50 protein-coding genes and 3 rRNA genes (2 of these 53 cut by a window edge) are annotated in these 57,671 nt (G+C 31.4%); 5 read left to right on the forward strand and 48 right to left on the reverse strand.

The genetic code is table 4. The features are described from left to right. The 4 genes in view from SSABA_RS02625 to SSABA_RS02640 are tightly spaced (at most 50 nt apart) and all read right to left on the reverse strand, a layout consistent with a single transcriptional unit that may run on beyond the window. Positions 1-317: the 5' portion of an ROK family protein gene (locus SSABA_RS02625; protein ID WP_025251052.1), read on the reverse strand. It extends 646 nt beyond the left edge of the window; the window shows 317 of its 963 coding nt (coding positions 1-317); its start codon is at positions 315-317; the stop codon falls past the left edge of the window. Positions 318-327: 10 nt separating this feature from the next. Further along, on the reverse strand, positions 328-1,584 hold the full coding sequence (gene yqeH / locus SSABA_RS02630) for a ribosome biogenesis GTPase YqeH (RefSeq protein WP_025251053.1): 1,257 nt from the start codon (positions 1,582-1,584) through the stop codon (positions 328-330). Further along, positions 1,571-2,167, reverse strand: a complete 597-nt coding sequence (locus SSABA_RS02635) for a YqeG family HAD IIIA-type phosphatase (RefSeq protein ID WP_025251054.1) — start codon at positions 2,165-2,167, stop codon at positions 1,571-1,573. Before SSABA_RS02635 ends, yqeH begins: the two co-directional genes overlap by 14 nt. A gap of 50 nt (positions 2,168-2,217) precedes the next feature. Continuing rightward, complete coding sequence (locus tag SSABA_RS02640) at positions 2,218-3,159, reverse strand: hypothetical protein (protein WP_025251055.1); 942 nt, start codon at positions 3,157-3,159, stop codon at positions 2,218-2,220. 93 nt (positions 3,160-3,252) lie between these two features. Here SSABA_RS02640 and SSABA_RS02645 point away from each other — a divergent pair, with 93 nt between their 5' ends. After that, positions 3,253-4,122 carry a hypothetical protein gene (locus SSABA_RS02645; RefSeq protein ID WP_025251056.1) on the forward strand — a complete coding sequence of 290 codons (870 nt, stop codon included), beginning with the start codon at positions 3,253-3,255 and terminating at the stop codon, positions 4,120-4,122. 42 nt (positions 4,123-4,164) lie between these two features. On the opposite strand, the gene SSABA_RS02650 is transcribed toward SSABA_RS02645, so the two are convergent. The 3 genes from SSABA_RS02650 to SSABA_RS02660 all read right to left on the reverse strand — a co-directional run bounded on the left by SSABA_RS02650 (position 4,165) and on the right by SSABA_RS02660 (position 6,493). Then, positions 4,165-5,022, reverse strand: coding sequence for a hypothetical protein (locus SSABA_RS02650; RefSeq protein WP_051464691.1), 858 nt, complete (start codon positions 5,020-5,022; stop codon positions 4,165-4,167). Between the two features lies 1 nt (position 5,023). Continuing rightward, on the reverse strand, positions 5,024-6,004 hold the full coding sequence (locus tag SSABA_RS02655; RefSeq protein ID WP_025251058.1) for a hypothetical protein: 981 nt from the start codon (positions 6,002-6,004) through the stop codon (positions 5,024-5,026). Positions 6,005-6,187: 183 nt separating this feature from the next. Next, positions 6,188-6,493 carry a hypothetical protein gene (locus SSABA_RS02660; protein WP_025251059.1) on the reverse strand — a complete coding sequence of 102 codons (306 nt, stop codon included), beginning with the start codon at positions 6,491-6,493 and terminating at the stop codon, positions 6,188-6,190. Between the two features lie 101 nt (positions 6,494-6,594). On the opposite strand from SSABA_RS02660, the gene SSABA_RS02665 reads away from it, so the two are divergent. After that, positions 6,595-7,092, forward strand: coding sequence for an isochorismatase family protein (locus SSABA_RS02665; protein WP_038673646.1), 498 nt, complete (start codon positions 6,595-6,597; stop codon positions 7,090-7,092). A gap of 89 nt (positions 7,093-7,181) precedes the next feature. Here the strand turns inward: SSABA_RS02665 and arcC are convergent, their stop codons facing one another. The 7 genes from arcC to rpsU all read right to left on the reverse strand — a co-directional run bounded on the left by arcC (position 7,182) and on the right by rpsU (position 13,910). Then, entirely contained in the window at positions 7,182-8,114 is a 933-nt protein-coding gene (gene arcC, locus SSABA_RS02670) for a carbamate kinase (protein ID WP_025251061.1), read from the reverse strand. A 62-nt stretch (positions 8,115-8,176) separates the two neighbouring features. Further along, entirely contained in the window at positions 8,177-9,763 is a 1,587-nt protein-coding gene (locus tag SSABA_RS02675) for a YfcC family protein (protein WP_038673648.1), read from the reverse strand. Positions 9,764-9,847: 84 nt separating this feature from the next. Next, a complete protein-coding gene (argF, locus tag SSABA_RS02680) occupies positions 9,848-10,843 on the reverse strand; it encodes an ornithine carbamoyltransferase (RefSeq protein WP_025251063.1) in 996 nt (331 codons plus the stop codon). Between the two features lie 28 nt (positions 10,844-10,871). Continuing rightward, positions 10,872-12,056 (reverse strand): arginine deiminase, encoded by a 1,185-nt coding sequence (locus tag SSABA_RS02685; protein WP_025251064.1) that lies wholly within the window; start codon positions 12,054-12,056, stop codon positions 10,872-10,874. Positions 12,057-12,178: 122 nt separating this feature from the next. Continuing rightward, positions 12,179-13,123, reverse strand: a complete 945-nt coding sequence (gene ruvB, locus SSABA_RS02690) for a Holliday junction branch migration DNA helicase RuvB (RefSeq protein ID WP_025251065.1) — start codon at positions 13,121-13,123, stop codon at positions 12,179-12,181. Then, positions 13,104-13,679: a Holliday junction branch migration protein RuvA gene (ruvA, locus tag SSABA_RS02695; protein ID WP_025251066.1), complete on the reverse strand. Its 576-nt coding sequence runs from the start codon at positions 13,677-13,679 to the stop codon at positions 13,104-13,106. The genes ruvB and ruvA overlap by 20 nt, the downstream gene beginning before the upstream one ends. Before the next feature lie 66 nt (positions 13,680-13,745). Next, entirely contained in the window at positions 13,746-13,910 is a 165-nt protein-coding gene (gene rpsU, locus SSABA_RS02700; RefSeq protein WP_025251067.1) for a 30S ribosomal protein S21, read from the reverse strand. 150 nt (positions 13,911-14,060) lie between these two features. On the opposite strand from rpsU, the gene coaBC reads away from it, so the two are divergent. Next, positions 14,061-15,230 (forward strand): bifunctional phosphopantothenoylcysteine decarboxylase/phosphopantothenate--cysteine ligase CoaBC, encoded by a 1,170-nt coding sequence (gene coaBC / locus SSABA_RS02705; protein ID WP_025251068.1) that lies wholly within the window; start codon positions 14,061-14,063, stop codon positions 15,228-15,230. Here the strand turns inward: coaBC and SSABA_RS02710 are convergent. The 14 genes from SSABA_RS02710 to udk form a co-directional block, all read right to left on the reverse strand. Continuing rightward, the gene (locus SSABA_RS02710) at positions 15,222-17,117 is read right to left on the reverse strand and encodes a PTS transporter subunit EIIC (RefSeq protein WP_025251069.1); all 1,896 of its coding nucleotides are present in this window, start codon (positions 17,115-17,117) and stop codon (positions 15,222-15,224) included. The genes coaBC and SSABA_RS02710 overlap by 9 nt on opposite strands. Before the next feature lie 71 nt (positions 17,118-17,188). Continuing rightward, positions 17,189-18,181: an NAD(P)-dependent oxidoreductase gene (locus SSABA_RS02715; protein WP_025251070.1), complete on the reverse strand. Its 993-nt coding sequence runs from the start codon at positions 18,179-18,181 to the stop codon at positions 17,189-17,191. A 116-nt stretch (positions 18,182-18,297) separates the two neighbouring features. Beyond that, complete coding sequence (gene deoC / locus SSABA_RS02720; protein ID WP_084655753.1) at positions 18,298-18,957, reverse strand: deoxyribose-phosphate aldolase; 660 nt, start codon at positions 18,955-18,957, stop codon at positions 18,298-18,300. Between the two features lies 1 nt (position 18,958). Continuing rightward, positions 18,959-19,939 (reverse strand): Gfo/Idh/MocA family protein, encoded by a 981-nt coding sequence (locus SSABA_RS02725; RefSeq protein ID WP_025251072.1) that lies wholly within the window; start codon positions 19,937-19,939, stop codon positions 18,959-18,961. Next, positions 19,932-20,519 carry a hypothetical protein gene (locus SSABA_RS02730; RefSeq protein ID WP_025251073.1) on the reverse strand — a complete coding sequence of 196 codons (588 nt, stop codon included), beginning with the start codon at positions 20,517-20,519 and terminating at the stop codon, positions 19,932-19,934. The genes SSABA_RS02725 and SSABA_RS02730 overlap by 8 nt, the downstream gene beginning before the upstream one ends. A 3-nt stretch (positions 20,520-20,522) precedes the next feature. Then, positions 20,523-21,668, reverse strand: a complete 1,146-nt coding sequence (gene nagA, locus SSABA_RS02735) for an N-acetylglucosamine-6-phosphate deacetylase (RefSeq protein WP_025251074.1) — start codon at positions 21,666-21,668, stop codon at positions 20,523-20,525. 110 nt (positions 21,669-21,778) lie between these two features. Beyond that, positions 21,779-23,029 (reverse strand): motility-associated protein Scm1, encoded by a 1,251-nt coding sequence (gene scm1 / locus SSABA_RS02740; RefSeq protein ID WP_025251075.1) that lies wholly within the window; start codon positions 23,027-23,029, stop codon positions 21,779-21,781. Between the two features lie 17 nt (positions 23,030-23,046). Further along, positions 23,047-25,251, reverse strand: a complete 2,205-nt coding sequence (gene recD2 / locus SSABA_RS02745; protein ID WP_051464692.1) for an SF1B family DNA helicase RecD2 — start codon at positions 25,249-25,251, stop codon at positions 23,047-23,049. A 94-nt stretch (positions 25,252-25,345) separates the two neighbouring features. Next, positions 25,346-25,564, reverse strand: a complete 219-nt coding sequence (locus SSABA_RS05235) for a hypothetical protein (protein WP_038673652.1) — start codon at positions 25,562-25,564, stop codon at positions 25,346-25,348. After that, positions 25,564-28,062, reverse strand: coding sequence for a DNA topoisomerase IV subunit A (gene parC / locus SSABA_RS02755; protein ID WP_051464695.1), 2,499 nt, complete (start codon positions 28,060-28,062; stop codon positions 25,564-25,566). Before parC ends, SSABA_RS05235 begins: the two co-directional genes overlap by 1 nt. A gap of 14 nt (positions 28,063-28,076) precedes the next feature. Continuing rightward, a complete protein-coding gene (locus SSABA_RS02760) occupies positions 28,077-29,069 on the reverse strand; it encodes a hypothetical protein (RefSeq protein WP_148293481.1) in 993 nt (330 codons plus the stop codon). 29 nt (positions 29,070-29,098) lie between these two features. Further along, entirely contained in the window at positions 29,099-31,036 is a 1,938-nt protein-coding gene (parE, locus tag SSABA_RS02765; protein ID WP_025251078.1) for a DNA topoisomerase IV subunit B, read from the reverse strand. Positions 31,037-31,119: 83 nt separating this feature from the next. Beyond that, positions 31,120-31,569, reverse strand: coding sequence for a hypothetical protein (locus SSABA_RS02770; RefSeq protein ID WP_025251079.1), 450 nt, complete (start codon positions 31,567-31,569; stop codon positions 31,120-31,122). A gap of 10 nt (positions 31,570-31,579) precedes the next feature. Next, on the reverse strand, positions 31,580-32,209 hold the full coding sequence (gene udk / locus SSABA_RS02775) for a uridine kinase (RefSeq protein WP_025251080.1): 630 nt from the start codon (positions 32,207-32,209) through the stop codon (positions 31,580-31,582). 98 nt (positions 32,210-32,307) lie between these two features. On the opposite strand from udk, the gene SSABA_RS02780 reads away from it, so the two are divergent. Next, the gene (locus SSABA_RS02780; RefSeq protein WP_025251081.1) at positions 32,308-33,321 is read left to right on the forward strand and encodes a hypothetical protein; all 1,014 of its coding nucleotides are present in this window, start codon (positions 32,308-32,310) and stop codon (positions 33,319-33,321) included. 24 nt (positions 33,322-33,345) lie between these two features. Here SSABA_RS02780 and SSABA_RS02785 read toward each other — a convergent pair whose 3' ends face one another. The 20 genes from SSABA_RS02785 to rdgB all read right to left on the reverse strand — a co-directional run bounded on the left by SSABA_RS02785 (position 33,346) and on the right by rdgB (position 57,376). Next, entirely contained in the window at positions 33,346-36,021 is a 2,676-nt protein-coding gene (locus SSABA_RS02785) for an HAD-IC family P-type ATPase (RefSeq protein WP_025251082.1), read from the reverse strand. Positions 36,022-36,272: 251 nt separating this feature from the next. Then, positions 36,273-37,796, reverse strand: a complete 1,524-nt coding sequence (locus SSABA_RS02790; protein ID WP_025251083.1) for a lipoprotein — start codon at positions 37,794-37,796, stop codon at positions 36,273-36,275. A gap of 299 nt (positions 37,797-38,095) precedes the next feature. After that, positions 38,096-39,967 carry a hypothetical protein gene (locus SSABA_RS02795; protein ID WP_025251084.1) on the reverse strand — a complete coding sequence of 624 codons (1,872 nt, stop codon included), beginning with the start codon at positions 39,965-39,967 and terminating at the stop codon, positions 38,096-38,098. 275 nt (positions 39,968-40,242) lie between these two features. After that, positions 40,243-40,827: a lipoprotein gene (locus tag SSABA_RS02800; RefSeq protein ID WP_025251085.1), complete on the reverse strand. Its 585-nt coding sequence runs from the start codon at positions 40,825-40,827 to the stop codon at positions 40,243-40,245. Positions 40,828-41,021: 194 nt separating this feature from the next. After that, the gene (locus SSABA_RS02805) at positions 41,022-41,624 is read right to left on the reverse strand and encodes a lipoprotein (RefSeq protein ID WP_025251086.1); all 603 of its coding nucleotides are present in this window, start codon (positions 41,622-41,624) and stop codon (positions 41,022-41,024) included. 147 nt (positions 41,625-41,771) lie between these two features. After that, a complete protein-coding gene (locus SSABA_RS02810; RefSeq protein ID WP_025251087.1) occupies positions 41,772-43,607 on the reverse strand; it encodes an ABC transporter ATP-binding protein in 1,836 nt (611 codons plus the stop codon). Positions 43,608-43,700: 93 nt separating this feature from the next. After that, entirely contained in the window at positions 43,701-44,294 is a 594-nt protein-coding gene (locus SSABA_RS05130) for a hypothetical protein (protein ID WP_148293482.1), read from the reverse strand. Positions 44,295-44,384: 90 nt separating this feature from the next. Next, positions 44,385-44,492, reverse strand: a 5S ribosomal RNA gene (gene rrf / locus SSABA_RS02820). A 111-nt stretch (positions 44,493-44,603) separates the two neighbouring features. After that, a 23S ribosomal RNA gene (locus SSABA_RS02825) occupies positions 44,604-47,517 on the reverse strand. 272 nt (positions 47,518-47,789) lie between these two features. Beyond that, a 16S ribosomal RNA gene (locus SSABA_RS02830) occupies positions 47,790-49,310 on the reverse strand. The 16S, 23S and 5S rRNA genes sit together here, the layout of an rRNA operon. 285 nt (positions 49,311-49,595) lie before the next feature. After that, a complete protein-coding gene (locus tag SSABA_RS02835) occupies positions 49,596-51,785 on the reverse strand; it encodes a heavy metal translocating P-type ATPase (RefSeq protein WP_158500004.1) in 2,190 nt (729 codons plus the stop codon). Next, positions 51,775-51,996: a heavy-metal-associated domain-containing protein gene (locus SSABA_RS02840; RefSeq protein ID WP_025251089.1), complete on the reverse strand. Its 222-nt coding sequence runs from the start codon at positions 51,994-51,996 to the stop codon at positions 51,775-51,777. Before SSABA_RS02840 ends, SSABA_RS02835 begins: the two co-directional genes overlap by 11 nt. Before the next feature lie 10 nt (positions 51,997-52,006). Next, positions 52,007-52,282: a metal-sensitive transcriptional regulator gene (locus SSABA_RS02845; RefSeq protein WP_025251090.1), complete on the reverse strand. Its 276-nt coding sequence runs from the start codon at positions 52,280-52,282 to the stop codon at positions 52,007-52,009. Positions 52,283-52,397: 115 nt separating this feature from the next. After that, complete coding sequence (locus tag SSABA_RS02850; protein WP_025251091.1) at positions 52,398-53,489, reverse strand: hypothetical protein; 1,092 nt, start codon at positions 53,487-53,489, stop codon at positions 52,398-52,400. After that, positions 53,452-54,063, reverse strand: coding sequence for a deoxynucleoside kinase (locus SSABA_RS02855; RefSeq protein WP_025251092.1), 612 nt, complete (start codon positions 54,061-54,063; stop codon positions 53,452-53,454). The genes SSABA_RS02850 and SSABA_RS02855 overlap by 38 nt, the downstream gene beginning before the upstream one ends. Before the next feature lie 31 nt (positions 54,064-54,094). Further along, on the reverse strand, positions 54,095-54,763 hold the full coding sequence (gene mtnN / locus SSABA_RS02860) for a 5'-methylthioadenosine/S-adenosylhomocysteine nucleosidase (RefSeq protein WP_025251093.1): 669 nt from the start codon (positions 54,761-54,763) through the stop codon (positions 54,095-54,097). A gap of 2 nt (positions 54,764-54,765) precedes the next feature. After that, positions 54,766-55,869 carry a nicotinate-nucleotide adenylyltransferase gene (locus tag SSABA_RS02865; protein WP_025251094.1) on the reverse strand — a complete coding sequence of 368 codons (1,104 nt, stop codon included), beginning with the start codon at positions 55,867-55,869 and terminating at the stop codon, positions 54,766-54,768. Positions 55,870-55,880: 11 nt separating this feature from the next. Next, a complete protein-coding gene (locus SSABA_RS02870) occupies positions 55,881-56,402 on the reverse strand; it encodes a tRNA (cytidine(34)-2'-O)-methyltransferase (protein WP_025251095.1) in 522 nt (173 codons plus the stop codon). Positions 56,403-56,414: 12 nt separating this feature from the next. Next, complete coding sequence (locus SSABA_RS02875) at positions 56,415-56,762, reverse strand: hypothetical protein (protein ID WP_025251096.1); 348 nt, start codon at positions 56,760-56,762, stop codon at positions 56,415-56,417. Between the two features lie 17 nt (positions 56,763-56,779). Then, on the reverse strand, positions 56,780-57,376 hold the full coding sequence (gene rdgB, locus SSABA_RS02880; RefSeq protein WP_084655757.1) for an RdgB/HAM1 family non-canonical purine NTP pyrophosphatase: 597 nt from the start codon (positions 57,374-57,376) through the stop codon (positions 56,780-56,782). Between the two features lie 68 nt (positions 57,377-57,444). Between rdgB and SSABA_RS04985 the strand changes: the two genes are divergently transcribed. Then, positions 57,445-57,671, forward strand: the 5' end (the start) of a protein-coding gene (locus SSABA_RS04985) for a phosphotransferase (protein WP_025251098.1). The gene runs 568 nt beyond the window's last position; only the first 227 of its 795 coding nucleotides appear in the window; the start codon lies at positions 57,445-57,447; the stop codon falls past the right edge of the window.

Genomic DNA, 57,671 nt, shown 5'->3' on the forward strand with positions numbered 1-57,671 from the left:
ATAACTTTTTTTTGAAAAATCTTTTCTGCTTCCTCTTTTAAATTGAAGTCAAATCAATTTAAGTTACCAGCTATTTTAACAATTCCCTCTTGGTGATCAACAAAGCCAGCTGTTGAAAAACCGACGCATTCCAATTCTTGGTAAGAAATTTTTTGTTCTTTTAACTTTTCCATGATTTTTTGAAAAAGATTTTGCAAAATATTATCAATTTGATTATCTACGATAAAATTAAAAAGCACTTTTCCTTGAAAGTCTATTATTCCAACTTTGGCACTAGTTCCTCCTAGATCAATGGCTAAAATATTATTTTTATTCATAAAGTTCTCCTTAAATAATTGCTGGTAGCAACGTTACTTTTATTCCCTGTTCTGTTTTGGGGAAATAAACAACAATTTTTAAACCAGGATAGGTGTTGAAATTAATTCATCCTAAACCTGAAATGTGCAAATCAATATTTTCACTATTTTTAAAAGTGAATTCCTTTGATTCAAATACCATATCATTATCTGTTAAACGTGGTGCTAAGATATGACGATTTTTTTTAAAGTATTGTTCAGAATTAACAGCCTTAGTTCTATGAAGTGGTAAATTTCGATTTACATAGAAATGAAAATTTGTTGCATTTCTTGAGCGATTTTTACTTTGTGGATTCATTCCTTCTTTAAATGTTACTCAGGCAATTCCACCATAAAAAATTGTTTGACCAGCCTCTAACTGATAAGTTTTTTGATGAATTTCTTTTGCAAAAAAGAAGAAATCTCAATAAGATGGTGCTGTTGCTGTTGCAATATGATTGTGTTTTACCAATCCTGGTGTGTCATAAATCGAACTTGATTCTGTAAAGTTAATTTTAATACGGTCAAGAGTAGTATTAACATATTTAGAAGCAACAATTGATGAAATTTGATTATTAGCTTTTAGTAGCGCATTTATTAAACTAGATTTCCCTGCATTTGATATTCCTACAACATATTGGTCATATTTAACAGTTAGAATTTCTTGTAGCAGGTTATTAACGTTTGCGCTTTTAAAAGAACTCATTAAAAAAATTGGAGCCCCTTTTAATTTTGTGGATTCAAATAGTTGTTTAACATAGTTAATAATTTTTTCAGATTTAACTGATTTTGGAAGCAAGTCAATTTTATTAACTACAATGACAACTTCTTTTGTCGCAATTAAAGCCTCTAATCAAGAGATTCGACTCCCTGGTAAATCGTAAATATCAATTACATAATAGTAACGAATCTTGGCATTATTTTTATTAATGTTATCCAAAATATCAATAAAGTCCTTGTCATTGATTTCTTGCTCTACTAAACTATTGTAATATTTTATTTTAAAACATCTCAAACAATAGTCTTGAACCTCAATGTCTTTGACAAAACCAGGCTTTCTAGAATCATTTACATGTAAAACATGGCCACAACCAACACATTTTTTTTGCTGTGATTTATTTTGATTTGTAGTGTTTCCTAAGTTGGCATCAGTTTCTTTTAAAGCAACTTTTGAGCGACCTTTTTTTGCAAAATTATTTTTACCCGATTCGCTTGCACTCTTAGCTTTATCTTTTTTAAAGAATGTCATAGTTTCCTCCTAATTCTCCTTCGGTATAAAAACCCTCTTGAAGAATGTTTTTTTGCGATAGTCTTTTATATAAAAATTTTTCAAAAAATCTAACTAATTTACTATCATCATTGATTTTACTAATTGGTGAAACCAAGATACTTTTAATATGGGCTCGATTTGCAACCAAAATATCTGTTACAAGTTGATCCCCTATTAAAATCATTTCATTGTTCTCAAATGGCAAAATCTTTTTCAAGACTTTCATTTTACCCAAAAGCGGCTTCTTGCAATCTCAAAAATAATTTTCAATTCCGGCCTTTTTAGCAAAATTTTGAACTCGGCTGCGGACATTATTTGAAAACAATACAAATTCAAATCCGTTATCTTTGACAGATTTGATAAAATTCATTATGTCTGCGTTGGGTACGCGTTGATTTCAACCAATTAATGTGTTATCTAAATCACATAATATTACTTTAATTCCACTATTTTTTAAACTCGCTAAATTAACTTTTTTAAAGCTACGTAAATAGATTGAAGGCTTGAAATAGTTTAATAACAAGAAGTTTTTTTGTTGAGTATTACTTTTTCGAGATTTCACTTTAATTACCCAGTCCTAACTATTATTTAATTATAATCTATTGGCCGCAATTATAAAATACTTTTGCTTGAATTAGTATTTACATATTTATTATCTTTATATGGCAAAAAACTAAACGAATACAAGAAATCAATTAAAAGCAAAATCTTTAAAACATCATTATAGCAATGTTGACGAATTAGTTTTATATCCTTATTTAGTTCTTTATATTCGTTCAAACTGCATGTTTTATAACTGTAAAATTTTAAAGCACTACAAGAAAGTTCATAAACGTCTTTTTCTTCGTCAAAATTATATTCATTAATTTCCTTCATATAATCAAAGAATTTTTTCAATCCTGGAAGCGCAATTGTATCTTCCCCAAATTGCCCTGGTTTTAAATAGTTTTTAACATAAAATTCCCTACCATCTTTATCATAATTTGAAAAAGAAATTGATTGTTCTAAGGGGGGGTATATATCAAAAGAATTTAACTCTGGTAGTTGGTTTTTACTATTAAATTTAAATAAATCAATTTTTTTATTTTTAAATAACGTGTGGTACTTTGCTGCTCAATCACGAATAATTTTGTTATCATTGGTTCCCCCAGCAACAATCATCGTGCGAATTCTCTTTTTTATACAATTTGATAAAAAGCTTTTTACCATTTTTTCATACTGCAACTCAAAATCATATTTACTGTCATTATAGCCACGCTTTAAAGAGACAGATTTAATTGATTTTGTATTATCCCTTGTTGTAATTTCCTTTAGGTTACTAATAAACGAATACTGAAAAACGGTGACTACGTCCTTTCTTTCATCGTTATACAACTGATTAAAATCATTATTACTGCGATCGTGAGAATGATTAAAAAACTCTGTATCGATTACAATTGCTGGAAATTTAATTTGAGATAAATACCCTTTTAACTTACTTTTATCAACATTAAAGAATTGATGCTCATTTAAGTAGAATTTACCATCAATTTGTGAAATTGAATGTTTTTTCATAATACCACACTCTCTAAATAAATAATAACAAAAAATTTTAACTTTTTTAAAGTAATATGTTATAACATTTAAGTAAGAATATGAGGAATAAGCGTGGGAAATGAAGAAAAACAAATTAATTTAAAAACTTTTTTAGATAAAGTCGGTTTAGTTTGATTTAGAAAAAATTTGGCAAGAAAAATTGAAGTTTTTAGACTTGATTTTTTAGAAGCATCAAATGAAAAAAGTGATAATCCATTTACCCCTCCAACAGTACTACCAATTACAACGCAATCAATTGATAATGTTACTGGTGAGTTCAAGGACTTGTTGGCTGAAATGGATTCAATTGATGAAGTCCAAGATTTTGCAAATAAGAGTAATAATATTTTTGAGTTAACTAATATGTTTGCAAATCAGGGATCAAATAAATATGCGGAAAACCTGATGCAAGAATTGATGGATAATCAAATTGAAATTGAATCGCTGGTTGTAAAAGTTCAGATTGAAACAATTTTTAAAATACTTTTAAAAAGCTTAGAAATGACTAATGAAATAGCTAAAAAAATTGGTGAAGAAACTTCAATTAGATTAGTGGATATTGATGATTTAAAATACTTAATTAATTTGAGCATCAAGAAATCACTAGATAGTTTTGATGTTTGAATAAGTAAGAATTATCAAGAATTAGAGCACTTTAAAGAAGAGCTAAAATCATTAAAAGAAAATGAATTTGATTATGAAAAAAATCTTCAAAATGCCGAGATTATCGTGCTTTACTTTAAACAATTTAAAATTAAAGAAGTAACTCAAGATTTTGAAAAAAGCGCTTCAGAAAATGAGCTAAAAATTAACCAAAGCTCTGCTGACAAATTTATTAACTTTACTGAAGGAGCTCAACTTGCAAGCGATATAAAAAATAAATTGGATTTAGCTATTGAAATTCTTAAAGAATATAATAAATTAAAAAACATAAAAAAATAACTAGTTCTCTTGTCAGGTACTAGTTTTTTTATATTTAAATTACTAAACGCTGGTTATTGAATAATTGGCTTTGATGTTATTGGCTTTTGTAATTAACTTTACGGTAAAGCCCTTTTCGTTTTCTAAATTCTCATCATCCTTGAAAACAAATTTTTCAATTTCTATCGAATTGTCAATCCCTAATTTTTCAGCAGCCAACTCATAATTTTTTATAATTTCTTCAATATCTGATTTGCTTGTTATAATTTCAAACTCGTTAATTTTTTCTTTATTTTTTATTTTTAAAGAATTGTCAATTGAGTTAACCAAAATAGAATTTATAAAATCAAAAACTTTTCCAGAACTAGCCAAATAGTAATTATCAGTTGTCATGAAATCCAATAAAATTTTACCGGTTTTTTTTCAGCCATTTGAAATAGTTAAGGCCATAACAGTTTTTACTTGAACTTGAGGCTCTAATTTCTCATCTTCAAAATTAAAAAATAAATCTTCTACAAAACTATTTTCTAATGTTAAAGTTATTCCAGTAAAGTCATAGATATAAGCGGCTTCATTGACTGGTTTTACATTGCTTGCTTTTGCCAAATCTGAAATAAATTGTTGATTTTTATTATTTAGAGCCTTAAAATCTGATTCGCTAATTCGCCCATCTTGAATTAAAAAAACCCCAATGTTTGTTTCAAAATTTGAGTGATAAAAATATTTATTCTTAATGGTTAAATATTCAAAAATAATTGGCTCTAATTTTTCAGAAGACCTTTTGTACAATAAATCGATTACATCTGAATCAGCCTCAGATGAGACAGAAACCAATTCATCAACGGCTTCGCAAGAAACACTTAAAGCAGAACTTGTTAATAAAGTCACCGAAAACCAAATACTATATAACATCTTTTTCATTTTAAACCTCGTTTTCAATAATCATGTTTTCAAAATAAATTTTATCGATTAAGCTTTCTTCAACTTGAATCATTGAATTTATTTCTATAACATTTTCTTCGCTTAAAGAATAAACTATTTCATTTTTATAATTAAAAAACATTGTCAAAAAATCGTTTATGTCTTTACATAATTTATTAAAGTTTTCTTCAACATTACTTGTATTACCATTAACAATTATTTTTAGCGAGTTTGAAACATCGTCAAATTCAAAAACTGAATTAAAATTTTCCAATTCAATTTGTTTATCATTAACTTGCTGATTGATTAGAAAATCTATGGCTCTTTTAAAAAACTTTTTATCTATTGGTTCATTTTCAATAATTTCAAATCAATAGTTATCAAAATGATTTTGATCTTTTTTTAATTCCAAGTAGTTATGCGATGTCAAAAAAAAGCTTTTGTTTTCTTGATCTTTCAATGAAATCGAAAAATTTTGCACGTTTGTTTGGTTTAAGATTTCAGAATTTGAAAAATCATACCTAACAAGAAAATCGCTATTTCCCAAATAATCTTGATTTGGAATAACTTGAAATTGTTTGGCAATTTCATCAATTGCATTTTGAACCATTTTTTTTAGTGCAGGTGAATTTTCTCCACCAGCTTCACGATAAATTTCATTAGTTACCTTAATTCCTAAATATTTTGAATCATCAAAAATTAATGCTTCGTTATTATATGAAAAACTTTTTCAATCACGACTAAGACTTACTTGATCAAATAATTCTGTAGCTTCAAAATTTCTTGAATTTGAAAAATTATCTAATTTTTTTTCATAAATTTTTCATGACTGAAAACCAGGAAATATTAAACTAAATGCATTTTTAAAATTTTTTATATTGTCTTGATTTTCTTCAACCGGATCAAAACTACAAGCAACAGCTTGTAATGAGAGACCAACTATCAAATTTGTTGCTAAAAATAAACTAAGTATTTTTTTCATTTCTTGACTCCTAATATTAAAAAAATCGATTCACTGATATGGAACTTGATATATAACTTGCATAAAGCTCAAAATTACTTCTCGGAAAGTTTATGTAACCATCATTAAAATTTATTGTTATAAATAACAAGCTCATTAGTAAAAAATTAGATTGAGGATTCAATCATTCTTCAAAATTTTTTTCTAAAATTTTTTTTCATTTAAAGTACTTGCAATAAAATCGCGAAACAACAAAATCCCCTTTTTTAAATGATTTTCCTTTATCCAAATGTAAATATCTTCTTTTAAAAATTCATTAATATTTTGGTCGATTATAGTCGAATCAAATACTTTTGAAATATTTGACAACGCTTCATAGTAGCTTCGAAAAATAATTTTCTCTTCAATTATTGAATCATTTGAGTTTTTATGTTTAATTAAAACAAAAAAAGAATTTTCAGGAAAGTTAATTTTAGATAAATTCTTTGACACTAAATTAATTTTATCCATATTTACCTCAACATTATTATTATACACAATTAATTTGATAATGAAATTTACAAAATTAATTTTAATTGAGTTAAAATAAATAGAAGAAAGAAGGTATCAAAATGAAGAAAGCTCTTCTAATAGTTGATTTTCAATATGATTTTGTAAATCCAAACGGTAGTTTGTTCGTTCCTGGAGCTGATAAGATTGGGCCCTATATCGAATCATTAATGGATGAATTCAAGGGCAACGATAATATAATAATTGCTTCAAAAGACTGACACCCAAGTAACCACTACTCTTTTAAACAATGAGGAAATCATTGTGAACAAGGTAAAATTGGATCAGAATTAGTTTTGAACTTAGAAAAAATTGATTATACGATTTTAAAGGGTCAAGATGAAAATATTGAAAGTTATAGCGCTTTTTTTGATGAAAAAGGCAACTCAAACGGTTTAAATGAACTACTTCAAAAACTAAAAATTATTGAAATTACAATAGTTGGAGTTGCAACCGACATTTGTGTTGCAAATACAGTTTCAAGTGCTGTGAAGTTGGGTTATAAAACGAATTTAGACTTAAACGGCTGTGCAGGGTTTAATAATATCTTAACTTTATAAAATATTTAAATATTTTATAAAGTTATAATGAACTAATAAAAATCCCATTCAAAAGATGAATGGGATTTTTATTTTATAATATAGTAAATTTAGTTATTTATTTTAGTTCCGCTAATTCCTTTAATAACATCGGCAACTTTTTCTAGATTTCCAATTACTGCAACATTTTTTGAGCTTTGTTTTACAAAACTTATGGCAGCTTCTACTTTTGGCAACATACTTCCCGAAGCAAACTGATTATCCAAAATATATTTTTCCAATTCTGCAACTTTAATATTGGTTAATTTCTCTTGGTTTGGTTGGTTGAAATTAATCATAATATTATCAACAGCAGTTAAAATTATTAGTTGGTCAGCGCCAATTAACTCCGCCACTTTTGCCGCAGCAAAGTCTTTATCAATCACAGCGGCAATTCCAGTTAGACTTTCATTTTCTTTGAAAACCGGAATTCCACCCCCACCAGCTGCAATAGGGATAAATCCACTATCAACAAGACTAATTAAAATATCCTTTTCAACAATATCGATTGGTTTTGGAGAAGCAATTACCCTTCTTCACCCTCTTCCTGAATCCTCTTTCATATTTCAATTATTTTCCTTTGAAAGTTTGTCAGCCATTTCTTGATCATAAAATGATCCTATTGGTTTTGATGGATTTTTAAAAGCTAAATCATTTTTATCAACTAAAGTTTGGGTAATGATACTTACAACACTCTTTTTAATTTTTCTATGATTTAACTCATTTTTTAAAGCTTGCTGCAAGTGATACCCAATATATCCTTCGCTCATACTTCCACATTCAGGAAAATCCACAACAGGAGATTTAGAATCGGTTTTATGTGCAATATCAAACCCCAAATTAATCATTCCAACTTGTGGACCATTTCCGTGAACAATTACTAATTGATTGCCAGAGGCTATAATGTTTGCTAAATGCTTAGCGGTATTTTTAACAATTTGTTTTTGTTCTTCAGGACTATCACCAAGTGCATTTCCCCCAATTGCTACAACAATTTTGCTCATTTTTAAATGTCTCCTTTATTAAAAAAATATCACACACAATAGTGTGTGATATTTAATTTATTCTAAAATATCGGTGATGGTAGTAATGAACCAACACTTAATAATACAATTGAAATTAATACAGTTCCTAGTATATAAATTCAAGCACCTTTAAATAGTTTTGAATATTCAATTTTGGCAATTCCCAATGCGCCCATAACTACTCCAGAAGTTGGAGTAAATAAATTTAAAGTTCCTGAGGCAAATGAAAATGCAGTAATTGAACCACTAGCAGCTCCTAAACCAATCCCTCCAGCTACTGGTCCTCACAATGGGAAAATTGCTGTTGCAAATCCAGAAGTTGACGGTATTAAGAATGATAATGGCAAGAATATTAAGAACGAAATTAAAACAAAACTAATTTGGTTTAATCCACCCAGTCCACTTGAAATACCTGAAATTATTAGAGTTTGTAGGCCGCTTGTGCTCATAATGAAACTAAGTCCAGCTGCTACTGCAATTACCAAACAAACTCCCAACATATCTTTGCTTCCTACAATGAATCCATCAACATAATCCTCTTCACCTTTTCAGTCTATTAAAGCAATAATTAACGAACTTATGATGAAGAAACAAGCTACTTCAGCAAGACCACCTTCACCAAATCCAGGAATTAAACCCGATAGGAAGAAAACATTTTTGTTGAATCATTCTCCAGCATCAGCGGCACCTGTGCCCCCGATAATGCTATCTCATCCCACTAAATATAAAATCATAATTAAAAATGTAATTAAAAAGACTACAAGTGATCCGATTCTTTTTTTGGTAAATTTAACTTGCTCAACAGATTCGCCAAGGAAGAAAATTTTGTCTTTTTCAGCTGTCTCAAAAACTACTGATTTTTGAGGATTTTTTTTAACACGATTTGCGTATCACATAATAAATCCTATTGTAAATAATGTAAATATAATTCAACTTATTCAACGGAAAGCCATCCCTGTACTTGTTGTTAATTGATCCACACCCGATGTGTCAACAGCCAAGCCAATTAAGAATGGATTGACTGTGGATGCAACAACTCCGGTTCCTGCACCAAACAAAACTATCATTAAAGCTGTAAAGCTATCAAATCCAGCTGCTATCATTAGCGGAATAACAATCATATAAAATCCTAAAGTCTCTTCTGCCATACCATAAGTAGATCCACAAAAACTAAAGAAAGTAACTAGAACGGGAATTACTCAAATTGCATTTTTACCTAATTTTCTAGTAATTGATTGAGTAAAAGCTTCCAAAGCTTTAGTTCTCATTACAATGTTTAAGAATCCTCCTAAACATATAATAAAAATAATAATTTCAGCTTTATCAACAAATCCTTTTGTCATTGCTAGGAAAATATCAAATAAACCTGTTCCTTTTACATTTTGAGTTATAGTTTCTCATTCATTTGGAATTGGATTACCAGATCCATCTGACTCCCAAGCTATTGGACGTCTTAAATCGTAAGTTCACCCCGAGAGACTCCCGATTCATGTGAATATAACAACAACCAATAAAATGAAAAATAATATCGTAAATGAAGTTGGCATTTTAAATTTAAATTTTTTGCCAGGCTTCGAATTTTTATTTGCTTCAAATTCCGCAGATACCTTTTTTTCTTTACTTGTCATAAAAAACCTTTCTATCTTAAACGGATATAGTGCTTATTTTAAACAATAATCGCTTAAATTAATAGTTTTTTACTAAATTTTTTATTAATTTCCAATCATTGCTACCATTACGGCTTTAATCGAATGAACACGATTTTCAGCTTCTTCAAATACTACTGAATTTTTAGATCTGAATACTTCATCTGTAACTTCCATTTCTTTCAAGCCAAATTTATCAAAAATATCTTTTCCAACTTCTGTATTTAAATCATGGAAAGCTGGTAAACAGTGCATAAACAAAGCATTGCTTTTAGCTAGTTTCAATAATTCACTATTAATTTGATATGGTTTTAGTTCTTTAACACGGCTTTCTCAAACCTCTGCGGGTTCTCCCATTGAAACTCAAACATCAGTATATAAAACGTCAGCATCCTTAGCTGCCAATTTAGCATCCTCTGTAAACTCAATTTTTGCACCAGTTTCTTTTGCGATTGCTTGACATTCTTTCACCAATGCATCTTCTGGTCAATATTTTTTTGGAGCAGCTGCCACAAAATGCATTCCCATTTTAGCGGCACCAATCATTAGTGAATTACCCATGTTATTTTTAGCATCTCCAAAAAATACTAATTTCTTACCTTTAAGTTCTCCACGCTCTTCAATAATTGTCATAAAGTCGGCTAAAATTTGGGTTGGGTGGTATTTATCAGTTAGTCCGTTAAATACTGGAACCCCTGCATGCTCAATTAAAATTTCTACATCTTCTTGTTTATAACCGCGGAATTCAATTCCATCATACATTCTTCCTAAAACTTTAGCAGTATCCTCAACTGATTCTTTTTTACCCATTTGCGATCCGCTTGGACCTAAATAAGTAACTCTTGCCCCTTGGTCTAAAGCGGCAACTTCAAAGGCACAGCGAGTTCTAGTTGAATCTTTTTGAAATAGTAGACAAATGTTTTTTCCAGTTAATTTAGGAATTTCGTTGCCTGCATATTTAGCACGTTTTAGATCTCTTGCTAAATCTAATAAATATCTAATTTCTCTTGGTGAGAAATCAAGTAAAGTTCTTAGACTTCTTCCTCTTAAATTTAATGCCATATTTTTTCTCCTTGCTTTTGATTGTTTGTTAAATATCTTCTCTAATTAATGGCATTGTCATACATCTTGGACCACCACGTCCACGAGATAATTCACTACTTGGTGTTGTAATTACTTCGACTCCAGCTTTTCTTAATAAATCAATGGTTACTCAATTTCTCTCGTAAGCAATAACTTTCCCTGGAGCAATTGTAATTACATTGGTTCCATCATTTCACTGTTCTCGTCCAGCAGCGATTTCATCTTCTCCACCACACTTAATCAGTTTAACCTCATGACCAATAGTTTTGCTTAAAAAACTAACCAAAGAATCTTTAATTTCTTTTTTACCTTCTTTGGTTACTTCAAAAATTTTAAATTCACTAATTGCGTCAAAAATTAGTGGGTGCACAATAAATTTATCAAAATCAATATTTGTAAATACTGTATCTAAATGCATATAACTTCTTGTTTTTGGTAAATCTAATACAATAATTTTTTTAAATGTTTCTTCACCCTTAAATAAGTTTTTAGCCAATCTGTCAACGGCCTCATGACTTGTTCTTTGCGAAACTCCAATAATTAAAGTTTCGTGATTTAAAACTAGGATATCTCCACCTTCAATATAATCTTCATATTCTCTTTGATAAACTTTTTCTACATTTCCTTTATAGTCTTTGTGGTTATCAAAAACAAAATCAGGGAAAATAGTTTCTCGGTTTCTAGTTTCACTTCACATTTTATGAATTGTCACCTTATTACCAACAGAGGCAAAAGGATCACGTTGGAATAAAACGTTTGGTAGTGGATCTGCGATAAATGGATACTCTGATTTATCTTGTTGATCTAGCTCAATTTTTTTTGTTCCCCCAATCATTTGTTTAACCATTTCTAGATTATTCATTTTTGATAAAAATTGTTTAAAGTCGCTGATGTATTTTTTATCAACTTTAGCTTCACTAATAAACTTATCAATAAAACCCTCTCTTAAACCTGGATTTTGGTCCAAGGCTTCAGCTGTCAAATTTTCTATGTATTTAACAATAATGCCATTATCCCGCATAATTTGTGTAAATTTATCATGCTCCTCTTGGGCTACTTTTAAAAATGGAATATCATCAAATAGCAACCTATCTAATAAATTTGGTGTTAAATTTTCGACTTCATTTCCTGGTCGATGTACTAAAACCTCTTTTAGTTTTCCTATTTCTGAAAATACGTTAATTTTACTCATTTATTTCCCTCCTTAATTTTTAAAGATGTCTTCATTACTCACCCCCATTTATTCTTATTATTGCACTTTAAAATTTAAAAACAATAATTTTATGGAAATATTTCTATTTTTTTAATTATATATTAATAAAAATTATTTTTTAAAATAAAAGTAATACCTTTGTCTGTTAACATTCGTCCCTTTGAGGTTCTTTTTATTAAGTTTTGAATTAAAAGCGGAGGTTCAACAACCGATAAAATAACTGAAACCGGTGTTGAAATTATGTGGGCGATTGTTTCAACCCCAACTGGTTGATATTCTTTAACAATGCTTAAATAATTAACATCCATTTCATTCAGACCATATTCAAAAATATTCATTTTTAATAAAATCTCTTTAATTCTGGATTCTGATAAAATTTCATTGTCTTCATAAATAATATAATCATGAATTCGTTTAAGCAAGTTAATGGCAATTCGAGGAGTTTGCTTACAATAACTTGACAAAATATCAGAAAATTCGCTTGTAAAATTTAAATGGATTTTTTTTGCAGCCGAGGAAATGATGCTACTAATTTCGCTTTTGGAATAATTTTTGAGGTGAAGATTAATTGCAAATCTATTAGTAAATGGGACGGGAAGCTTATTTAACTCTGTTGTTGCTACAATAATTGTCACTTCTGGAATTTTTAAATTAATGATTTTAGAGTTATAATCTTTGCCAATAATAAGACTCATTTTATTTTCTTCCAAAACAGGGTACAAAATTTCTAATACCTCTTTGTTAACGGCATGAATTTCATCAATAAATAAGACCTCCTTTTCTTTAACCATAGTTAAAGTGGAGATTAAATCACTGGGTTTTTGTAAGCTTGGTCCATTTAGAATATGAATTTTTTGGTTCATGACATGAGCAATTAAATAAGCAAGCGATGTTTTTCCCATTCCACTAGGGCCGTGAATTAAAATATTATCAAGACTTTTATTTTGAGTTTTTGCTGAACTAACATAGACTTTTAAATTATTTATAACACTTTCTTGACCGAAATAGTCCTTTCAGTTTTTTGGTCTAAATGACTGAATGCTCATTTTCAACCACCGTTTCTAAGACTCTTTGAAACATTTCATCTAGTTTCAAATTTTGATTAGTCTCTTTTATTGCTTGATATATAATTTGTTGATTATAACCTAGTTTTTGCAAACTCTCGATGACATTTAATTGTTTGCTATTATAAGTTACTTTAAAAAATACTTTTTGTAAATCTTGAATAATAATTTTTGATGTAAAAGCTCCGATGCTCTTTAATCCCTGTAATTGATCAAAGTCATTATTTTTAATTATTTCCAAAAACTCAAAATAACTGAAATTTTTCATCAATAATTTTGCAGTTTGAATCCCCACTGTTTTTATTTTTATTAGCTCATTAAATAATTTTTGACTATCCGAATTTAAAAAACCATAGTAACTTGTTTCAAACTCAGAACTGACCTTAGAAAAAAATACCTTTGTAATACCAGTTGCAGATAACGGACTGCTTACCCCTTTTATTTGAAAATAATTTAGTTGATAACCAATCTCCATTTTACTTTCAATGATAAAAGTTTCGCCTTGAATCGAAACTATTTTTCCAATTATATAGTGCATATCTTGCCTTCCACATTTAATTCGTGGCAAAGTTAAAATTCTTACAAAAAAAGAAAAATTTGGGAATTACCCAAATTTACGATTTTGTTTTTGTTTATAAATACGTTTTTCTTTTTTACTTAAGTGATATTCACGTTTACGAGCTTCTGCTTTATTTGCTGAAGCAACTTTTTGAAAACGTTTTAATGCTTTTTCGATTGGTTCACCTTCGTGTAAAGTAACACTAGCCATCTTTTTCAACTCCAATTCAATTAAATTTTATAAAATTTGTAATATTTTTTCAACTAAAATTGAAAAAAATTTAAAAAATTTTTTTTGCCTTTAAAGGATGCAAATTAGAGTTTTTTTAGTAAAATCATTAAAAGATTGTGAGAAAACACTGTGAAAAAAATTAATTTAATTGTAACTGGTGGAATAGCTGCGAGCAAAAGTAAAGATCTATACCTTCTTCTAAAAGAAAAATACGAAGTAGCAGTTATCTTAACAAAAAATGCTAAAAAATTTGTTAATTTTGAAGGTATCCAAACCCATGAAGAAATTTTTGACTCTGAATTTTATGAACCACATTCAACAGGGCAACATATAAATAAAACTTTAGAGGCAGACTTAAATATCGTCTATCCTGCAACGTACAATTTTATCGGTAAAATTGCAAGCGGAATCGCCGATGATTTAGCGACTTTAATTTTTGCAGCAAGTGCTCATAAAACATGATTATTTCCAAGTATGAACGATCGAATGTATAATAATGCAGTTTTTCAAATTAACAAGCAAAAATTGAGCCAAAATCCCTTGATTAAATTTTTTGAGCCAAATTATGGGCGATTAGCTAGTGGTCATTTTGGAATCGGAAGAGCACTTGAACCAAGTGATGTTTTAAGTGCATTACAGACACCGATTTTATTTCCAAAATTAGCCAATAAAAAGGTTTTGCTTAATTTTGGTCGTACTCGCACCTACTTAGACAAAGTTCGCTATTTAACAAATGAAAGTTCAGGAAAGATGGGTTGAGAAATATTTCAGGCTTTAGAAAATAATGACTGTTGAGTTACTGCTGTTCACGGAGATTGTGATTTTTTAGTTCCTAAAGCGAATAATTTATTTTATGCTTCAACAAACATAAAAATGCTCGAGCTTATGGAGTTGCAATTTGAGCAAGCCAATATCGTTATTTGCTTGGCTGCTTTAAATGATTTTCAAACTACAAATCCTGTTAATGAAAAAATTGAAAAGCGTTTCTCAGGCAAAGAACTGCTTCAAGTCAATTTTGAACCTGCAATCGATGTTTTGAAAACCTTAGGAACCCATAAAACCAATCAGTTTTTAGTTGGTTTTTCACTTGCCAATTCTTTTGATTTACAAAAAGCTTGGCACAAAGTCAAAGAAAAAAACTTAGACTTATTAATTTTGAATTTGACTAGTGCAATGAGCAGCGAAAATAATCAAATAAAAATATTGGTCGCTAAATCAGGTCAAGTCATTGAATTTGATGAAATGGCTAAAACTAAAGTTGCTAAAATAATTTTAAAAACTATAAATGAATTAATTTAGTTTATTTTTTTGCATCATTTTCTTAAAATTTTGGTATGCTTGTTTTTCTTCTAACTGATTTTTTAAATGATTTTTATCCTTTTCAAAGATTAAGGCGTAAATCCAAAGCTCACTTCCATAAGTTAACTGAGTTTTATCTATTTTTATAAGGAAATAATTGTCTAGAAATTTAATACTCTCAACAAAAGGTTGGGATGTCAAAAAACCAACATCAATCTGGTTATTTACAGAAAAAAGCTTTAAAAACTCACCATCAACAACTCCCCTATCGGAACTACCCAACTCCCCTACCGAGGTTTTAAGCCTTTGATAAAGATTTTTCTCCCTACTGTATTCATTGAAAAATTGTGGTTCTGAAAAATTAGTACCTAGACTTGCTTTAAAGCGTGGTTTTTTATACAAGAAGTAAAAACTAACAAAACTAATAACCCCAAAGCCAATACCCAGGATTGGAATTAAATATATTCTTGTATTTTGACCTTGATTAACAACTGTTGGGAGAATTCCATTAATAATATAATCCATTAAACCCGTGGAAAAAGTCGACCCCACTTTTATCTCAAATAAGGTTGTCAACATCGCTTGAAGGCCTGCAAATGGGGCATAAAAGCCAAAATAAAGCAAAGGGTTGGCATATAAGAACAAGAACTCAATTGGTTCAGTAATCCCCATTAGACTTGACATTAAGATTGCTGTAAGATAATAGCCACGATTTGCTTTACGCTGTGACTTATCTAAATTTAAAAATAATGCTAGAGCAATTGCTGGTAAAACAAACATTGAGTTAGTAAAGCCCCCAGATGTAAAACGGGTAATCTTTAAACCAGCATCTCAAAAGTCATCAACATTAACCCAAGAATTATTTAAAGCAAAAACTCCTGCAATTTGATCTCCTTGCGCACTTCAAAAGTCAGTTCCTGTTCCTTGTCATCATAGATCAACTTGGGGTGAAAAACTTTCAAAACCATGCTCAGCTAAAGAAAACTTAACTGCTGCAATTAATTGTTCATTGACTAAGTTTCTATCAATTAATCAACTCCCAAATAGCCCTTCAGGGTTTTCACCAATTCCATTTCCAACAAATTTTTCTAAAATTTGGTACTGATAGTCAATCAAACTACCCCCAACACTTGTTCACCAAAATGGACCGTGTCAAATTACTTGACCTTGAATAATTACTAAAAACCTTTGAATTGTTTTAAAAATTAGTGAGTCAATTCCAAACGGTAATTTTGTTGTTCACTGACCAAATAAATTCAGTCCTAAAACAACTCCAGGTCATATTAAAATAAATAGCACTGCTAAAAAAATGGTCACCAAAGGCATTATCAAAAGTACGAATCGCTCCTTGGCAAACAAGTTTAAGCCTTGGGGTAATGTAATATTTTTAAACTTGTTATAAACAACAATAACAATAACACCAACCGCCAAACCACCAAAAACACCAGTTTGCATTGTTGGTATTGCAAAAAAATAATCCAGCAAAACTTTAGCACTCTGATTTTTATAAAATCAAAGATTAACAGTTCCATCCCCATTATTTTTAATAAAAGCACCAATAAAGCTGATGAAAATTAAATAGCTTAATACCGCAGCCATGACTGCAAAGCCCTTATTCTTAGTGAAACCAATAACAATGGCAATACAAAAAAATAATCCTAAATTTTTGAACAAGACATTTCCAAGAAAATTGAATACTTTCACAAGTTGGTCTTGGTTATCAGAAACATTTGTAATAATATTGGCGATTGATAAGAAGAGTCCAAAAATTGGCATTAAAATAATTATCGGAAATAAACTAGATCCAATCTTTTTAAAAAATGATGTCGGACTAATTTTATTAAAATCTTTAATTGCAAATTGAGATAAATTTTTTTCATTTTCCATAATATTGTCCAACCAATTCTTGTATTATTATACAAAAAAAATCTCTTTCAAAGAGATTTTTTGTGATTAACTTATTTAATTGGGTTTTTACAAGTTCCAGTTTCTGATAATTCTTTAATGTTTTCAAAACTTGTTTCCACCATATTTTTGATGGCTTCATCAGTAAAGTAAGCAATATGGGGGGTTACAATAACACGCGGTCCCATATTGATTAACTCTTTATGAATTGCCACTGGCATATTATTCTTTCATTTTTCAAAGAAAAGTTCATCCTCTTTTTCAATTACATCTAAAGCAACTTGTTTAATGTGATTTGATTTCAATCCAGCTACTAAATCTTCTAAATTAATTAATTCCCCTCTTGAAGTATTAACAATTATTGCTCCTTTTTTCATTTTAGCAATCGAATCTTTATTAATGAAATGTAAATTTTTTCCTGGAATATAAGGAATGTGTAGTGAAATTACATCACTTGTTGCAAGTAATTCATCCAACTCTTTATATTCTAAAATCCCTTTTGCATTGTCGTTTTTAAAAACGTCATAACCAATTACATTGGCTCCCATTCCTTTTCAAGCTTTGGCAGTTTCCAAACCAATTCTTCCTGTCCCAATAATTCCGATTGTTGAATTTCTAGCTTCAGTTGAAAACATGTTTGAATCAACAGTGAAATCTTGGTTCTTAAACTTTTCATAAAAGTAAAAGTTATTTCTTAACATTGACATTCCCAATGAGAATGCTAATTCACTAATTGCATTTGGTGAATATGACGGAACATGACCCATTTTAAATCCAAGCTCTTGTGCTTTTGGAATATCGATGTGGTTAGTTCCAACTGTTCTAGTTAGTAAATACTCAATTCCAAAACCTTTAATAATTTCCAATCTTGGAGCAGTTGCATAACAGTTAGTCATTAGCAAAACTGCATCGTGTCCTTTAGCTTTTAAGACTGTCTCATCATTTAATAGTTCTTCAACCAAAGTTAGCTGATGCTTGTATTGCTCATTTATCTTATTAAAGATCACAGCCTCAACTTCTCTAACACCATAACAAATAATTTTCATTTTTTTCTCCTCTTAAAACAATAAATTTAGCTATCATAAATTTATTTATAAGCAAAAGCTTATAAATAAATTATATGATAAATTTTATAATTAATTCAATATATTTATTTTTTTTTTTAATAATTTTCGTTTATTTTGCCTTCAACAATCTGAACGCCACCGCTTGTTCCTAAGCGATCAGCTCCAGCTTCAATCATTTTAATAGCATCATCTAAATTTCTTACTCCTCCGGCTGCTTTTACTTTTGCCTGATTTTTGACAGTTTGTTTCATTAGTTTAACATTTTCAAGCGTTGCCCCAGCAGTTGAGAAACCTGTTGAAGTTTTAACAAAATCCAATTTTGCTTCAAGGGCCAACTGACAGGCTTTGATTATTTCATCTTGAGTTAGTAAGCAAGTTTCTAAAATTACTTTAACAACATTATTGGGCGCTGCTGCTTTAACAGCTTTCATATCTTCTAAAACAACATCAAATTGCTGGCTTTTTAAAGCCCCAATGTTCATTACCATATCAATTTCGGTGGCCCCCATTTTTAAAGCTTCACTTGTTTCAAAAGCTTTAACTGTTTTTGAGTTAGCCCCTAAAGGGAATCCGATGACTGTTGTTATTCCAATTTCTGTATTTTTTAATTGCTCTTGAGCTAAACTAACTCAATACGGATTAACACAAACTGTTGCAAAATTGAATTCTTTGGCCTCTTGACATAGTTTAATGATTTGAGCTTTTGTTGCTTCTGGTTTTAATAAAGTATGGTCGATATATTTATTTAAATTCATTTTAATTTTCTCCTATTTTCTCATGATTGCTTTCAATTAGATTTAAAACTCTGATTGCTTCAATGCTAATCTCTAAAAGGTAATCTCTTAAATTATATTCTTGATTATTAATCATTTCAATGAATGTTTGAATTTCAAAATCGAAAGCATCTTGATTTAAAAAGTTTTTCATTTCGGGATTTTTCAAATCATTATGATTGGTAATGGCAATTTCTGTAAGTCGAGTCAAATTTTGAAAAACCAAGGTACTAGAATCAGATAGTAGTTCACTACCAATTTGACCATGACTTGATTTTGAATTTGTAATTGAAACTAACGTATCGTTTTCGTGCTTCAAAATAACAACATTATTTAAAGCTACTCCGTTTGGTAATAAGTGAGCCATCGCCTTTACTTCTTTAACTGGACCAAATAAACTAATCGCTAATTCAACTGGATAAATTAGAGTATCGTAAGTGGAACCCTTTCCTAATTTAGCGTCAAATACTGATTCAAAGATTCCACCTTTAACTGAACTCATTCGACTCGAATATTGATTAAATGAAAGGTTTGCTAAAAAAGGATTATTTTCCTCAACTCAATCAACCAAATGTTTAAATTGTGGAAGGTGAATAGTTTTAAAAGCCTCCATTACAAAAACATTATTCATTGTTGCAATTTGACCCAGTTCCAAAGCTTGATGAGCATCTAAGGTTATTGGTTTTTCGATTAGCACATGTTTTTGTTGCAAAAGAAAATACTTGGCTTGCTCATAGTGCAATCCATTAGGAGAAGCGATGTAGACTGCATCAACTTCATCAACAATTGTTTCAAATTTATCAACAGCTTTAGCAGTTTTAATATCGTTATCCTTAATAAAAGTTTTGGCTTTTTCTAAAACTCGCGAATAGACACAAGTAATTTTCAAAGATATATTTTTTTTGGCAGCCCTTGCAAATTGACTGCAAATCTCACTAGTTCCTATTGTGGCAATTTTAATCATCAACATCTTCTCCTTCTAAAAACGGATTTTTTTTATTTGTTATCTGCTTTTCGGTTAAATTGGTTGGAATAATTGGAGGTAAATTTTTTTTAACTTTTTGCGCATCCTGATTTTTTTTAATTTGATTTTGACGATTAAAAAATATAATTTCATTGACTCGACTAAAAGTTTCTAAAATTGAAGCCCCGATACTAATAATCATTGCAGCAATTAAAAAACAAATTCCTAATGTTAAAATAATATTTTTTTCATTAATTGTCAGGGCAATACCAGCAAATATTAAACTCAGTCAATATGTTAATACCATTAACCCAAAAACTGTAATGATATAAAAGTTATCTTGTTTCTTTGGAACATACTGGGTTTTAATTTTTAAAAATAAAATTATTGCAATGTAACAACCTAAAAAAACCAAGCCTAAACTAGTTAAAACTCAAATAATCCGATCAATGATAAGAGCAGCTGCTAAATCGTCACTGTTTTTAGTCACTTTTAAAATTCCTAAGACAAAAACCATAAAAACGGTTAAAAAATAACTTGTATAAATAAATTTAGCGTAGACATAATTTTTGGGATTCATTATTTATTCTCCAAAGACAATTTTTCCTTCAGAAATTGTCTTCACAACTTTCAAATCTTTATCCAAAATTACTAAGTCTGCTAGTTTATTTAAAGCGATGCTCCCAGTTTGATCAAAGATTTGTAGCTGCTTTGCAGCGTTAATTGAAGTCATTTTAATTAAATCTGTCATTGAAAAACCACAAGTTTTTAAAAAGAAGCGCACATTGTAATCATAAGTTGCCCCAGCTCCAGCAAGAGTCGAAGTTCCTTTTAAAACCACTTTTATTCCTTCTTTTTCAACCTCTAAGCCTCCGAGTTTATAATCTCCATCTGGAAGCCCTTTAGCGTTCATAGCATCAGTGATAACAATAATTCCGTTTGGACCTTTAATTTTATAAATTAATTTTAGGGTTTCTGGTTGAATGTGAATGCCATCAGTAATAACTTCAACAACAACATCATCGTGTAATAAAGCAGCTGTTGCTAAACCTGGCTCGTGTTGGCTAACACCACTCATTCCATTAAACAAGTGGGTAATATGTCTAATTCCAATTTGATAGTCAGCTTCAAACTGACTTGCCCTCATATTACTGTGACCTGCACTTGGAATAATATTTTGACTTAATAAAAATTTTGTAAACTCACCATCTTGTAAGTCACTTGCATAAGTCACCATACGAATTGTATTATTTGCTAACTTCACCAATTCTTCCATTATCCCAATGTTGGGTGCCATCAATAGTTTTAGCTCGTGTGCTCCTTTTCGTTCTGGGGAAATAAACGGCCCCTCTAAATGTGCTCCAAGACATCGAGATTGAGATAAACCATTTTGCTGACTCATGAAGTTGCTAAATTCTTTTAAAATTTTTTGATTATCAGCAATACTATTGGTAACTGCCGCTTGTAAGTATTTTGTAATTCCTTCTTGGGCTACTTTTTGAGCAAAGTTATTGTAGCCAGCCACTGTTCCGGTTTCAAAATCAGTTCCATAACCTCCGTGAACATGAACATCAATAAATCCAGGCAATATTCACGAACCTTGAAGATCGATACCTGGTTCATCACATTTTCCTTCACCAATTTTTGTGATTTTTGTTCCCTCAACTTTTAAAAAACCTAATTCTATAATTTGATTTTCTAAAACAATTTTTGCATTTTTAAACAGCATTTTTAAACCCTCCGAATACTTATATGTTAAAGCAAATTAAAACAACTTTAAACCCCCTTCTTTGTTTTTTTAAAAAATAAAAAAAGCTATCTATTTAAAAATAAATAACTTTAAATAATTTTTTTAATAAAGAACGTCAATGATATTAGTCCAATTGTGATTGAAGTAATTGGGATTAAAACCGCAAAAGTTTCACTGTAATTAAATAAGTCCTTAAACCCAAGTCATAAAACTAATTGCACAATTACCCCGACAATAATTAATAGCACTTGCTGAAAAAACATAATTTTGTGTTGGGCAATCTTAACAATTTTTCCAATTAAAATTCTTTGAACTATTGTTGGAATAAAAGTTAAGACGGCAATAATTAGAACCACAGTTGTAACAATGAAATGCTCTGGTTGGCTATAGTCATGAATTACTCCTGGGGCCAGAATTGAAAGTGCAAAACCTCCAACTGCAACTCAAAATCATAAATTCTTAAATAACATTTCCCTAAATTCACGTTTTGTATAAATACCGCGATAATCAATTCAGTTATGGAAGTGTTGAATTTCATCGCGACTTTTATTTGAATACATTGCTGCAAAACGAAAGACAATTGCGTTAACAGCCACAATTGATGCAATTGGACTTAAAATTACCAAGAATACCAATGATGTAATTACCAATCCCTCGTTAACACTTCAGTTTTGAAAACTTGGTCCAAGCGAATTTAAATGGTCATTTATTCCTGAAGTCAACAGTCCAGTTAAATGAGAACTAAATAAATATTTTAGACCAGTTATATACTCAAAAACATGAATTAATTTAATATTAACGATTTGCTGGTTATTATGAGTTCCCCCTCAGGCACTAAGTATTCCTGAATCTTTAAGATTGGATTCCATTGATAAAAAAATAATAAATCCGATAGCCAAAAAAACAATAGCAGAAATTCCAGCCACATAAATAATTCACTGATTAATTTTTCTAATTTCATCATAGCGATATTGTTTGGTTCGATCAATAAGGATTTTATAGCAATAAATTCCTCCAAAAAAGAAAAAGCCAATAAAACTAATTGGTAATAAAATTACCAAAAATAGGACAAAACATCCAAAAACAAAAGGAACCCCAATTTTTATCATTCCATTAAACGAAAAGAAGCCCAAGGCGAAGTATGCTAAGGAGAACGGGTTTTGAACGTTGCTTGCAACAACATCTCAATAACCTTCATTGACTTCTCCACCATTGGGGCGAAGTTGGTTAAAAATAGCGTCACTGTCAATGGCTGGGACTAAACTAAAAATCACGATTAAACACAAGATAAAAAATGAAGTTGATGTTATTGTTGCTATTGTTAACGCTTTGTTTCTCATATTTATACCTCCATAATCTAAAAATTCTTTTGGATTTTTTCTACAAGAGTTGTTTTTCTCGAAGCGGTTATTTTCTCCAAACCTTTTCAAAATGACTCTTGGCTACCTATAATGTAGAGATTCTCTTTAGCTCTTGTAATTGCTGTATAAATAATTTTTTTTGTTAAAAAATAATTATTAGAACTAGGGTCTAAGATTAAAATCACATTGTTATATTCACTTCCCTGGCTTTTGTGAACACTAATTGCATAACTCAAAGTCAATTCTGAGAAATTGCTGTTTTTCAAGACAATATCACGATTATTAAATTCTACAAGGGCACTAGTGAATTTTTTATTTTCAAATTTTAAGAGGTTGATTATTCCCATATCACCATTTGAAAGTTCAAGAGTTGAGTCATTTTTTAAATACATCACTTTATCGTTTATTGCAAATTTCATTTCTCCCTTTTTAAAAATTTTATCACCTTTTAGTAAATTTCCATTAAATTTTTTTTGAATTATCGTGTTTAAATTATTAATCCCCAACTCCCCTTTATAATATGGACAAATCACTTGCAAGTAGTTTAAATTACCAACAGGTTGTTTTGCCACAAGAGCTTGATAAGTTTTAATTAAATTTTCTGAATTGATTTGATTATTTTCTTCAAATAAAAAATGAATGTTTTTCAAATTTTCAAATTCAAGATTTTGGGGTTGTCCTTGAGAAATGGCAGTTGCTAATTCAATAATTCCGTTGCGTTCTTTTTGACGAAAAATTTTTGTTAATTTAATTGTTGGAAATTTATTAGCAGTAATTAAATCCTCAAATAAATTCCCATAACTAACACTGGGAAGTTGTTCCACGTCACCAACTAAAACTAGTTTTTTAACAGGGCTTGTCCCTCGTAAAAAATCTGCAAATAAATGATTACTTAGCATACTGGCTTCATCTAAAATTATTAAATCTAAATCTAAAGGATTGCTGGCATTAATTTCAAAAACATCATCTCCACTAGCTTTCAATAGTTTATGAATTGTTGTTGCCTTAAAATTAGTTGTTTCTGTGATACGACTTGCTGCTCGACCCGTCGGTGCCCCAAGAGCAAAATTTTGAGATCCATAAATTTTTTGGTATAACCGCACCATCCCATTAATTACCATAGTTTTACCAGTTCCTGGTCCCCCAGTTAAAATTAAAATATTAGAACTTAAAAATGATTTCAATGCTGCTCTTTGAAAATCATCATATTGAAAATTTGGAATTTTAAAACTAGTTTCGATTTCTTGTTCGATTTCTTGTATTAAATCATCTTCACTAAAATTTTCAAGTGTTGGTTTTAAATTAGCTCGCGATGTAATTGTTTTGATTGTAGTAATAATTTCTTCCTCATCACTTCAACTTTCATCTGAGTAAATTTTGTGATTATCAAAAACTAAAGTTTTTTGATTTTTACAAAACACCAAAGCTTCAATAACAGTCTCTCGAGAAACTTGCAAGCGCTTTCTTGTTTCAGCAATCAAAACCTCAGAAGTAGTAAAAGTATGTCCAGTTGTAAATAAAATCTCTTTAATAATTTCATAAATTCAAGCTGAAATTCGAACGACCCCGTATTTCTCAACCCCAAAATAAAGGGAAACCCGATCAACTTCCAAAAATGGTTGAAAGCTATTTTTTCGCGAGTAACTATAAAAATCTGTTTTGAAAATTTCTAGGAGCTCATTTTTATCATCATGTCACTTTAGCATTTGATTTAAAAATGGCAGTCGCAAACCGTTCATTGTGAAAATCTCAACTAGTTCTTGCTCCTGATCCACTCGATTAACCACACTTGTAATTATTTCAATTGCACTGTGTGAAATATCTGGGACAGTTTTAATGATTTCAGGGTCTTGACGAATTTTTTTTATGGCATCAACCCCTAAAAAATCAACAATTTGCTCTGCGGTTTTTTTACCAATTGTTGGGAATAAATCAGATGACAAGAACCCAATTGCTTGTTTAATTGTTGTTGAGTCAGCGATTTTAAAAGAACTAACCTCAAGAGCTTGGCCGTATTTTGGATGGTCTTCTAAATTTCCTTGAATTTCATAAATGATTTTTGTTTGCATTTGACCAATCGGTCCTTTAATTCGCATTTGATGATTTTTATTATCCTCATCAATGAACAGACCAATTCCTCAGCCACTTTCATTAATAAATAAAAATTTTGATAAAAACCCGCGATATTTTTTAGTACTCATTGTAACCTCTTTTCTTAATTATAGTGAAAAACAAAAAAAACCGCACTTAAATTTAAATTTTAAGTCGGTTCTTTTAATTATATAAATTTGTGTTTTATTCATCATCTGATTCAACAGTTTTAATAAAGTCGTTAAGTTTTAAATTATTGAAGTCATTAATATCAATTACTAGCGTTTTAGGCTCTGTTTTAGGGCTTAAATGACTATTTTTAGCGCTCTTTGGACTCTTTACCACCCTAGGGCTATTTTTCGCACTTAAAGGTTGTTTTTCACGATTTTTTGAACTTTGATTTAATACCAGATTGGTAGCCACTACTTTTTTAAATCGTTACCCTCTTCTTCGTTTTCGCTATCATTATCTGAGCTTCGTGGGGATTTGGGAATATCATTATTTTGAATAATGTAGTTTTTTTCAATGATTGCTGCTTCAATTTCACCCATATCTAAATCGTTGTTAATTTCTTCTAAATCAGAATATTTTAGAGTATTAACGTTTAATTGTTTTAAATTATCTTCTTCATCAAGCAAACACAAAGTTTCGTTGGCTTGTGCAGAAAATAAATCTAGCACAAATTCATCACGCTTTTTATTTCATGGATAAAGGCGAACACCTTTTTTTGGACGGTTCATTAACGGAATCATTTCGGGTTTAATTTTTTTAATATTCCCTTTATTTGTAATAATAACAATATCTTCATTATCGAATGCTTTACCAGCAATAATTTTTTCATCTTTGGCAGAACATGATTTTACCCCTTTGGCAGTGACACTAGCTGAAGGAATTTCTTCAATATCATAGCGCACTGAAAAACCATTCTGAGTTACCATTGTTACGAATTTGGTTTTTGAAGTTACAAGTGACGCTGAAACTAGTCGATCACCATCTGAAAGTTTCATAATTTTGAAGGCCTTAGAAAACATTTTGGTAACCATGCTTTCAACTGGAGTTCGTTTTATCATTGCATTTTGTGAAGCAACCAAAATTTCTTGTTTTGCATTTTCAAACGAGTTAACCACAAAAGCAGCAATAATTTTTTCATTTCCGTTCATTGTTGCGATTTGGTTAATGTGCATTCCGGTTTCTTTTCACTTGCTAGAATTAATTTTGAAGACAGGAATTGAATAATATACTCCCGCTGAAGAAACTAAAATTAAATGCTGTAAGGTTGTTGCTGGTACATTTGCAATTCACAAGTCGTTTGGTCGACGTTTAAACTCTTCAAAACCAAATTTTCCAATTTGATTTGGTTCAAGGGCTTTTAAATAACCATCTCGTGAAATTCAAATGTTATATTCTTTTTCAACAAGTGTTTGTTTAATTTCAACATCCAAACTTTCAATAGTATCAAGAATTTGTGTTCTTCGCGGTATTGCAAATTCGTTTTTAATTTCATTTAGGTTTTTAATAATTTCGTTATTCATTGCATTACTATCATTTAAAATCAAGTTGTAATGTTTAATTTGTGCTGATAGACCCGAATGCTCTTCTTGGAGTTTGACAATATCTGTTGAAGTTAATCGGTAAAGTCGCAAGTCAACAATTGCTCCCCCTTGAACTTCACTAAATTCAAATCTTGTTACTAAATTATTAATAGCTTCACTACGATTTGCTGAGTTTCTAATTATCGCAATTACCTCATCTAAAATTGAGATGGCTTTAATTAATCCTTCAATTATTTCTAGACGTTTTAATGCTTTTGCTAATTCAAAGTCAGTTCTCTTAGTATAAGTTTCACGATGGTGGTCTATATAAGCTTGTAAAATTTTTAAAATTCCAAGTTGCATTGGTTGTTTATTGACAATTACAACATTATTGTAATTGTAAGAAATTTGTAAAGGAGTGTTTTTAAATAAAAATTTTCTTGTTAACTCGAAATCAGTTTCAGGAGCCAGTTCAATAACAATTCTTAAACCAGTTCTGTCGGTTTCATCACGAACCTCTCGGACACCAATTCCAGGATTGGCGTCAACTACTTCTCCGATTTTTCTAACTAAATCTTGCTTAATAACTTCGTAAGGAATTTCAGTAATAACTAAGTGACCATTTTCTTCATGAGTTTTTGACTGAATAAAAACTCGACCTTTACCTGTATCAAAGGCACTTTCAATCCCCTCAATACCACGAGCAATTCCTCCGGTCGGAAAATCTGGACCTTTAACAATTTGAGAAATTTTTTGCAAAGTAATGCTTGGTTCATTTATCATTGCTATTGTTGCATCAATAATTTCCCCCAAGTTATGCGGTGGCATATTAGTGGCATAACCAGCCGCAATTCCACTAGCACCATTGGCTAATATATTAGGGAAGTATGCTGGTAAAACAGTTGGCTCTTTTTCAGAATCATCAAAGTTAGGAGCAAATAAAACTGTATTTTTTTCTAAATCTTTTAATAGCAGTCCTGATAGTTTAGCTAGTCGGGTTTCAGTATAACGCATGGCAGCGGCACTATCCCCATCAATTGAACCATTATTTCCTTGCATATCAATTAATGGACTTCCAAGCTTTCAACTTTGTGACATACGTACTAGAGCATCATAAACTGAGGTGTCACCGTGAGGGTGGTACTTACCAATTACCTCACCAACAATACGTGCTGATTTTTTATGTTGCTTATCACTTGTTATTCCAAGTTCATTCATCGCATATAAAATTCGTCTTTGAACTGGTTTTAAACCATCACGAACATCAGGTAATGCACGCTCTTGAATTATATATTTTGCATAACGACCAAATCGATCTCCCACCAGGTTTTCTAATGGGAAGTCAATTATTCCTTTTTCTTCAAGTAAATTTAGTTCATCTTTTGCCATTTTTATATCTCCTTTTAATTAATATCTATTGCTAATAAGTCGTTAACTTTATCAAAATTTAAAAAGTCCAGTAAGTTAAAATCATCTAATACTTTTTGACCCAATTTGGTTAATCATCATTCTTTTGTTTTATCGTTTTGGTAATAAAACGGGAATTCACTTCGAACCATCATTCTTTGAGCAAAATCTAAAATTACTAAATTACACTCTTCATGATTTCTTAAAACATTGTATAAATTAATCATTTCTTCATTATTATTTATATCTGCTGTTAGCATATTGCTAACTTGAACTTGATCACTATTGTTATCTGCTGAAATGACTTTTTCCTTACATTCAAGTTTCACTTCTTTGTTATCTATAAGTGATACTCGAACTTCTCAACGAGGCATTCCCTCAACGCGATTTAACAATTTAAAATTCTTGTCAAATCTTTTAGTGATCTTTTGCATTTTTTTATAAATTTCTTTATTAGTTAAATTTCCAACTTCATCTAAAAATTTTTTAGAGCGGACAAAGTTTTTTAAGAAATAAATGATTGCTAAAATATCAACCTTGGTTAAATAAATTTCATTTTGTAAGTCTTTATTTAGTTGCAAAGCTGACTCCAATTTCGAATTAACAAAGTACTTGTCGCTGCTGTCATCATAATACATTAATCCAGCGCTTGGTTTTGATAATTCCTTGGCTTTTAACAAATTATCTTGACTTCGCTTAATTAGTGACTTAACCGTGTAAATGGCTCAAATAACTTCGTCGTTTTTATTTAAATCAATAATTAGAGCATCTTCTAGATTACTATCATTTAATTCCTTTTTAGGTTTTCCAACAGCACCTTCACAAATTTCAACATAAACTAAATTATCGTCTCGAAATGAAATGTGGTAGTAGAAATTAAATATAGGGTAGCGTGAAATTTTTAAATTTATTTGATCATATTCTTCGAAACGTTTTTTTAATAAATTGTATTTTTTTTCAATGCTTTCAGCGTTTGAATTTTGATTCATAAATTTATCACTCCCAGCCAATTATTCCTCTACTTTAAAAGTTCGATTTGCTCATCTTCTAAAGTAAACTTAACATTTTCTTCAATTCAATCTTTTCGTTTTTCAGCATCATCACCCATTAAAGTTCTAAAGGCTTTCTCTGCTGCTAGTGCATCTTCAATTGTTAATAAAATTAGTTTACGTTTTTGGGGATCCATTGTTGTTTCCCATAATTGCTCAGCGTTCATTTCACCAAGACCTTTATAACGTTGAATTTCATATTTAGTTTTCGATGTTTTTAAAATTTTGGCTAACTCTTGTTCATCTCAAACATAATAGAAGTCACTACGTTTACTTGTGGAAGTTAATTTATACAATGGTGGTAGTGCTAAATAGACTTTATGATTTTGAATTAATTCCTTCATGTATCTAAAAAAGAAAGTTAATAACAGCACTTGAATATGGGCACCATCAGTATCAGCATCCGTCATGATAACGACTTTCCCATAGTTTACATCATCGATATCAAAATCAGAACCAATTCCAGCTCCAATTGCAGTAATGATTGTATTAATTTCCTCGTTTTTTAATAAGTCGATTAGTTTAGTTTTTTCAGCATTAATTACTTTACCTCGAAGCGGCAAAATAGCTTGGAAGGTGCGATCACGTCCTGATTTAGCACTACCTCCCGCCGAATCCCCTTCGACTAAAAATAATTCATTTCTATTTTTATCTTTTCCTTGGGCTGGGGTTAGTTTTCCTAACATTCCTCTAGTTTTTGATTTATTCTTTGAATCTCGAATTGCTTGGCGAGCTTTACGAGCTTCTTCTCTAGCTCTTCGAGCGAGTAATGCTTTTTCAATAATCATTACCGCAATAGTTTTGTTTTCTTGAAGTCAAAAACTAAAGTGTTGATTGGTTATTGATTCTGTTGCTGTTTTAGCTTCGCTTGTACCTAATTTTCCCTTAGTTTGGCCTTCGTATTGAATTAAGTTTTCAGGAATTTTAACAGTGACAATTGCACTCAAACCCTCTTTAATATCTGTTGAGTCCAGCTTGCGATCTTTTTCTTTTATTAAATTAGAAGCCCGACCATATTCGTTCAAAGCCTTAATAAGTCCCGTTCTAAATCCTGAAACGTGAGTTCCCCCATCGGTTGTTTTTACATTATTTGCAAAACCCAAAATTGTTTCATTATAGTCTTCTGTATATCTTAAACAAATTTCAATTTCAATTTCTTCAGCAGCACCACGAATTAAAATTGGATTGGTAATTGGTTTTTGACCTTCTGTTAGTTCCTTAACAAACTCTATTAAACCATCCTCAAAGAAATATTCCACTTCTTTATCGCTGCGTTCATCGCGCAACTTAATTTTTAAACCAGAATTTAAAAGTGCAGACTCTTTTAATCTTTCTGAAATTGTTGAGAAACTAAATTTGGTTGTTGAAAAAATTTCTTCATCTGGCAAGAAGTTAACTTTAGTTCCAGTGGTTTTAGTTTGTCCTATAACCGTTAGGGGCTGAGATAACTTTCCTCCTTTTTCAAATTTAATTAAAAACACTTGATTGTCTCGATTAATTTGAACTTTAAATTTTTTACTTAAAGCATTTACAACCGATGATCCAACTCCATGAAGTCCCCCAGAAGTTTTATAACCACTACCTCCAAATTTTCCTCCTGCATGAAGAACTGAAAAAATTATTTCTGGAGTTGATTGATTTGTGTCTCGGTACTGTCCTGTTGGCACTCCACGACCATTATCTGCCACTGTAACTGAGCCATTTTTTTCTAAAACAACTTGAATTTCAGTTGCAAAACCTGCAAGCGCTTCATCAATTGAGTTATCAACAATTTCTCAAACCAAATGGTGTAAACCACGTGAATCTGTTGAACCAATATACATTCCAGGACGTTTTCGAACCGCATCAAGGCCTTCAAGAACCTGAATACTATCTTCGTTGTAACTTAAATCTTTTTTTTCTGACATTTTTCATCTACCTCTTAAACTTTTTTTAGTATAAAGACATTTTGCAAAAATAGCAAATTTTTTATTTTATTTTTTTGCTTTTTTTAATTATCTAGGATTAAATCCTTATAAACAATATTATTATCACCAATTACCGTAGCAATTTCATGGTTTTTTGGTATTAAATTGTGAACAACTTCAAGCAAATCACTTATTTGATAATTACTTAAATATCGTGCAAACCGAAAAATTCCTGCGCTCTCACGTGAAATTTTTAATAAATCCCACTTATTGGTTAAATTTTCTAGAGAATCGATTACCTCAATTTCTTGACAACTTTGAATGATTTTAGTAATCATTTTATTTCAATATCAATTTTGATTTTCATTGTTCAAATCAAAATTATCTTCTAAAAAATAGTTGCGAAAGTCTGGGCTATTTTTAGGAATTTTTCCCAAGTTTAAAACCCAAAAATTTTGAGAATTTGAACCCATCAAAGTTACTCCAAAAATTGCTTCCTCATTTTCCAATAAACAAAGTTCGTTTAAAAACATGTGGCTTCTCCTATTTCTTTAATAAACTGAAAATTTTAGTGGCAATCAAATCAACTGCAACTTCATTACCCTCATAATATGGGATTATGATATCTGCATATTTTATACTTGGTTCAACAAAGTATTCATGCATTGGCCTAACCGTCTCTAAGTATTTTTCAATGATATTTTCAAACTTTCGGCCATAATCTTTCATATCTCGAGTTAGTCTTCTAATTAATCTAATATCATCATGGGTTCTTATAAAGATTTTAATATCTCCCATTTCCCTAATTTTTTCTATATGAAGTGCTAAAATTCCGTCTAAAATTATAACATCGGCTGGTTCAATATGCTTTGTAATTTTTAGTCTTGAACTTGTTGTAAAATCATATACTGGTGCTTCAATTGCTTGACCGCTTTTCAATTTATTTAAATCTTCAACCAATAAATTTACATCGATCGAATCTGGGTGGTCAAAGTTTATCTTGATTGCTTCTTCTTGAGAAAGATTTTTAAAGTCTTTGTAGTAACTATCCATTGATAAATTGATGACAGATTCATCTTTTAAAATATCATTGGCAATTCTTTTAGCCACAGTTGTTTTACCACTAGCACTACCCCCAGAAATAATAATAATATTGGTTTTTTTATTTTTCATTGGTCTCCTTTTTTGAACTAATTATAATTTTAACATTATTTTTTTAAATTAAAAATTTATATAAAGTTTGGTAAGATTAGTCTATAGTTGGTGATTATATGAGCGATAATGACAATGCCAAAATTTTAAAAGATTTGCGAGCTTTTTTTAAAATTAATGGGCTTTTTGCAATTGCAAGTGATGAAAATGAAGAAATAAATTTATTTGCCCCATTGGGTTTCAGTGAATTGACTGCTAGTGGGGATTTGAAACATAATTCTGACTTGCTTTCAAGTCGTGAAATTTTGGCGCTTTCTCCCAAAAAAAGAGAACAATATTTTAAAAAAATTAGAAATCAGACAATTTTAGCAGCCGTTAATGAACCAATTACTAACGAAATTAAGTGATATTTTTGAATTGACCTGAAAATGAACGCTCTTCTTCAAGAATTTTTAAGAAAAATAAATCAAGAGCAAATGAATCTCAAAAATTTATCGCAATTAAAACTTGATTTTACAGTTGTAACCAAATACAAAAAAGCTTTTGAAAAATATTTAAAGGGTTTTAAAAAGCAATTAAAAAAATATCATCAAAAAAAGGCTTTAAAAATATTGGATTCTTTTAATGTCATCTACAATGGATATAAAAATCTTTTTGTTGAACTCAAAATTTATTTTAGAAAAAACCACCTTAAAAAATTTGTTATTTACAATTCATATTCAATTTATTTACTATATCACTTTACAGCAATAAAAATTGAAGAATTTTACAAAACAAATTTTTTAGACAGTTCCTTGAAAGAAATTTTTGATAAAACTGATAAAAATTTCGCTCCGTTCTACTTGCAAATGACATTAATGAAAACTTTAAAAAGCGATAATTACGAAGCACTAAAATATTCTTCAAAAAATTTATTAAAAACTTTGGCGTTAATAAATCAGTTTTGTGAAAGAATGGTTAATAACTTAAAACGTCTTGATTATCAAAAATTAATAAATAACCTTAACAAATCTTTCAAAGAATTTTATTTTCTTTACCTATTGCATTTGCAGGTTTATCAAGATCGCAGAATAATTAGCGAAGAAAAAATTTATGATTTTTTAAAAATAGATTTGTGGAACAACGGTTTATAAAATCGCTTCCAAAATTTATTTTTTTTATAGTCATGTTTTAAAAATCATTTGATAACTAAACTTGCTCAACTCCCCAAGCAATCAAGCAAATATTAGCAGTCCTGGAATTAGAGCTAACCACAATAATGGTGGATAAGCAAAACCAAGATAACCGTTTAAGTTAGGTAGAAAAATAATTGAAAAAGTGATGATTGTAAAAAATCCTATAATTGCCAATATTTTTCAAGGAGGATTACTTTTGAAAAAAGCTAAATGTTGAGTTCGATAAACCAATGACAATAACATATGTGTTAAAAAACTTTCCAAGAAAAATGCTGCTTGAAATTGTTTTAAAGCCAATTCACTGCCCCCATTTATTTGCGCTATTAAATTAAAGCCATATCCAATTATTGCAAAATTAATTATTGAAATTATTGTTGCCACTAAACCATTATAAAGACCAAATGGCAAAATTGACTTTGTCGACCATTTGCGCGGTTTTATTAAAACCTCAGAGTCGACTGAATCCCACACAAAAATTAAGTTTGTGAAATCGTATAATAAGTTTTGAAATAATAAATGGATTGGGGCCATTGGTTGGAAGTCCAACCAAATTAATGCAATTATTAATGTTAACATTAATGAAAAATTATTGGCAACAGAAATCTTAATATATTTAATTGCATTTGAAAATATATGGCGACCCTGCAATAAAGCTTTTTCCAAAACCAAAAGATCTTTTTCTAGCATTATTGCATCAGAACTTGCCTTGGCAACAGCTGCAGCATTGTTAACGCTAATTCCAACATCACTTTGTCTTAAAGCGGGAGAGTCATTGACACCATCTCCAATAAAGGCAACACAGTGACCTTGATTTTGTAGTTCTTCAACTACAGCAGCTTTTTGAAATGGTGTTAGTTTACAAAAAATGTTTTGTTCTTGAACTGCAATAGCAAAATCAGCTTTTTTCAAAGCGGCTAACTCTTCACCTTGAATTGCTTTTGGATTCAAAATCCCAACCTGGTTTGCAACCAATTGTGAGGCTGGCTGCGAATCTCCTGTTAGAATTTTTAAATCAACATTGTTTTTATATAATAATTCAATAACGCTTTTTACTTCTGGTTTAACTTCATCTTTGAAAATAATAGCTCCCATATAAACACAATCAGCTTCGTTAAAATCATTTATATCTAAAAATTCTTTAAATGCTACCCCGATGCATCTAAAACCTTGTGCAAATATCTTTTCAAAATTTTCACTAATAGTTTGATGGTCACTTGGTGTAAGCTCTCTGATTTTATTATTTTCAAATACAAATTTACAAACTCTTAGAATTTCTTCAAAGCTACCTTTTGTTATTTGTAAAAATTTTTGATTTGTTTTTTTATTTAAGAGCACTGAAACTAAACGTCTATCGTGAGTAAATGGTTTTTCTAATAGCAAATTAAATTCATCAATTTGATTATCCTTATTGGGGTATTGATCCAAAATCGCGATATCAATATTGTTTGCAATATTTGATTGATTATAGGCATTCAAATAGGCATATCAAAATACTTGCAAACTATTTTCTTGTTGAAAGTTTTTGTAATCTGTAATTGTGATATTTGAATTTGTTAAAGTTCCGGTCTTATCAGTGCAAAGTAAATCAACTGCCCCAAGCGATTGGGTTGTTGCGTTATTTTTTGCCACAATTTTGGCTTGCCGTAATCTTTTAGCACCTTCGTGTAAATTTAAAGTCATGATTGCTGGTAACGACTCTGGGGTGATTGAAACAACTAGACTGATCGCAAAAATAAGTGATGAAATTAGTAAGCCGCTCTTCCAAAAGCTTAATAAAAATACTAATGGGAAAGCAAATAAAAGTGATAACAATATTATTTTGGTAACTTTTTTTAAACCAATCTCATATTCTGTTGGGCCTTCGCTATTTTCATTAAATTTTAACATTGCGTTACTATAAGTGTTTTCTCCAACATTTAAAATTACGGCAAAACATTGGCCACTAGAAACTTTTGAATTTTGATAAATTATATTTTCTAAATTGAAAATATTTTCATTTGCAATTGTTGGTCCACATCGCTTGCTTATTAATTCCGCCTCACCTGTAAAACTTGATTGATCCACGAATAGATTTTTGTCCCAAAGGATTCTCCCATCCGCTGGAACCTGATCACCTGCAGATAAATAGATTACATCCCCTTGAGTTAATTCGCTTTGCTTTATTAAATTTAAGCCATTAATTAATTCAGGAATTTTAACATTGTGAAAATTGCTGACTTTTTTATTTAAAATATAGACATTGTTTTCAATCATTTGGTTGAGGTCAGTATTCATTTTAAAGGCTTTGTAGTCTTGAATGTAGTCAACAATTGATGCTAAAAAAATCATAAATAAAATTATAATAACAGATACTAAATCAATTATCTCTTGCTTGTTAGTTAAATAGATAATTAATTGAATAATCGCTATTGATCATAGCAGGACATTGAAGGGACTGAACAATGTAAAAAATAATTTTTTAAAATGATTAAATTTTTTGGGGATAATTTTATTATCTCCAAATTGTTTTTTCAATTCTTCTCGATCGCCCTCATCATTACCTCATGCCTTAATTTGCAAACCATTTTGAATTTCGGTTTCATTATTAATTGCACAAAAATTAATAAATTCTTCTCGGTGATATTGTAATTTTTGAGAACTGTTTTTTTTACTGATCATTTAATTACCCCATTGCTAAATTTATTTTAACTTAAAATTTAAAAAAATTTTAAGTTAAATTTTTAAACTAAATTGCTTATTAAAAAATGTAATATAAATAAAAAAATAAACCCTTAAAATGTACCATTTGGAAGTTACCAAAAAAATACTTAAAGATTTATTAATTATTTTAACTATTATAAATTTTTCAATAGCTAGCCTGGAGGTAGGTAAACTAAATAAAGATTTTTTATAATTATTTTAATTTGTTATTATTTACCAATAGCTTGTGATACTTGATTTTCAGGTTTTATAACACTAGTGGTGTTAACTGGTTTTGGTTGCGATAAATCTGTTAACTCATTTTCTTCGCCTGGGACAGCTGGTTTAAAATTTGCAATTGTATAAAACTCTAAATCAATGCGATTTTCTTTTTCGTGATCAAGTTTTTTTGAATCTTTTTTAACCAAAAGCACTGCTACATTTGAAGTGATTTTATCCTCTTGTGATATTTCAATATCATTTAGAAAGTCAATCACTTTAGGATTATTTTCTTTTAGCGCTTTAATTATTTCGTTACTTGTTGGAATTGGATTAACTGTAATAATTTCTCCAAGATCTGTTTCCTCAATTAAACTTTTTAAGGTAACTTGAGCTTTTGTGTTTTTAATTGTATAACTAATTTTTACTTGATTGTCCTTTGTTAAATCAAGAATCTTGCTATCGGGTTTAACCATTAATGTAGCTTCGGTAGTTGCGATTTCAATATTGGGGTCAATAATTATGTCGCTAATAAAGTTAACAATTTCTGGATTAACTTCTTTAAGTTTTGATAACAATTCCTCTACTGTTGGAACCGAATTCTTGGTGAAAATTTCATCAAGATTAGTTTTTTTAATAGTCTCTTTTAAAGTTGCAATTTTAGGTATTGCGTTGTATTTAATAGTAATTTTTGAATTTTCTTTAAAATTCTTAGAATCTTTTTTAGCGACAACTTCTGCTGATTTTAAATCTATTGAGTTTTTGTTTGTTATCTCAACTTCTGTCTTAAATTTTTGCAAGTCTGGATTTTTCAAAACTAAAGCATTAATTATTTCTGATTCGGTTGGAGAATCATTGGCAATTGAAATATCACCTAAATCAGTAACTTTAATTACTTCTGATAAATCTTTTTTAACATCAACATTGCCTTTCAATGAATATGTTAAATTAAGTTCTGAATTTTTTATTGCAATTTTTGAATCATTGGCAGCTTGAATTTTAGCGCTTCCTTTCTTAATATCTGAGATTTTGTATTCTTGATTGTTTTCAAAAAAAGCGTTAACCAAAGAGTGGTGATTTTGCTCTTTGATTGCGGTTATAATTTCATCATTGGTTGGCAATTCCCCTGCTATTTTTATTTCTTTTAAGTTTGTTTTAGTAATGAAAGTTTTTATGTCTCTTTGAACATAAGGTATCTCCTTTAATTTTATTTTCTTAGCCTCTCCTGAAACCGTTTTAGCACCTTTGTTGGCAACAACATCAATTATAATGATTTTGTCTTTCATATTATATTCAAAGTTTGAAACAGTGACTTCGGTTGGGTTTATGTTATTAAGGGCCGCAATTAAATTAATATTTTTTTTAATATACTCAATATCATGTGATGAATTGTTAGGTAAGAATTCAATTTTTGATTCTTTTAAATTTGATAAATTAACAATGCCATCTTTGCTAGTATCAAAGCAAGAAACTACTGGAGCTGTTGCAGATGAAGCTAAGCCTAGAGACGCTAAAATACCTAATAGTCTTTTCATTTTTAAACCTCTTTCTTAAGGACTAAGGGTCTAAATAATGTTAATCTACTCGTCCTTAAAGAATTATATTTCAAAAATAAAAATAATGGAGAAAAACTTTAAAAAAAATAAAAATCACAACTTTAAATTAACCAAAACGGTTATTAAAATTGCAATTTTAAAAAAATATTAAAAAAATTATTATTATTGCCAAAATTTCTCAATTTATATTTTTCTCTAATGGCAACAAAAAATAATTTTTTGGTAATCAATACCAAATAAATTATATCAAAATAAATTATAAACTTTAATTTTAAAATTTAATGAATGACTTTTTTAACCTCATTTGGTTTTTTTGGTTGGGCTAAAATACTCAAGCAGGCCGTTAAAATAGCGAGACTGACAATTGTTGATAAAACTATTACAATCATTAGTGAAGAAATATAAACAAATGCAAAAATCATTGTAATTATAAAACCAATCACTAACGAATAAAGACCACGACCTAAGACATGATCAAAAATCATTGCTAAATTATTATGACGACCATTAATTTGGGTTAGTGTAATTTTTTTGGTTTTTGACATAATAGCTAAACTAACCCCAAGTAAAACTTCATTTAATAAAAACCCGACAATATATGCGATTCATAAATTGGAATGGTTGTTTAATAAAACTGCTCCAATTGTTAAAAATACTAGCCCAGTGACAATTAAAACATAGGCGCAAATATTAGTTTTTAAGACATTGGTTTTCTCACTTATTTTTAAATTTAAAACTAACAATCCTGCTAATTTACGAATCATAAAACCACCAACAAGAAGTCCAATTAAAGTGTACTCATTAATTGGTCAACCTTGATTTTTTCCAAATATATAAATAAAAGCAACAGCACAATATGTAAAGGCTTCTCCGATTGCATAAAAAAAGGAATTAGAAAAAATAAATAAGAAATATTTTTTATGAGCTTTTAAATTTTGAAAATCATCTGGCTGAGTTTTAAAAGTGACCTCTTCGATTTGAGCCTTACGGTTAAAATTAATTAGACAAGCCAACAATAAAGTAATAGTGGAAAATAGTCCAACTAGTAGCATTAGTGATAATTTTGTATCTTTGACAAAAACACTTATTAAAAATGGCAGCGGAATCAACATTAAACCAAAACAAATTTGAATTAATTCAAAACGATATTTCTTTTGATTTTTTAATCCGTGGCTTCGCAATATCTCCATTGTAAATGGAACAATTCCAGCAATAAAAACTCCCATTGCAAATAAAAATAAACCTAAGACTGGGACAAAATTGCTAGCATTATGATTGCTCAAACCTCAAGCCATTGTCGCTGATGTCATACAAAATAATCCGATGCTAGTTATTTTAATGGTACTGTGATTGCCAATAATCGCTTTTAATTTTCTTCATAACGGGGTGCACAAAAACATTGCTAACGGAATTAGTAAAATTAAACTCAACCCTTTAATTCCCACTAAGTTAATAATGTGAAACGGTAGGAAACTAAAAACAACCGCGACTAAGCCAGTTTCAATTCCAAAAGCTAGCTTTCATGTGCGAATTGATGCTGGGCTAATTGAATCCATATTATTTTTATTATAACGGTTAAAAGCAATTTTATCTTGACGGCTACTTAAAAATTGCTTATTTAACAAGAATGGCTTTGTATATTTATATTTGGCAAATAATTCTCAAATTAGCGGGACCACTAAAACCGGCAAAATTAAATAAGCTGTAAACAAAATGTCGTTTCTCAATACTCGCGAAAGATAAAGTACTCGAGCCTTTTCTCAACTTTGAGTGATCGCTAATTCAAATAGCATATTGCTAATTTCTAAAAAACATGACAAAACTGGCACAATAATTAAAATTAGCCATCAATGTTTGACTAATGCGGGTCGAAGCGCCAAGGTGATTGCCCAAATTACTATTATTGCAATTCAATAAGCAAAGACACTAACTCCGGGAATCATTAAAATTTTTAAAAAACCAATTGCGTTAGCAAAAATAGCTGACAGAGATGTTTTAAAAAAGATTGTTACTAGTATTACCATAAAAAAAGCTACTTCAAATTCATAGAGAAAATGAAGCAAGAAGTCAATCACCAAAGTAAGTGATAACAATGTTCCAAGCATTGCGATTGCCATTGTTGTTGATAGACGTTTGCTTGGGTTATTCATTTCCAGTCACCAACTGATTATTAAAATTTCATTGTAGTTTATTCATTATTGCATCCTTTCGTATTTTTATATTAAAAGACACCAATAAAAGTTTATTTGACTTTTAAAAAGAAATTTAATCATTGAAAAAGCCCTCCATTTTTTTATTTTAACATAATAACTATTTAAGTTGTGAAATTGTGAATATTTTTTACATAATTTCAAATTGATCATTAAAAAAACTCAAAACTATTAGTTTTGAGTTTTTTATGACGATATAATTTTTTATAATTATATTATTCAGCAGCAATTACAGTAATTGTAAATTCACCTGTAATTAATTTTGAACCTTCAGTTGCTTTAACTGTGATTACATCAGCTTCAACAGTTGTTGCGTTTAAACCAGTAATTGTGTAATCTGTTGTAATTACAGCATCAGCTGCAATTTCTTTAACTTTATCAGCAATTTTAGTAGTTACATCAGCTTGTGCTTCACCAGCTTTTACTTCAATAACAATGTCATTGATTGAAACTTTTTCAGCTTCTTTTGCTGTAAATTTAACACTTACAGTAATATCAAATGAAACTGCTTTTGTAGCTGTTTTTTCAACAACTGAAGCAACACCTTCAACTTCACCAACTTTAGCAATTGCTGCTGCAGTTGCTAAAGCTTTTTTTTCAGCTTCTAAACCAGTAGCTTCAACCACTAGTTTTTCAATTGCAGCTTTAACAGTTGCTTCAACTGCTTCATCTTCTAAAGTAACTGTTAAATCAACTTTTACTAAATTAGCGTCTTCTTTATCTGTATTACATGCAATTACAGCAGTTGATGCTGATGCAGTTAATCCAAAAGCGGCTAATAATCCTAATAATTTTTTCATATTGTTCTCCTTATAGGTATTTATATACCATAACCATTATAGTATGAATTTTATATTATTTCAATAAATAAACCCATAATATGAAAAAAAATAGAATAAAAAAATCGAAACTAGCAACCGTTTCGATTTTATTTATTTTAATTTATAAATATTAATTTTAAATTTTATAATTATTTAATTATTTAATTATTTAATTATTCTGCTGGAGCAGTAATTTCGAATGAACCTGTAATTAATGTTGATGCTTCCGCTGCTGTAACAACGATTTTTTCGCTAGCTTCAACTGCTTCACCTTTCAATGTAAATGTGAAATCAGCTTTTGTAGCTTTTTCTGCACCTTCTAATTTAATAATTTCAGCTAAAATTTTACCTTCAACTGCATCTTTGTCATCACCAATTTCAACTACAACTGTAACATCTTTGATGTCAACTAGTTTAACTTCTGGTTTTTCAACAGTAAATTCAACTTCAACTGTAATGTCAAATACAACTGCATCATCTTTTGCTGCAACTTTTTTAGTAGCTGATTTAACTTCTTCTAATCCTTCAACAGCTGCGATTGCTGCTGCTTCAGATTTAGCTTCTTTTTCAGTTTCTAGCCCTGAAGCTTTAATTGATAATGCTTCAATTTTTGTTTTAGCTTCAGCTTCTGTTTTACCTTCTTCTAAAGTAACTGTTAAGTTAACTGAAACCTTTTTGTTTGCTTCTGGTTTATCTCCGTTATCACATGCAATTACTGCAGTTGACGCTGAAGCTGTTAGTCCGAATGCGGCTAATAGTCCTAATAATTTTTTCATATTGTTCTCCTTATGCGGTAATTTATACCATAATAATTATAGTATAAAATACTTGATTTTGTCAATTAATTACAAAAATAATTTACACAGGAGATTTTATAGCAATTTTTTATTAAAAAACTCTTTTTAATTTCAAAATTTTTATAATTATTCCATTAAACCAGCTTCATAAAGGTTTTTAAAGTGACCTGGTTGGTTTTTTAGTTCATTAAAGGTTCCAGTTTGCACAATTCCCGCTCCATCAGGCCCTAAAACAACGATTTGATCGGCATTTTTAATAGTACTTAGTCGATGAGCAATTGAGACGGTTGTACGGCCTTTCATTAGTGATTCTAATTTCTCTTGAATTTCTTTTTCAACAATATTATCTAAAGCACTAGTGGCCTCATCAAGTATTAAAACCGTTGGGTCTTTTAAAAACATTCGAGCAATTACTAAACGCTGTTTTTGGCCCCCAGATAACAAGAAACCTCGTTCTCCTAAAATTGTGTCATATCCATCTGGTCAGGTTTCAATTAAATCGTGTAATTCTGCTTTTTTGCAAGCCTCAATAACAGCTTCATTGCTAGCTCCAAACGACCCGTATTTGATATTTTCAAAAACATCACCAAATAAAATTTGGGGTTCTTGTTCGACATAACCAACGTGAGCTAAATAACTTGCTAAATTTACATCTTTTAAATTAATTCCTTCGTTGATAATAACACTACCCTCGGTTGGATCATAAAAGCGCAATAATAATCGCGAAATTGTTGATTTTCCGCTTCCTGTCGCCCCAACAAAAGCATAGCTTTTTCCCTCTTTGAAGGTAAAGCTAAATTTTGGTAAAACAGTTTTTGTTGGCTTTTCAGGATAAGCAAAGCGAATATCTTTAAACTCGATATCACCTTTTATACCATCGATTTGAACTCCATCAAAGTAGTGTGGTTCAATAATTGATTCTGATGTTAAGGTTTTTTGAATTCGTTGTGCTGCAACTGTTGCCATTGCTAGCCCAAAAGCTGCATTCATTACGTTAAACAATGGTCCGATGATCATTCCTTGAGCCAAGGCAAATGAAGCAAATGTTTGACCAAAAAACTTCTGAATTGCAACAGGATCATCTGAATTTCCAAATAAAAGCATCGCTGAAATAATTGTCGCAAATTGCAGAAGCGAAACTCCTCCAAACAAAATTGTTAACAATGATGCTTGCATTTTTCCGACCGGACGACTGCGTTTGTAGTAGTCTTGATGAACATCTTTAAATCTTTGAGTTTCATAATTTTCAGTTCCCGAAGATTTAATTAATCTAACAGTGACAATTCTATCAGTTACATTACCATTTATTTGCGTTAAAACTTCACGAACTTTATAGTAGCGTTTGGTGGTAATTGTAAAACATACTATCATTGAAATCAAAATTAGTAAAAATGTTGAACAAGCAACCAATGCCAATTGTCATTGGAAAATAAACATCATTGAAAGAGCTGCAATAATTTGAAAGAATGAGATTCCCACAAGCATCGGAATATTCACAGCCCAATCTCCAAATAGTTGAGTATCTGAAACAACATTGGTTAAAATTTCCCCAATTTTTTTATCAGAATAGTAAGAAATGTCTTGACGAACTAAGCGTTCTAAACATTTATTTCTTAAGTCAATTTCAATTTTTTTACCCATTAAATAACCAGTGTAATTAAATAAAAATGAGGAGATCGAATTAAGGAAGACAACCCCAATTCCAATATAAATTAAATCTTGTCAAGGAACACCTCAGTACATTGGGTCCTTCTGTGTTACAACCCCTTTTTCATATAAAATCGAAATATTCATTTGGTTTGTTAAAATCGGAATCATTATTTGACAACTAACAATCAAAATCATTAAAAATACCATTTTTAAGGTGATTTTCCACTCTTTTTTGTAATAACTTGCAATCATCTTAAAAAACATGCCATTTTTTGGAGCATTTGACGTAGTGTTTGTTTTAGTTTTTTTCACGTTATTTCCTACCTTCTATTTTTATTATTCATTAGAATAACTATTGAACGATTACTAAACTCTTTAAAGTTTAAACTATAATTTAAAATTTTGCTATCTTTTTTTACTTTTTACTGATTTATCTGATTTTTTTTGCTTTTTGATAATACTTTTTGAAGTTACTTTTTTTAATTTAACTGGTTTTAGTTTTTTAATTTTATCGGCTTTAATTTTAGTTACAACTTCAATATTATTTTTTGCAAACTCACTTTCTCAGTCTTCAACAACTGCTCTATCAAAATCATCTAGGATAGGTGAATCCTGTGTTGTTAAATTTGAAAGTGGTTCTTCAATTTGGTTTTCTAAAATATCATCTAAAAAAAATTTTTTAGAAATTAGGGTTTCTAAAATAGTCATGTCGTCAACAACTTGAGTTTGGTCGTGAGCTTCTTGGTTATTTTTGAGTTCATTGCATTTGCAATGAATTGGTTGAAAATTAGTATAATGGAAGCGACCGCCATTTTCTGGCAAAGCAATAAAGCCAACTTGTCAACCATCGTTTTCTATTGTGGCATTAATTTGGTGATAGTCCATTAACTGCTTACACCAAGGACACGGTAAAAATTTTTTATAAATTGGTCCGGAGATACCAATTTTAGTGGCATAATTAGTTCACAATTTTTTAATTTCTATTTTTTTGAATTCCATAAATTTATCACATCTGTCTAATTTTACAATAATTTTATTAGAAGTACTAATAAAAAAATCTTTTACAATAAGTAAAAGATTTTTGTTTTGAACTGGCACTGTGCTATTTTGCACTTTCGTACTATCGTCGCCGCAGTAGAGCTTAACTTCTGTGTTCGGCATGGGAACAGGTGTGACCTCTACGCTATGAGCACCAGATCGGTTTTTTTGAAACAATAATATCCTTTAATCGAAATTGAAGGTGATTATTCTTTCAAAACTGAACATTAGATTTAACATAAATTTGCAACTTTTTAGATTTTTCTTGATTCTAAAAAGACTCTCGATCTATTAGTACTGGTAAGCTAAACACGTCACCGTGCGTACACACCCAGCCTATCAACCATGTGGTCTACATGGGATCTTACTTGCTAAACAATGGGAAAACTCATCTTGAAGGAGGCTTCTCGCTTAGATGCCTTCAGCGATTATCCGTTCCGCATATAGCTACCCTGCTATGCTCTTGGCAGAACAACAGGTGCACCAGGGATGCGTCCAACCCGGTCCTCTCGTACTAGGGTCAGCTCTTCTCAATTTTCCTACGCCCACAACAGATAGGGACCAAACTGTCTCACGACGTTCTGAACCCAGCTCGCGTACCGCTTTAATGGGCGAACAGCCCAACCCTTGGAACCGACTTCAGCTCCAGGATGCGATGAGCCGACATCGAGGTGCCAAACCTCCCCGTCGATGTGAACTCTTGGGGGAGATCAGCCTGTTATCCCCGGGGTAACTTTTATCCGTTGAGCGACGGCCCTTCCACACGGGACCGCCGGATCACTAAGTCCTGCTTTCGCATCTGTTCGACTTGTAAGTCTCGCAGTTAAGCATTCTTCTACCTTTGCGCTCTATGTATGATTTCCAACCATACTGAGAATACCTTTGAGCGCCTCCGTTACATTTTAGGAGGCGACCGCCCCAGTCAAACTACCCACCAGACACTGTCCCTGATCCGGATAACGGACCGAGGTTAGAACCTCAATGTAACAAGGGTGGTATTCCAAGGATGACTCCACAACCACTAGCGTGATTGCTTCATAGTCTCCCACCTATCCTCTACATGTTACACCAAGATTCAATATCAAGTTATAGTAAAGCTCCACGGGGTCTTTCCGTCTAGTTGCGGGTAACCAGCATCTTCACTGGTACTAAAATTTCACCGAGTCTGTAGCCGAGACAGCGAAGGGATCATTACGCCTTTCGTGCGGGTCAGAACTTACCTGACAAGGAATTTCGCTACCTTAGGACCGTTATAGTTACGGCCGCCGTTCACCGGGGCTTCAATTCATGGCTTCGTCGAAACTAACCACTCCTCTTAACCTTCCGGCACTGGGCAGGCGTCACCCCCTATACTTCGTCTTACGACTTTGCAGAGAGCTGTGTTTTTGCTAAACAGTTGCCCCTTCCTCTTCACTGCGGCTCACATAAAGTGAGCACCCCTTCTCGCGAACTTACGGGGTGATTTTGCAGAGTTCCTTAGCTACAGTTTTCTCGCTTGCCTTAGGATTCTCTCCTTGACCACGTGTGTTCGTTCTAGGTACAGGTACCATGTAGATTAGCGCTAGAAGCTTTTCTTGGAAGCATGGAGTCATGGACTTCGCTACTAGCCGAAGCGTTCACTCCCCATCACACTTCAGAGTTAAAGTACGCGGATTTGCCTACGTACACCCCTTTGTGCTTAGACCAGCATATCCAACAGCTGGCTTCCACTATCCTTCTCCGTCACTCCATCACTCTACATAGTAGTACAGGAATATCAACCTGTTGTCCATCGACTACGCCTTTCGGCCTCGCCTTAGGTCCTGACTAACCCTGGGTGGACGAACCTTGCCCAGGAAACCTTGGTCAAACGGCATGGGGGATTCTCACCCCCAAACGTTACTCATGCCGGCATAATCACTTCTAAGCGCTCCACCAGTCCTCACGGTCTGACTTCATCGCCCTTAGAACGCTCCCCTACCACTGACGCTTACGCGCCAATCCATAGTTTCGGTAGTATACTTAAGCCCCGGTACATTTTCGGCGCAGAATCACTCGACTAGTGAGCTGTTACGCACTCTTTAAATGATGGCTGCTTCTGAGCCAACATCCTAGCTGTCTGTGCAATTCCACATCCTTACACACTTAGTATACATTTTGGGACCTTAACTGATGATCTGGGCTGTTTCCCTCACGTGCATGGACCTTATCACCCATGTACTGACTGCCGAGTATGAAACAATGGCATTCGGAGTTTAATTGCATTCAGTACCCCTAGGTGGGGCCATCATACATTCAGTGCTCTACCTCCATTGTCCTAAACCTCGACGCTAGCCTTAAAGCTATATCGGGGAGAACTAGCTATCTCCGGGTTCGATTGGAATTTCACCGCTAGCCACAAGTCATCCACGGTCTTTTCAACGAACGTTGGTTCGGTCCTCCATTTGGTTTTACCCAAACTTCAACCTGCTCATGGCTAGATCACCCGGTTTCGTGTCTACGACATCGTACTAAACGCCCTATTAAGGCTCGCTTTCACTACGGCTCCACGGATTCCGCTTAACCTTGCACGATATCGTAACTCGCCGGCTCTTTCTACAAAAAGCACGCCATCACCCATTAACGGGCTCTGACTTCTTGTAAGCATATGGTTTCAGGAACTATTTCACTCCCCTCTCGGGGTACTTTTCACCTTTCCCTCACGGTACTGGTTCACTATCGGTAAAATGGTAGTATTTAGGCTTACCCAGTGGTCTGGGTAGATTCCGACAGGGTTTCACGTGCCCCGCCGTACTCAGGATACCTCTTCGAGATTAATGTATTTCGCATACGGGACTATCACCCTCTGCGGTGCTGCTTCCCAACAGCTTCTGCTATACATTAATTTTGTAACTCTAACTAAGGTCCTACAACCCCGGTCCGTAGACCGGTTTGGCCTGTTCCGCTTTCGCTCGCCGCTACTGACGGAATCTCATTCGATTTCTTTTCCTCTTGGTACTAAGATGTTTCAGTTCCCAAGGTTCCCTTCTCATGACCTATGAATTCAGTCATGGATAATACGAGATGAATCGTATTGGGTTTCCCCATTCGGATATCACCGGATCAAAGCTCACTTCCAGCTCCCCGATGCTTTTCGCAGGTAGTCACGTCCTTCTTCGGCTCCATTTTCCAAGGCATTCACCATATGCCCTTACTATACTTTTTAGAGAAAAACCTATTGCAAATTTATGATTTCAATTTTAGTTTTTTTAATAACAATTGATGTCTAATTTTTTATTTATATAAAACAAATAAGAAAATTGTATTTTTTCATCTAATATTCAGTTTTCAAAGAACAATTCTTTTTTCAAAGATTATCAATAATTTGTTGCCAAATTATTCAAATAATCTCTGAAAACTAAATAGAACATAAAAGATAGTCGAAGCTGTTAATACACTTAGTCACTTTCAGCTTCATTACTTAAAATCTCTCCATAGAAAGGAGGTGATCCATCCGCACGTTCCCGTACGGATACCTTGTTACGACTTCACCCTAATCGCTAATCCTACCTTGGTAGGCTCCCTCCTTACGGTTAGGACACCTGCTTCTGGTATTACCAACTCTCATGGTGTGACGGGCGGTGTGTACAAGACCCGAGAACGTATTCACCGCGGCGTTGCTGATCCGCGATTACTAGTGATTCCGGCTTCATGAAGTCGAGTTGCAGACTTCAATCCGAACTGAGATCGGCTTTTTGAGATTAGCTCCCCCTCGCGAGATTGCGACTCTTTGTACCGACCATTGTAGCACGTGTGTAGCCCAGGACATAAGGGGCATGATGATTTGACGTCATCCCCACCTTCCTCTAGCTTACACTAGCAGTCTCATTAGAGTCCTCAACTGAATGTTAGTAACTAATAATAGGGGTTGCGTTCGTTGCGGGACTTAACCCAACACCTCACGGCACGAACTGACGACAACCATGCACCACCTGTCTCAATGTTAACCTCCACTACATCTCTGTAGTTTTGCACTGGATGTCAAGCCCTGGTAAGGTTCTTCGCGTTGCTTCGAATTAAACCACATGCTCCACCACTTGTGCGGGTCCCCGTCAATTCCTTTGAGTTTCACTCTTGCGAGCATACTACTCAGGCGGAGTACTTAATGCGTTAGCTGCAGCACCGACATAATGCCGACACTTAGTACTCAACGTTTACGGCGTGGACTACTAGGGTATCTAATCCTATTTGCTCCCCACGCTTTCGTGCCTCAGCGTCAATAACAGGCCAGTAGATCGCCTACGCCACTGGTGTTCCTCCAAATATCTACGCATTTCACCGCTACACTTGGAATTCCATCTACCTCTCCTGTATTCTAGCAAAGCAGTTTTCAAGGCGAACCGGAGTTGAGCTCCGGGCTTTAACCTCAAACTTACAAAGCCGCCTACGCACCCTATACGCCCAATAAATCCGGATAACGCTTGCCACCTATGTATTACCGCGGCTGCTGGCACATAGTTAGCCGTGGCTTTCTGGTAGGGTACCGTCAGACTAAGAGCATTTCCTCTCCTAGCTATTCTTCCCCTACAACAGAGCTTTACGATCCGAAAACCTTCATCACTCACGCGGCATTGCTTCATCAGACTTTCGTCCATTGTGAAAAATTCCCTACTGCTGCCTCCCGTAGGAGTCTGGGCCGTATCTCAGTCCCAATGTGGCCGATCAACCTCTCAGTTCGGCTACGTATCATCGTCTAGGTGAGCCATTACCTCACCTACTAACTAATACGCCGCATCCTCATCTTTTAGCGGTCCAAACGGACCTTTCAACACCTTCTGATGCCATAGTGGTGTATTATGCGGTATTAGCAGTCGTTTCCAACTGTTATCCCCCTCTAAAAGGTAGATTAGACACGTGTTACTCACCCGTTCGCCACTGGGTGCAAGCACCCCGTTCGACTTGCATGTATTAGGCATGCCGCCAGCGTTCATCCTGAGCCAGGATCAAACTCTCATTTAAAAAAAACGTGACTATATTTGATTCTGACTATCCTTTATTTTATTAAACTCAAACAAATTGATACAAGTTAAATTGTACAATTAATGATTGTTGTAAATTGTTCTATTTAGTTTTCAAAGATCATTTGGCTATTTAGCGCCACAAATGAATATATAATATTCTGAAAAGAAATACAACCTTTTTTTCAAAAAAAATTATTTTTTTTGATTTTTTTATAAATAATTAGGAATTTGTATAATTATAAATAATAAAAGACAACCCAGCCAAAAGAGTTGTCATTATAGTTTATTTAACTTTTAAAAATAATGAATTTAAAATTACCGAAATTGAAGATAACACCATCGCAAGAGCCCCTAATTCTGGAAAAATTAATCCAAATGCTGCTAATGGAATGGCTAAAATATTATACAAAAAAGCCCAAAACAAGTTACCTTTAATTTTTTTAAAAGTTTTAGTGGCTATTTGAAAAGCTTTTTCAACAAGAGCAATATTTTCATCTAATAGTAAAATATCACTTGATTCAATCGCAATATCCGTTCCTGATGTAAACGAAATTCCAACATCAGCTTGAGTTAAAGCAACTGCATCATTGACTCCATCCCCGATCATTGCCACCAATCCAGTTTGGTTTTGGAGCTGTTTAATATAATCTGGTTTTTCAAAAATTTTGACTTCGCTTATTATTTTCTCAAATCCTAAATTTTGACCAATAATTGCCGCTGTTTGAGCATTGTCCCCTGTTAGCATTACTGGGTTTAAATTTAGTAATTTCAATTTAGTAATTGTTGCCTGGGCATTTTTTTTAACATTATCCCCAACCCCAATTATGGCAACAACATCATTGGCAATGCTTAAATAAACAATTGAAAGACCTTGTTGAACAAAATTATCGTAATCTTTTTTAAAAGCTCTAGTATCTGCAGCGGTTGTTTCCATCAAACTTTTGCTCCCAATCATGATTGCTTTTCCATCAACTTCACCCTTAACTCCAAAGCTGGGAATTGACTCAAAATTTGTGATTCTTAAATTTGAGGCAAAATTTTTGGTCATTAATGATTTAACAATTCCTTGGGCAACAGGGTGTTCTGCTTGGCTCTCAAAACTTCATAGCACTTCTTCTAAAAATTCTTGGGAGTATTTAGAGGTTTGATAAACCTGGGCAACAATTTTCATGTCCCCTTGGGTTAAGGTTCCGGTTTTGTCAAAAACCATTGTTTTAATTTTAGCTAATTTTTCTAAACTAGTTGAATTTTTGTAAATGATTCCTAAGCGAGCAGCCCGGCTGGTCCCCACCAAAATTGCTGTTGGGGTCGCCAAACCCAAGGCACAAGGACAAGAGATTACCAAAACCGTAATGGCATTGACTAAACTGATTTCATTTCAACCTTGGTAGTAAATTGTTCAACCAACAAAAGTCAAAAAAGCAATCGCAAAAATAATCGGAATAAATCAGCTAGAAATTTTATCAACGAGTTGTTGAATATTAGCTTTTTGGTTTTGAGCCAACTTAACAGTTTGAATCACTTGTGCCAAAGTTGACTGGTTCACTAGTTTTTGCACTTCAACTTGAAAATAACCACTATGATTAATTGTTCCTGCACTAACTAAGTCACCAACTAGCTTTTTAACTAGTTGACTTTCTCCAGTAAGCATACTTTCGTTGACATAACCTTGACCCTGAACAACGGTTCCATCAAATGGAACACTTGTTCCAGCTTTAACAATAATAATTTCTTGAATTTGAATCTCATAAATATTTTTAATAATTTCTTTATTATCTTCTCAAACGATGGCAGTTTGAGGAATTAGCTCGGATAAATATTTCAAAGATTTTTGGGTGCGATTTTTAGCACCCCCCTCCAATAATTTACCAAGCAGAACCAGGGTAACAATGGTGGCACTTAATTCAAAATATAGCGGCTTGCCAGTCATTGTTGAAATTCAATGATTTAATGTTGCATTATAAATACTTAGACCAAATGCTAAGAGTGAACCAATGACAACCAAAAATGCCATATTCGCTTGCAAGGTTTTAACCCCATAATAGAATTCCTTATAAAACTTGGCTCCCAAAATAAACTGCACAACTGAGGTGATGCTTAATTGAAATCACGGATTGTGCAAAAATAAGCTAAAGCCGTTGTGAACCTGAGCAACACTCAAAATCATTGCCAATCACATTGGCAAAGTTAGCAAAGCTGCCATTACAACGTTAATAATTGGAATTCATTGCCATTTAGTTTGAGAATCAAACAAATCGGTTGCCTTCAAAGCTTTAGCTTTGTAACCAGTTTTTTTGACAGTTTTAATTATTTCTTCATCTTTAATTTCTTGATTACTTGTGATGTTCATTAAATTCAATGACAAATTAACCTCAACGCTATTTACTCCCTTGACTTTAGCAACTGCGGTTTTAATGCTTGTTGCACAACTAGCACAAGTCATCCCGTTAATTTGATAATCTTTACTCTTCAAAAATTTCATCTCCAATACAATAACCTAATTCTTCAATTGAATTCAGAGCACTCTGGGCGGCGACTTCGTTTTTGTAATCAAACTTTAAAATCGGAGGTTGTAATTTTAGAGTAATATTTTTAATATCTTTTTGAGCCTTTAACATTTTTGTGATTTTTAAAACACAATGGTTGCAGCTCATATTAGTAATTTTAACTTTTTTTGAATTCATTTTAACATCCTTACTTTGAAATGCGATCTATCAAATCACTTATTTCCTTTAATGTATCTTGCTTATCTGATTGGTCATTAATAACACAACCTTGAATATGTTCGTTTACTAACTTTTTACTAACTGATAGCAGTGAGCCTCGAATTGCACTAATTTGGTTGATGATATCAACACAATACTGATCGCTTGTTATTTGGTTGATTACCCCATCGATTTGGCCGCGAATTCGGTTTAAATGTTGTTGATAAGTTTTTTTAGTTTCCTCGCTTCGAACTGTTGACTTCATTGTACCTCCTTATACCCATAGGGGTATATGTATATAATAACACAAAAAAAATAAATCAATTGATTTATTTTTTTTAAAAATTTAGTTATTTTGAAATTGCGATTTCTGATTTTTTCTACTTAGTAATGGGATTAATTATTTTGTAAGCTAGTAATGTTAGTGTTCTAAAATTTTCTAGCTCAAAACCAATTTTACTAATTAATTTATTTTTAAAAGTGACCTTAAGTTGTTCCTTTAAAATGTAATCTAAATTTTGACGATTTAAAATTTTTTCCTCAACTCTAAAGTTATAACCAAAAAATATTTTATTTTGCATAATTGAAATTACAAACTCATCAAATAACTGAAGATTAAATTTTTTTAATCATTTTGAAAACTTTAAAACTTCAACAATTTTGTGAACTTGTTCTGCTTCTTCTAAAATATCAGATCTTAAACCAGTGTTAAAAAATAAATAGTCTTCAATTTTATTTTCTAAAAAAGCTGACTTTAATTCTTGGGTAATTTCTAAAGTAATTTCATAGTCAAATCATTGCTTTTTATCAAATAGTTCTATTCCAAAAAACTTAAGAAAATTGTAGTCTGTTTTACTATTATTAAAATAAATATCCGCATATGAAATTATCTGACGATTCCTTTGAAAATTGAGAGCTTTATGAATTTTGAAGTCATCTGTCCCTATTATTTCAGCGGCACTAGCTTCACCATTTATAATAAAGATATCATCTGAAAAGCTTAAAAGTTCTAGATTTTTATCGACATTAATTTTTGCATAAAGATCATATAAATATTCTCAGTCTTCAAAATATTCAGTCTCATCTTCATGTGATTTTCGCTTAAAAAATGATAAAATCGCCAATGAAGAACCAATTAAAAAAATTACAAAAGGTAAAATATAGATCATTAAAATTCTCAAAGCAAAACCATTTTTAACATCAACAAAAATTTCTGCAATTTCTCGATATAAAATTGAAGTGATATACAAATATAAGAAAGCTAAGGCAATCAGCGACATTCCGTAGTAAATTAACTTAACTGACCATTTACTTTTTCCTAATTTTACTGTTTCATTATAGAAACTACTCACCGATCTATTCAAAGTTCTTTCAAACTTTTCTTCTAATGACAACTCTGGCTCTGGATTCACAACTTTTGATTCGTTAGTTAAATTATCTAATTTTTTTGATAAATTGTTCGACTTTTTCATCAATACTATCAATATTTCCATCAATGACAACAAAAGGAATCTTATCTGTTCATTCCAAGTATCACTGCTCATATAAGCCATTTAATAATTCTCAAAAGTGTGTTTTAACTCGCAATTCTCCTGGAATTGCTCGTTGATTAATTCTGGCAATCGAAGTTTGATTAGTGACCCTTAAATAAACAACCAGATCATAACCTTTTACATTATTATAACTAAAAATTGCAGGGGTGATATTGGTCTCAAAGAATGTTCGGTAAGTATCCCAATCTCGTTTATCTAAGTTACCCTCTTCATAATTTGCGTTTGCAAAAATCAAAGTGTCCATAACTCCACGATCAAAAATCACATCATTGAGCGACTGTGAATCTAAAAACTGTTTCATACGCTCTGTTAACATAAATAATTCCATTTTATAGGTATTGGAATTTTTATCTTGAAATTGCTCGTACAACTTATCAAAATAAGGATTTATATTCAAAGGCTCTGCATAAACTTTATATCCAAGTTTTTTGTTTAAGGCATTTATAAAAGATGTTTTGCCCGCTCCAACGGTTCCAAATATTACCAATCTCATAAACCAATCTCCTTTCTTTAATTTATTAAAATTATTTTAATACAACATTTATGATTTCTTTCATTTTTAATGAAATTTCTCCAATAAATTCACTAAACTGGACTTCATTATTTTTTATAAGTAAATTATCTGAAATTAGCTTGATTACATTAATTGGTTTAGCAAATTTCTTGGCAACATGACAAAGTGCGGCAGCTTCCATATCAAAAACTTCAATACTTTTTGAAGCTTTTATTACAAAATTTTCAAATTTATTTTCATCACTTATGAATATATCACTTGAAGCCAAATTACTGCTATGAACATCAAAATTTGGGCTTAATTTCATTAAAATTGATTGAGCAAGAGTCATTTCAAAATATTCTGACTCTTTGGGAATTTGACCATAAGCATAGCCAAAACCTGTTAAATCAACAGTTGAGTAATAAACTCGATTAGCAACAACAATATCAAAAACTTGTAAATTTTTTGAACTCGATCCAGCACTACCAAAATTATAAATTTGTGTAACTTCATTTTGATATATCGCCAGAAAGGCACTCAATGTCAAAGCTGCATTTACAAGGCCAATTCCAGTAATTAAAAGGTAGGTTTTGTCATTTTTATAAATTTTTAAAAACTGATGTTCTACAATGACAAAACTTTCACTATTTAAAAATCCTTCAATTTCTTCATACATAGCCACAACTATTAATTTCATTATTATTCTCCCCAATCAAGAACTCAATGCTGATAACTTTTTGTTAAGCTAGTTCCTATATTTTCAATCCCGTGTTTTTTAACAGCGACAAGGTATTGTTGTTTTAAAATCGATTTAAATCCAGCAACTAAGTCTTTTTGAACTACTTCACGAAGTTGTTCAACCCCAGGGTAATTGCGTTCCTTGCTAACCTTATCTGCGCAAAAAATAACCATATCCATTGGAGTCATTTCTGGACTTGCAACCGTATGATTAAAAACAGCTTGCAAAATAGCCTGATCTTTAATCAATCAATCATGTTCTAAATGCAAGGACCCGGTAAAACTATGTCAAACCGGCTCTGGTTCAGTTAGTAACTGCGGTCCCCACTTTTGCAAATAATTGCGATGTTCTGCTTTGGTTCAACATTTTGTAACATCATGAAGTGTTCCAGCAACCCAAGCCTTTTGAACATCTAAATTGTTTTTTTCAGCTAGAGTTTTTGCCAATTCTCCAACATTTAAACTATGTTGAAATCTTTTTGGGCTCATTTTTGATGCTACGCGCTCTTCTAAGTAGAGAAGATTATTGTTAATATAATTATTAATTTCATTATCTTGTAAAACTAAGTCCTGCAAATTTCTTATTTTAGTGGACGACAAAAAGTTATTGGAAAAACTAAAAACTTCTAAATTATATTTTTTAACAATCGTCTTATTATAGCTGCTACTTCTTAAGAATACCTTGAAATTAATTAATTTAATTAATTTATCAAAATGGTCCCAACTTTCAAATTCATCTAACTGATCGCTTCCCATAATAAATGAAAAATCGTAATTTGGATACTCTTCTTTAATGGCGGCAATTGTTTCAAAAGTATAACTACGACATTGTTTTTCAATTTCATATTTATTAATTTTGATAAAATCAAATTTTTTGCAAACGATATCTAGCATTTCCAACCGCTCTGCAACCGAGGAATTCACTTTTGTTTTAAAGGGGTTTAAATATGTGGGAATCATCCAGACTTCTTCAAAGCCAAGGTTTTCAAAACACGACTTTGCAATATTAACATGGTCTGTGTGAACCGGGTCAAACGATCCTCCAAATAAAGCAATTTTGCGCATAAATACCTCTTCTATTTTTTTGTTAAGAAATCAGCTCCATTTTGCACCTCAACTTTACTTAAATCTAAATAATCTCACTGCCTTAGAACCTCATAGGTTGCAATCCCAACTGTGTTGGCAATATTCAAGCTTCTTCCGGTTGCCACCATTGGAATTCGAAAAACCTGCTCAAGATTTTCTTGCAAAATAATTTTTGGAATTCCTGTTGATTCTTTCCCAAACATCAAAAAGATTTCTTCATTAATTTCTTGAAAATTAAAGTCACTTAAAGGTTTTTGTCCATAACGACTTAGGCAAAATGGTTTCACATTGGGACGCTGTGTTATAAAGTCGTCTCAGTTATCATATTTAAAATATTCAACCCCTTCAAATGTATTTGCACTACTGCGAGCAAAATTTCTCTTATCAAAAATAAAGCCAAAAGGCTCAATTAAATGCAAAACTGAATTTGTTAATGAAGCTGTACGAAAAATAGCTCCAACATTGTCTGCGATTTCTGGTTCAAAAAGTATAATATTAATTTTGCGACTCATTTTGCCTCCTGATTATTTTATTTTTTTCATCGATCCTACATAATTATTTCTAAAGTAGCTTTGTCATTCAGCTTGCGATTTATAGTTTTTTGGGGCATTCATAATATATCCAATATCAAACATTTGATCATAGCGATTTTCTTCTTGAAAATTTAGAGCTCTAAAAAACATTAACACGTCTTCAATGTCCATTTCACCTCGTGATAATAATAATCCAGTTTTATCAAGTAGTCCAGCCTCTTTAAACTGAGGATGATAATCGGGGTAGTATCGAAATAAATTTTCTAAATGAACATAAATATTAACTGATACAATTTTATATTTTGATTGTAAGTTATTAAAAAATTGGTCTTTTTTCATAAAATTCTCCTTTTTTGCTAGTTTGTTAAAAACTGTTTTAATTTTGAGCATGCAACTGATCGATGAGAGTAAAGATTTTTTTCTTCAAGTCTCATTTGGGCAAAACTCTTTTGTTGGCCGTTTGGTTTAAAAATCGGATCATATCCAAACCCAAATTCTCCAATTTGTTGTGGCAAGATTTCACCTTCTACCTCACCTCGAAAAGTTTTTTGAAGGGCTAACTTTGAATCGTAATAAGCAATTACTGTAATAAACCTGGCTTGTCTTTGTGACATATCAACCAAATTATTTTCTCTCATTTTTTGTAAAAGTTTTTCATTAATAATTTTCCAGTCTTTAATTGGGTCAGCTCATCGAGCCGAATGTACTCCTGGAAAACCCTGCAAACTGTCAATTTGCAATCCTGAGTCATCAGCGATTACTGGTTCATTAATTATTGAACTCAAAGTCTGAGCCTTAAATAAAGCATTTTCTTCAAAAGTTAAAAAATCCTCTGGTATTTCGATTGGGGTTGGTAAGTCAAGTAATGATTTAATCTGATACTGGGGTAACAAATTTTTAAAATCTTCAATCTTACCAGAATTTTGAGTTGCGACTCAGATTGTCTTTTTCACAATGACTCCTTAAAAAATAGTATAATATAATAATAACATATTTAAATATTAAATTAAGGGGGTAAATTATGAAAAAGATTGTATTTTTGGAACTTGGTTTAACAAATTCAACTTATTTGGAAAATAATTTGTTCGTGAAAAAAAGCAATTTTATTGTTGATAATTTTTTAGATCGCAAGAATGAATATCAGGTTTTGAAAGAAATCAAAGCCAATCCACAAAATTTTTTGTTGACTCCTGTAGAATTTGGAATTAAAAATGGATTATTTGTAAGTAAATTTGATTATTTTCAAGA

The organism is Spiroplasma sabaudiense Ar-1343, assembly GCF_000565215.1.
In the GTDB taxonomy this organism is placed as follows: domain Bacteria; phylum Bacillota_I; class Bacilli_A; order Mycoplasmatales; family Mycoplasmataceae; genus Spiroplasma_B; species Spiroplasma_B sabaudiense.